Genomic DNA, 57,499 nt, shown 5'->3' on the forward strand with positions numbered 1-57,499 from the left:
GGTCGCGGGCCCGGGGCCGCAGCTGGCTGTCCGCGCGCTCGTCGCCGCGAGCTTCTTCGGCGGCTTGCACCTGCTCGTCCACGCGTTGTCGCGCCGGTCGCTCGGCGCCGGGGACGTCAAGCTCGCGGGCGCGCTGGGTGGCGTGCTGGGCGCGGCGAGCTGGGGTGCGCTCGGGGTTGCGGCGGTGCTGGCGGCCGTGGTCACCGCCGCCCTCGCACTCACCCGCCGCTGGGGCCGGGGCGTGCCGCACGGTCCGGGCCTGCTCGCGGCCGCGTGCCTGGTGGCGCTGTTCCCGGGAAGAGGTGTGGGCGCTTGATTCCCGCAGGAGGTGACGTGACAGGATCGTGAGGTGTTGCGCTGGATAACCGCAGGTGAATCGCACGGCCCCGCGCTGGCCGCCGTGCTGGAAGGAATGGTGGCCGGGGTCGAGGTCACCACCACCGAGGTGGGCGAGCAACTCGCCCGCCGACGGCTGGGCTTCGGCCGGAGCCCGCGGATGGGTTTCGAGACCGACCACATCGAGTTCCTCGGCGGTGTCCGGCACGGCGTCACCCAGGGCGGCCCCATCGCGGTCCACATCGAGAACGCGGAATGGCCCAAGTGGGACAAGGTGATGGCCGCGGATCCGGTCGACCCGGCCGAGCTCGAGGGCCTCGCGCGGAACGAGCCGCTGACCCGGCCCCGTCCCGGCCACGCGGACCTGCCCGGCATGCAGAAGTACGGCTTCGACGAGGCACGGCCGGTGCTCGAACGCGCCAGCGCGCGGGAGACCGCGTCGCGCACCGCCCTCGGCACCGTGGCGCGGGCCTTCCTGCGGCAGCTGCTCGGCGTGGAGATCATCAGCCACGTGATCTCGATCGGCGGTGCGGTGGCGCCGGAAGGCCCCCTGCCGGGGCCAGGGGATCTCGCCGCCATCGACGAGAGCCCGGTGCGCGCCTTCGGCCAGGAGGCCACCGATGCGATGGTCGCCGAGGTCGACGCGGTGCGAAAGGCGGGTGACACGGTCGGCGGGGTGATCGAGGTGATCGCCTACGGCCTGCCGCCGGGCCTGGGCTCGCACGTGCACTGGGACCGGCGGCTCGACGCGCGGCTCGCGGGTGCGCTGATGGGCGTGCAGGCGATGAAGGGCGTCGAGGTCGGGGACGGGTTCACCACCGCCCGCCGCTGGGGCAGCCAGGCGCACGACGAGATCGACCGCGGCTCCGGCCCGGTCGGGGTGACCCGCCGGTCGAACCGGGCCGGAGGACTGGAGGGAGGCATCACCAACGGCGAACCGGTCCGGGTCCGGGTCGCGATGAAGCCGATCTCCACGGTGCCCAAGGCGTTGTCCACTGTGGACGTCCAGACGGGTGAGCCCGCGGTGGCGATCCACCAGCGGTCCGACGTGTGCGCGGTACCGCGGGCCGGGGTCGTGCTGGAGTCCGTGGTCGCGCTCGTGGTCGCCGATGCCGCGCTGGAGAAGTTCGGCGGTGACTCGCTCGCCGAGACCAAGCGCAACGCCGAGGGCTACCTCAAGGCGCTGGAGGAGCGGTGGTGAAGCCGTGTGTCGTGGTCGCCGGGCCGCCCGGGTCCGGTAAGAGCACGGTCGGGCCGCTGCTCGCCCGGCACCTCGGGGTCGGGTTCCGGGACAGCGACGACGACATCGTCGCGCGGGAGGGCCGGTCCATCGCCGACATCTTCACCGGCGACGGCGAGCCGGCATTCCGCGAGATCGAGGCGGAGGTGATCGCGCAGGCGCTCGCCGAGCACGAAGGGGTGCTGTCCGTCGGGGGTGGCGCGGTACTGGCCCCTGCCACGCAGGAGCGGCTGCGCGGGCATCCGGTGGTGTTCCTCAACGTCGGGTTCGCGACCGGGGTGCAGCGCGTCGGGCTGTCCACCGCGCGTCCGCTGCTGGCCGGGGTCAACCCGCGCGCCACGTACCGGAACCTGCTCGAAGCCCGCCTGCCGGTCTACCGCTCGGTGGCGACCATCGAGGTCGCCACCGACGACCGCACGCCCGAGGAGATCGTGGCCGCCATCGCGGCCGAGCTGACCCAGGAACTGGAGAAGACGCAGTGACCGAGCCCGTGCGGATCCGGGTCGAGACGGGCCACCCCTACGACGTCGTGATCGGGCGCGGGCTGCTCGGCGACCTGACCGACGCGCTGAAGGACGCCTCGAAGATCGCCCTCATCCACCCGCCGACGCTCACCACCACCGCGGAGGCCATCCGCGACGAGCTCAACCAGGCCGGTCTCGACGCGCACCGCGTGGAGATCCCCGACGCGGAGGACGGCAAGGCCCTCACCGTGGCGAGCTTCTGCTGGGAGGTGCTCGGGCGCATCGGGCTCGACCGCCGCGGCGTGGTCGTCGGCCTCGGTGGCGGCGCGGTCACCGACCTCGCCGGGTTCGTCGCGGGCACCTGGATGCGCGGCGTGCGGCTGGTCAACGTGCCCACCACGCTGCTCGGCATGGTCGACGCGGCGGTCGGGGGCAAGACCGGCATCAACACCGAGGCCGGCAAGAACCTCGTCGGCGTCTTCCACGAGCCCAGCGCCGTGCTGGCCGACCTGGCGACGCTGGAGAGCCTGCCGCCCAACGAGCTCGTCGCCGGGATGGCCGAGGTGGTCAAGGCCGGGTTCATCGCCGACCCGGAGATCCTCGACCTCATCGAGGCCGACCCGGCCGCGGCGGTCGACTCCACCGGTGACGTCCTCGGTGAGCTGGTCCGCCGTTCGATCCAGGTGAAGGCCACCGTCGTCGCGGCCGACCTGCGCGAGTCCGACCTGCGGGAGATCCTCAACTACGGGCACACCCTCGGGCACGCGATCGAGCGGCGCGAACGGTACCGGTGGCGCCACGGTGCGGCGGTGAGCGTCGGGCTGGTGTTCGCCGCAGAGCTCGCCCGCCTCGCCGGGCGCCTCGACGACGCGACCGCCGACCGGCACGCGGCGGTCCTGAAGCTGCTGGGCCTGCCCACGAGCTACGACCCGGACGCGCTGCCTCAGTTGCTGGAGACGATGCGCGGCGACAAGAAGACGCGGTCCGGCGTCCTGCGGTTCGTCGTGCTGGACGGTCTCGCCAAGCCCGGGCGTCTCGAAGGGCCAGACCCGGCCCTGCTCGCGGCGGCCTACTCCGCGGTGGCCGGCGAAAAGCCCGCCGAGGGCGGGAGCGTCCTGCTGTGACGGCGGGGCACACGCGGCGGAACGAGGGGAGTGCGCGGTGAAGGTGTTCGTCCTCAATGGACCCAACCTCGGGCGGCTGGGCAAGCGGGAGCCCGCGGTGTACGGCTCGACCACGCACGCGGACCTCGCGGAGCTGTGTGTCAGGACGGGGAACGAGCTGGGCCTGGACGTCGAGGTCCGCCAGACCGACCACGAAGGCGAAATGGTCGGCTGGCTGCACGAGGCCGCGGACGGCGGATTCCCGGTGGTGCTCAATGCCGGGGCCTGGACGCACTACTCGATCGCCGTTCGGGACGCCGCCGCGCAGCTGACCGCTCCGCTGATCGAGCTGCACATCTCGAACGTGCACAGGCGCGAGGAGTTCCGCCACCACAGCGTGCTGTCCGACATCGCGACGGCCGTCATGGCGGGTCTCGGCGTGCCGGGATACGCCCTCGCGCTCCGCTGGCTGGCCGACAACGCCCACTGACCGCGGCCCGCCTGCCGGCGGGTCCACTGTGGATAGTGGGAACCCGGGAATGCCTGCGGGCTCCCGAACGCCGGTGGGGCACACCTCGTCCAGACAGCGAACGGCCGGGCGCCACCACCCGCCGTTCCCCGGAGCGCCTGGGCGGTCTCCTGGCCATCGTCGTGCGGCACGGCCGGCGACCCTTGTCCGCCCAGCGGCATCCGCCCGGGCGAGAACCCCGTCCAGCCGGAAAACCTGCGTCCAACTCGTCACGCACGGGGCCGGGCGTCACCCACGAGGGTTAAGGACCTCCTACACTGACGCAGCCATCGACGGAAGGTCACCACTCCATGCGCGGGTTCCGACAGCGGCAGGCCGCTGCCCTCCTCACCGTTGTGCTCGGCGCGGCCCTCGCCGCCTGCACACCGGGCAACGCGCAGACCCAGGCGGAGGGCGACGGCGGCCTCGGCGGCACCCAGCGCGGCGCGGACGCGAAACCCGCCCAGGTCGCGCTCGCGACCGGCGCGGCCAGACAGAGCGCCGGGGTCGTCGCGGCCGGCGGCCCCGGCGCGCCGTACAACTACGGCCCCAGCGTCATGCTCGACGGCACCACCACGCGCATGTGGTGGTGCAGCCAGTACCCGACCGCAGCCCCGCCCGGGGACGACATCCTCTACGGCGAGTCCGCTTCCCTCGACGGCCCCTTCACCGGCCCCGGCGGCGCTGTCCCGCCCGCCGTGCTCTCCGGCAACCCCGGCCAGTTCGACGGCGTCCACACGTGTGACCCGTCGGTGGTCCGCGTCGACGGCACCTACTACCTCTACTACACCGGCGCCGCCGGTGATCACGCGCTCGGCAACGCCATCGGGCTCGCCACCAGCACCGACGGCCTCACGTGGACGCGCAGCCCTGGCCCGGTCGTCGGTCCGTCCCACGACGTGCACCGCGACAACACCTACGGCGCCGGCCAGCCCTCGGCCGTCTACCTCGACGGCTGGTTCTACCTCATGTTCACCGACACCACCGGCCAGGCCGCGGGCTGGAACGGCGCCGGGCAGTTCGTCCTGCGCGCCAAGGACCCCGCCTTCAGCAACGGCGTGGAATCCTTGACCGCCAAGGGGTTCACCCCGGTCTCCGGCACGAGCACCCCGCGCGCCGTCTCGCTGGTCGACGCCTTCAGCGCGGACCTCGAGTGGGTCGACGGCCTCGACGCCTTCGCCATCGCCCACGAGACGGAGAACGGCACCACCCTCACCTTCTGGAACCGCGACTTCACCGCCCACCCCTACCGCGAGGTCGTCATCCCCGGCGCCTGGCGGGAAGGCCCCGGCCTGGTCCGCCGCCCCGACGGGCACGCCCCGGCGTCGGCCACCGACCCGTGCGGGCGGATCCCGTTCGACGTCGTCCGCGCGACCAGCCTCGGCGAGGCCAACGCGCCCACCGACCTCAAGCACTTCGGCCTCGACGTCACCGGCGTCAACGCCTGCGCCACCCGGGACCGCGCGATCGGCGTGCTCGACGGGTTCGCGATGCCCTCGCCCGTGCGCACGATGGACCTGGTGGCGGACGGCAAGCTCGTCCGCGTCGACCGCCGGTCCGTCGCCGTGCAGCTCGCGAACCACGTGCTCGACCAGCGCCTCGACGCCCTCGACGGCGTCCCGGTGTCCGCGCACCTGACGGCCGGTGCCCCCGCCGTGCAGGCCACCGGGCTCGGCCTCGGGCTGGTGCTCGACGGCGGGAACCTCTGGCTCGTGCACCCCGCCACGGTCGCCACCCTCAACGGCTCGCCCGTGAAGACCGTCAGCGCGGCCGAATGGCGCGCCTACCCGGAAGCCGGCACGCTCGGCCGCTGACGCCTACTCGCGCCGCGGCGTCGGCGACGGCGTGCGGCGCCGTCGCGGCGAGGGGGAGGGGCGGCGCCGCGGACGCTCGGCAGCGGGCTCACCAGAGTCCCCAGCGGGCTCGACAGAGTCAACAGACTCAACAGGCTCGACAGGGTTCGCGGCTTCCGGCCGGGTGAGCCGCCCGCCGGCGAGCAGGCCGAGCCCCGCCGGAACGAGCACCAGCAGCGCGGTGAACGCGGCGCCACCGGTGAGCGCGGGCTGCAGCTCCGCGGTCCCTGCCTGGTCCACGAAGATGCCGCGGCCGATCACGTACAGCACGCCCGAGCCCAGCCCGGCGACGAGCGACGCGATGAGCCAGGTGCGCCCGGCGTCCTCCCGGCGCAGCCACGCGTCGACCGCGCTCCAGAGGGCCGCCGCGCCGACCAGCAGCGCGATCACGACGATCCGCACGGTGAGCAGGCCCGTGGGGTTGTAGACCGTCGCCTTCGCCAGTGCCGTGTCCGCGATGGCGTGCAGGAACGCCATCGCGAGTCCTCGCGTCAACCAGGGCCGCATCGTGCCACTGTAAGGCAACCCGTGAGTAAGTAAGGTGAGGCCGTGCCCGATCGCCATGCCACCCGCCGGGACGCGCTGCGTGCCCTGCTCCGCGAGGCCGGTGCCGACGGCCTGCTCGTCACCGACCTGCTCAACATCCGCTACCTGACCGGCTTCACCGGCTCCAACGCCGCGCTTCTGCTACACGGCGACGGCGAAGACGGGACGCTGTTCTGCACCGACGGCCGGTACGTCACGCAGGCGGCGGCGGAGGTGCCCGACCTCGAACACGTCATCGACCGCGACAGCGCGGCGGCGCTCGCCAAGCGCGCCCGGGGCCGCACGGGGTTCGAGAGCCAGCACGTGAGCGTCGAGCAGTACGAGGTCTTCACCACCACGGCGCAGGACGCCGACCTCGTGCGCGCACCCGGTCTAGTCGAACGGCTGCGGCTGATCAAGGACGAGGACGAGATCGACGCCGTGCGCCGGGCGTGCGCCGCCGCCGACGCCGCGCTCGCCGAGCTGCTGGAGCGCGGCGGCATCCGGCCCGGTCGCACCGAGCGGGAGATCGCGCGGGACCTGGAGAACCTGATGCTGGACCACGGTTCGGCGGCGCCCTCCTTCGACTCGATCGTGGCGGCCGGCGTCAACTCCGCGATTCCGCACCACCGCCCGGCCGCCGACGTGCTGCGGCAGGGGGACTTCCTCAAGCTCGACTTCGGGGCGACCGTCGACGGCTACCACTCCGACATGACCCGCACGCTCGTGCTCGGCGAGCCGGCGGACTGGCAGCGCGAGCTGTACGAGCTGGTGCGCCGCGCCCAGGTGGCGGGCACCGGGGCGGTACGGCCGGGGGCCCGGACGGCGGACGTCGACCGGGCCGCACGCGAGGTGATCGAGCAGGCCGGGCACGGCGAGGAGTTCTCGCACGGCCTCGGTCACGGGGTGGGACTGGAAATCCACGAGGCGCCCAGTCTGGCGAAGAAGGGCGACGGTACACTGTCCGTCGGTATGACGGTCACCGTCGAGCCAGGCGTCTACCTCGCCGGCCGTGGTGGCGTCCGCATCGAGGACACGCTGGTCGTGCGGGACACGGTTCCCGAACTCCTCACCCTGAGCAGCAAGGACCTCGTGGTCGTCTAGCGGCGGCCACGACTCGACAGACAACAGGAGAACTGGACAACCCGTGGCCACCACCAACGACCTGAAGAACGGCCTGGTGCTCAACCTCGACGGCCAGCTGTGGTCCGTCGTCAGCTTCCAGCACGTGAAGCCGGGCAAGGGCGGCGCCTTCGTGCGCACCACCCTCAAGCACGTGCTGTCCGGCAAGGTGGTGGACAAGACGTTCAACGCCGGCACCAAGGTGGAGACCGCGACCGTCGACCGCCGGAACATGACGTACCTGTACAACGACGGCGCCGACTTCGTGTTCATGGACGGCGAGACGTTCGACCAGATCACCGTGCCGCGCGAGACAGTCGGCGACGCCGCGAACTACCTGCTGGAGAACACCGAGGCGCAGGTCGCGGTGCACGAGGGCGTCCCGCTGTACGTCGAGCTGCCCACCTCGGTCGAGCTGGTCATCCAGCACACCGACCCGGGCCTGCAGGGCGACCGCTCCACCGGCGGCACCAAGCCCGCGACCCTGGAGACCGGCGCGGAGATCCAGGTCCCGCTGTTCGTCACCACGGGCGAGAAGGTCAAGGTGGACACCCGCGACGGGCGGTACCTGGGCAGGGTCTCGTCTTGAGTGCTCCCACTTCGCGGCGCGGCGGCTCTCCGAGCCGCCGCGCTTTGCGCAGGCGAGCCGTCGAGATGCTCTACGAAGCCGCGCAGCGTTCCCTCGATCCGGTGACGCTGCTGGCGGACCGGGTCGGTTCGATCGAGGTGGACCCGGTCGGGGACTACACGATCTCGCTCGTGGAGGGCGTCACGAAGCACCGCGAGCGGATCGACGAGCTGCTCGCGGAACACGCGCAGGGCTGGACGCTCGACCGCATGCCGCCGGTGGACCTGGCCGTGCTGCGCGTCGGGGTCTACGAGCTGCTGTGGTCGGCGGACGTGCCCGACCCGGTGGCCATCGACGAGGCGGTCGGCCTGGCCAAGGAGCTCTCGACCGACGACTCGCCCCGTTTCGTCAACGGCGTGCTCGGCCGGATCGGCAACATCGCCGACCGCCTGCGCGCCGTCCTCTAGGCCGGTCTTTCGAGGAGGGCGGGGCGAACTTCCCCGCCCTCCTCTCAGTCTTCTTTCGCGGGGCGGGCTTCGGGTGGCAGCACGCCCCAGTCGATGAGCTGCTCGGTCAGCTCGCCGGGGGTCATGTCGTAGATGATCGCCAGCGACCGCAGGTCCTCGGTGCGGATGGACAGCACCTTGCCGTTGTAGTCGCCGCGCTGGCTCTGGATCGTCGCGGCGTAGCGGGCCAGCGGTCCGACCTTCTCCGCGGGCAGCTGCTGCAGCCGCTCCAGGTTGATGACGATCTTGGTGGCGGGCTCGGCACCGGAGGGCACCCGGCCCTCGGGCAGCAGCTCGACCACGGGCACGCCGTAGAAGTCGGCGAGCTCGGCGAGCTTCTGGACGGTGACCGCCCGGTCCCCGCGTTCGTAGGACCCGACCACGACCGCCTTCCAGCGGCCGCCGGACTTCTGCTCGACCCCGTGCAGGGACAGCCCCTGCTGCTGGCGGATCCCGCGGAGCTTGGCCCCGAGCGCCTTGGCGTAATCGCCCATCTGGTGGTTCTCCGTTTCCTCGCCCAGCCGGTCGGGAGGACCGCCGTGGGACTGCTGCGCTGAATACTCAGAGTAATGGTTACGCATTGTCGTCACCAGGTCAAGCAAAGGCTTCCCCGGGAAGGAGGCGTACCACCCCGCGAGGACAGCAGGCCGCCTTGTTATTGTCGTATGGATTCCCTGGCCAAGCAGGGGGTCGACGTCCTTTAAGGACCCGTCCGGTGAGGCGGGGAAGGAGTCTGCCGTGGCGTCACGCCCTCGTGGCGCGGCGGAGCCGGGTGGCGAGCGCGAGCTGCTCTCGTCCGGCGATGTCGCGCGCACCATCGCCCGAATGGCCCATCAGGTCATCGAGAAGACCGCGCTGGGTGCCGATTCGGGTGAACTTCCGGTGCTGCTCGGAATTCCCACCCGGGGCACCCCGCTGGCCGGCCGGCTCGCCGGCCGCATCGCCGAGTTCGCCGGGGTCCGCCCGCCCGCCGGCGCCCTCGACATCACCCTCTACCGCGACGACCTGCGCCGCAGGCCCACGCGCCCGCTCGCCGCGACGCAGGTGCCCGACACCGGCATCGACGACCGGATCGTGGTCCTGGTCGACGACGTGCTCTTCTCCGGCCGCACCGTCCGCGCGGCGCTCGACGCCCTGCGCGACCACGGCCGTCCCCGCGCCGTGCAGCTCGCCGTCCTCGTCGACCGCGGGCACCGCGAGTTCCCGATCCGCGCCGACTACGTGGGCAAGAACGTGCCCACGTCGCGTTCGGAAGAGGTGCAGGTGCTGGTGTCCGAGATCGACGGGCGGGACGCGGTGATCCTGCGGGGGAAGGGGGAGAACGCGTGAAGCACCTGCTGGCGACCGAAGGCCTCGACCCGGAACTGGCCACCGCCGTGCTCGACACCGCGGACGAGCTGAAGAAGACACTGCTCGGCCGCGAGGTGCGCAAGCTGCCCACGCTGCGCGGCCGCACGGTCGTCACGATGTTCTACGAGAACTCCACGCGCACCCGGGTCTCGTTCGAGATCGCGGGCAAGTGGATGAGCGCGGATGTGATCAACGTCTCCTCCAGTGGCTCCTCGGTGAGCAAGGGGGAGTCGCTGCGGGACACCGCGCTCACGCTCGCCGCCGCCGGCGCCGACTGCGTGATCGTCCGGCATCCCGCCTCCGGCGCCGCGCACCGGCTGGCCGGGTGGCTCGCCGAAGCGGGCACGGCCGTGGTCAACGCGGGGGACGGGATGCACGAGCACCCGACGCAGGCGCTGCTCGACGCCGCGACGCTGCGCGAGCGGCTGGGCACGCTGTCCGGCAGGCGGGTCGCGATCGTCGGCGACGTGCTGCACAGCCGCGTCGCCCGCTCGAACATCCACCTGCTCACCGCGCTCGGCGCCGAGGTCGTGCTGGTCGCGCCGCCCACGCTGCTGCCCGCCGGGGTGGCCGGCCTGCCGGTGACGGTGTCGCACGAGCTGGACGCCGAGCTGCCGGGCGTGGACGCCGTGATGATGCTGCGCGTGCAGGCCGAGCGGATGACCGGCGGGTTCTTCCCGTCGGCACGCGAGTACTCGATCGCCTACGGGCTCAGCGAGAAGCGGCTGGAACTGCTGCCCGAGCACGCGGTCGTGCTGCACCCCGGCCCGATGCTGCGCGGCATGGAGATCGCGTCGGCGGTCGCCGACGCGCCCTCGGCGGCGATCACCGAACAGGTCCGCAACGGGGTGCACGTCCGCATGGCGGTCCTGTACCACCTGCTGGCGGGGGAGGAAGAGAAGTGACTCTGCTCATCAGGGGTGCCCGGCTCTACGGCGAGGGCGAGCCGGTCGACGTCCTGGTCGACAACGGCGTGATCAGTGAAATCAGCCCGGCGATCGGATCCGGCTCCGAGGACGTCGAGGTGGTCGACGCGGGCGGGCAGGTGCTGCTGCCCGGGTTCGTCGACCTGCACACCCACCTGCGGGAGCCCGGCCGCGAGGACGCCGAGACCGTCGAGTCGGGGTCGGCCGCGGCCGCGCTCGGCGGGTACACCGCCGTCTTCGCGATGGCCAACACCGATCCGGTCGCGGACAACGCGGTCGTGGTCGAGCACGTGTGGCGTCGCGGCCGCGAGACCGGGCTGGTCGACGTGCACCCGGTCGGCGCGGTGACCGCCGGGCTCAAGGGCGAGAAGCTCGCCGAGCTGGGCACGATGGCCAAGTCCGCGGCCGGGGTGCGCGTGTTCTCCGACGACGGGCACTGCGTCGCCGACCCGCTGCTGATGCGCCGGGCGCTGGAGTACTCGACGGCGCTGGACGTGGTGATCGCCCAGCACGCCGAGGAGCCGCGCCTCACCATCGGTGCCCAGGCACACGAAGGCGAGAACGCCTCGCGGCTCGGGTACGCGGGCTGGCCCGCCTCGGCGGAGGAGTCGATCGTCGCCCGTGACTGCCTGCTCGCCCAGCACGCCGGAGCGCGGCTGCACATCTGCCACGTCTCCACGGCGGGCACCGTCGACGTGCTGCGCTGGGCGAAGGATCGCGGAACGCGGGTCTCCGCCGAGGTCACCCCGCACCACCTGCTGCTGACCGACGAGCGACTGGCCACCTACGACCCGGTGAACAAGGTCAACCCGCCACTGCGCACCGCGGGTGACGCCGCGCGCCTGCGGGCCGCGCTCGCCGAGGGCGTCCTCGACTGCGTCGCCACCGACCACGCCCCGCACGCGGTGCAGGACAAGGACTGCGAGTGGGCCGCGGCCCGGCCGGGGATGCTCGGCCTGCAGACGGCGCTGTCGGTGGTCACCGAGACGATGGTCCGCACGGGCCTGCTCGACTGGCGCGGTGTCGCCCGCGTGATGAGCGAGCGCCCGGCGGAGATCGCCGGGCTGGCCGACCAGGGCCGCCCGCTGGAGGTGGGGGAGCCGGCGAACCTGACGCTGGTCGACCCGGACGCGGAGTGGACGGTCCGGGGCGCGGAGCTGGCGAGCATCGCCGCCAACACCCCGTACGAGGGCATGCGGCTGCCGGGCGTGGTGACCCTCACGCTGCTGCGCGGGCAGATCACGGCACGGGAAGGGAAAATTGTCTGATGGAACGTTTCGTCCTGGTGCTGATCGTGCTCGCCGTGTTCGCGCTCGCCCTCTGGGGCATGCGGGTGGGCTGGCGACGACGAGCGCGTTCGCAGAGCGTTCTCGTCCCGCCGTTCCCGCAGGTGCCCGACGAGCCCGGTGAGCTGCTGCTGCCGGAGGCGCCGGGCCTGTACGTGAGCACCACGACGGCGGGCAACTGGCAGGACCGCATCGTCACGCGCGGCATGGGGCTGCGCGGCCGCGCGGTGCTGCGCCGCTACGCCGGCGGGGTCGAGGTGGACCGGGCGGGCGCGCCCGGGTTCTGGATCCCGAACGACGCCGTCGTCGGCGTCCGGCGCGGCAGCGCGATCGCCGGGAAGGTGATGGGCAGCGACAGCCTGCTGATCCTCACCTGGCGGCTCGGCGACGTGGAGCTCGACACCGGGTTCCGCGGCGACGACCACGGGGTCTACGAGCAGTGGACCGAGAGCTTGGGGCACGAGATCAAGGGAGGGGCCCAGTGAACGCGAAGACACCGGCCGCGCTGGTACTGGAGGACGGCCGGGTGTTCCGCGGCTCGGCCTATGGGGCACAGGGGCGCACACTCGGCGAGGCGGTGTTCTGCACCGGCATGACGGGGTATCAGGAGACGCTGACCGACCCGTCGTACCACCGGCAGATCGTGGTGCAGACGGCGCCGCAGATCGGGAACACGGGCTGGAACGACGAGGACGACGAGTCGGCGCGCATCTGGGTGTCCGGTTACGTGGTGCGGGACCCGGCACGGACGCCGTCGAACTGGCGCTCGCGGCGGACGCTGGACGAGGAGCTGTCGCGGCAGGGCGTGGTCGGGATCTCGGGCGTGGACACCCGCTCGCTGACCCGGCATCTGCGGGAGCGGGGCGCGATGCGCGCCGGGGTGTTCTCCGGGGACGCCTTCGCCGACGAGGCCGCGATGGTGGACCAGGTCCTGGCGAGCCCGCCGATGAAGGGCGCCGACCTGGCGGGCGAGGTCACGACGCCGCAGCCATACGTGGTGCAGGCGCAGGGCGAGCGGCGGTTCCGCGTCGCGGCACTCGACCTGGGGATCAAGTCGAACACGCCGCGGCAGATGACGCAGCGCGGGATCGAGGTGCACGTGCTGCCGGCGGCGAGCACGATCGACGACCTGCTGGCGGTGGAGCCGGACGGGGTGTTCCTGTCCAACGGCCCCGGCGACCCGGAGACGCAGACCGAGGCGATCGCGCTGACCCAGGAGGCGCTGCGCCGCGAGATCCCGTTGTTCGGGATCTGCTTCGGCAACCAGATCCTCGGCCGTGCCCTGGGTCTGGGCACGTACAAGATGCGCTACGGCCACCGCGGGATCAACATCCCGGTGATCGACGTCGAGACCCGCCGCGTGGCGATCACGGCGCAGAACCACGGGTTCGCCCTGGAGGGCGAGCCGGGGCAGACCTTCGACTCGCCGTTCGGCACCGCGAAGATCAGCCACTACTGCCCCAACGACGACACCGTGGAAGGCGTGCGCTGCGCTGACGTGCCCGCCTTCTCGGTGCAGTACCACCCCGAGGCCGCGGCAGGCCCGCACGATGCCGCGCCGTTGTTCGACGAGTTCGTGACTCTGATGGAGAAGAAGAGCCAGTAATGCCCAAACGCACTGACATCGAGCACGTCCTCGTCATCGGGTCCGGTCCGATCGTGATCGGGCAGGCCGCGGAGTTCGACTATTCCGGCACGCAGGCGTGCCGGGTGTTGCGGCAGGAGGGTTTGCGGGTCTCGCTGGTGAATTCGAACCCGGCGACGATCATGACGGATCCGGAGTTCGCGGATGCGACCTATATCGAGCCGGTGACGCCGGATTTCGTGGAGAAGGTCATCGCCGCCGAACGCCCCGACGCGCTGCTGGCCACGTTGGGTGGCCAGACGGCGCTCAACACCGCGGTGGCCCTGCATGAGCGGGGGGTGCTGGAGAAGTACGGCGTCGAGTTGATCGGCGCGGATATCGACGCGATTCAGCGGGGGGAGGATCGGCAGAAGTTCAAGGACATCGTGCGCGCCATCGGCGGGGACGTGCCGCGCAGCCGGGTGTGTCATTCGATGGACGAGGTGCGTGACACCGTCGCCGAACTCGGCCTGCCGGTGGTGATCCGCCCGTCGTTCACCATGGGCGGGCTCGGCTCGGGCATGGCGCACACCGACGACGAGCTGGAACGCCTCGCCTCGGTGGGGTTGGCGGAGTCCCCGGTCACGGAGGTGTTGATCGAGGAGTCGGTGCTGGGCTGGAAGGAGTACGAGCTGGAGTTGATGCGGGATCGCCGGGATAACGTGGTGGTGATCTGCTCGATCGAGAACGTGGACGCGATGGGCGTGCACACCGGGGATTCGGTCACCGTCGCCCCCGCGATGACGCTGACCGACCGGGAATACCAGCACATGCGGGATGTGGGGATCGCGGTGCTGCGGGCGGTCGGGGTGGACACCGGCGGCTGCAACATCCAGTTCGCGATCAACCCCGACGACGGGCGGATGGTCGTGATCGAGATGAACCCGCGGGTGTCCCGCTCCAGTGCCCTGGCGTCGAAGGCGACCGGGTTCCCGATCGCGAAGATCGCGGCGAAGCTGGCCATCGGCTACACCCTGGATGAGATCCGCAACGACATCACCGGTGAGACCCCGGCCTCCTTTGAACCGGCCCTGGACTATGTGGTGGTCAAGGTGCCCCGGTTCGCGTTCGAGAAGTTCCCCGGGGCCGACCCGGAACTGACCACGACGATGAAGAGCGTCGGCGAGGCGATGGCGATCGGCCGCAGCTTCCCCGAGGCGCTGGGCAAGGCCCTGCGGTCGATCGACACCCAAGCCGCCGGATTCTGGACCCGTCCCGACCCGGAGGGTGCGACGCTGGAGAACACCCTCGAAGCGCTGCGCACCCCGCACGACGGCCGCCTGTACGCGGTCGAGCGGGCGTTGCGGCTGGGTGCGACGGTGCAGCAGGTGCACGAGGCCAGCGGGCTCGACCCGTGGTTCATCGACCAGATCGCCCTGATCGGCGAGGTCGGCGCCCAGGTTCGCGACGCCGCCGTGCTGGACGCGGACCTGCTGCGGGTAGCGAAGCGCACCGGCCTGTCGGACCAGCAGATCGCCGCGCTGCGGCCGGAGTTGGCCGGGGAGGACGGCGTCCGCACGCTGCGCCACAGGCTCGGGGTGCGGCCGGTGTTCAAGACCGTAGACACCTGTGCCGCGGAGTTCGCCGCGAAGACGCCGTACCACTACTCCGCCTACGAGTCCGACCCCGACGCGGAGTCCGAGGTCACCGCCCAGAGCGACAAGCCCAAGGTGCTCATCCTGGGCTCGGGCCCCAACCGCATCGGGCAGGGCATCGAGTTCGACTACTCCTGCGTCCACGCCGCCATGGCACTGCGCGACGCCGGCTACGAAGCCGTGATGATCAACTGCAACCCCGAAACCGTCTCGACCGACTACGACACCTCCGACCGCCTCTACTTCGAACCGCTGACCTTCGAGGACGTGCTCGAAGTGGTCAACGCCGAGCGCGAATCGGGCACGGTCGCCGGGGTGATCGTGCAGCTCGGCGGCCAGACGCCGCTGAAGCTGGCGAAGCGCCTCGCCGACGCGGGCGTGCCGATCGTGGGCACCCCGCCGGAGGCCATCCACCTGGCCGAGGACCGCGGCGCGTTCGGCGAGGTGCTCGGCGACGCCGGGCTGCCCGCGCCGAAGTACGGCACCGCGACGTCGTTCGAGGGCGCCAAGCGGGTCGCCGACGAGATCGGCTACCCGGTGCTGGTCCGCCCGTCCTACGTGCTCGGCGGGCGCGGCATGGAGATCGTCTACGACGAAGCCTCCCTCGCCGGGTACATCCGCCGCGCCACGGAGGTCAGCCCCGAGCACCCCGTGCTCGTGGACCGCTTCCTCGACGACGCCATCGAAATCGACGTCGACGCCCTGTTCGACGGCGAGGAGCTCTACCTCGGCGGCGTCATGGAACACATCGAGGAAGCCGGGATCCACTCCGGTGACTCCTCCTGCGCCCTGCCGCCGATCACGCTGGGCCGCCAGGACGTCGAGACCGTGCGGGCCTCCACCGAGGCGATCGCCCGCGGCGTGGGCGTGCGTGGCCTGCTCAACGTGCAGTACGCCCTCAAGGACGACGTGCTGTACGTGCTGGAAGCCAACCCGCGCGCGTCCCGGACTGTGCCGTTCGTGTCCAAGGCCACCGGCGTGCAGCTGGCCAAGGCCGCGTCGCTGATCATGACCGGGACCAGCATCAAGGAGCTGCGCGAGCGCGGTTTGCTGCCCGCCGAGGGCGACGGCGGGCACCTGCCCGCAGACGCGCCGGTGGCGGTCAAGGAGGCCGTGCTGCCCTTCCACCGCTTCCGCACGCCGGAGGGCAAGGGTGTGGACTCGCTGCTCGGGCCGGAGATGAAGTCCACCGGCGAGGTCATGGGTGTGGACACCTCGTTCGGCGAGGCGTTCGCGAAGTCCCAGGCCGGGGCGTACGGCTCGCTGCCCACCTCGGGCCGGGTGTTCGTGTCGGTCGCGAACCGGGACAAGCGCTCGCTCGTGTTCCCCGTCAAGCGCCTCGCCGACCTCGGGTTCGAGATCCTCGCGACCTCGGGTACCGCGGAGGTGCTGCGGCGCAACGGCGTGGCCTGCACCGAGGTGCGCAAGCATACGGAAGACGCAGCGGGGTCTCCGGTCTCCGGCCCCAACATCGTGGACGTGATCCTGGACGGCGGCGTGGACATGGTCATCAACACGCCCTACGGCAACAGCGGGCCGCGGATCGACGGCTACGAGATCCGCACGGCCGCGGTGTCGCGCGACATCCCCTGCATCACCACGGTGCAGGGCGCCGCGGCCGCCGTGCACGGCATCGAGGCCCTGATCCGCGGCGACATCGGGGTCCGCTCGCTGCAGGACCTGCAGGCGGCCCTGCGGGCGCACGGATGAGCGGTCCCACCGGCGGCTCCGCTGCTCCGTTCGGGCGAAGGCTGACGGAAAAGATCGCCGTCCGCGGGCCGTTGTGCGCGGGCATCGACCCGCATCCGGGCCTGCTGGACGCGTGGGGACTGGACGCCACGGCCGCCGGGCTGGAGAAGTTCGCGCTCTCGGCGGTCGAGGCGCTGGCCCCCGAGGTGGCCGTGGTCAAGCCCCAGTCGGCGTTCTTCGAGGCCTTCGGGGCCCCGGGGATCGCCGTCCTGGAGCGGGTGGTCACCGAGGCCCGGCTGGCCGGCGCGCTCGTCCTGCTGGACGTCAAGCGGGGCGACATCGGCTCCACGATGGGCGCGTACACCGCTGCGTACCTGAACGGTCACAGCGCGCTCGCGGCGGACGCCGTGACGGTCTCGCCGTACCTCGGGTTCGGCGCCCTCGTGCCCGCGATCGAGGCCGCCCGCGCGGAGGGCAGGGGCGTGTTCGTGCTCGCCCGCACCTCCAACCCGGAGGCGGGCGAGCTGCAGAACGCCTTGCTGCGCAACGGAAAGACCGTGGCCCAGTCCATAGTGGACCAGGTCGCGGCCCTGAACGCGGGCGCCGCGCCGCTCGGGGACGTCGGCGTGGTCGTCGGCGCCACTGTGGCCCCCGGCGAGCTGGACCTGAGCGCGCTCAACGGGCCCGTCCTGGCACCCGGTTTCGGGGCCCAGGGAGCGACCGTGGGTGATCTTCGTGCGCTGTTCGGGGCCGGCCTGCGGGGCGTGCTCCCGGCATCGTCGAGGGACCTCCTGAGGCGTGGCCCGGACCCCGCGGCGCTGCGCGCGGGAGTCCGCGAAGTTCGGCAATCATTGGATGAATGAGGGTTAATATCAGGCCCCTGACCGCGCACTCAGCGGCCACCCCCGCATTGTGGCGGGTGCCCGGGGGTGGGTACCGTCGCGTCACCCACCCGGAATTTTGAGTACTACGGAGGAAAACGTGGCACTTCCCCAGCTGACCGAGGAACAGCGCAAGGCAGCGCTGGAGAAGGCTGCTGCCGCTCGTCGTGCCCGTGCCGAGCTCAAGGAACGCCTCAAGCGGGGCGGCACCACCCTGACCGACGTGCTCAAGCAGGCCGACGAGGACGAGGTCCTCGGCAAGATGAAGGTCTCCGCCCTGCTCGAGGCTCTCCCCGGCGTCGGCAAGGTGCGCGCCCAGCAGACCATGGAGCGCCTGGAGATCGCGCCGAGCCGCCGGCTCCGCGGCCTTGGCGACCGGCAGCGCAAGGCGCTGCTGGCCGAGTTCAGCGGCGAGTGAGCCGGTCAGGCGACGACCACGTGGTAGCGGCCGGTGCTCCCGCCGGCCGGGCGACGGACGGTGAGCCGGTCCGGGGGCAGCGCCCCCGGCGCCGGCTCACCGTCGTCTCGGGTCCTTCCGGAGTCGGCAAGTCCAGCGTGGTCGGTGAGCTGCGACGGCTGAACCCGGACATCTACTTCAGCGTTTCGGTCACCACCCGGCCCCCGCGGCCGGGCGAGGTCGACGGCGAGCACTACCACTTCGTCGACCGGGCCGTGTTCGACAAGATGGTCCGGGCGGGCGAGCTGCTGGAGCACGCCGAGTTCACCGGCAACTGCTACGGCACCCCCCGCGAGCCCGTCGAGCGGGCGCTGGCCGAGGGCAGGCCCGCGGTGCTGGAGATCGAGCTGCAGGGCGCGCGGCAGGTCCGCGAGGCGATGCCCGACGCACGGCTGGTCATGCTGATGCCGCCGTCGTGGGACGAGCTGGTCGGCAGGCTGACCGGCCGGGGCACCGAGGCGCAGGCCGCGGTGGAGGCCCGGCTGGCCGAGGCGGAGCGCGAGCTGGCGGCCGCGGGGGAGTTCGACGCCCGTGTCGTCAACGCCGACGTCCGGGAGGCCGCGCGTGAGTTGTTAGACTTGATGGACACGGACTTCGAATCGATTCGGGAGCAACACGAGTGACCGCAGCGCTGGGTACCCATGGTGAAGAGCTCGAAGGCATCACCAACCCGCCGATCGACGACCTGCTGGCGAAGGTCAGTTCCAAGTACGCGCTGGTGATCTACGCCGCCAAGCGTGCCCGCCAGATCAACGACTACTACGCCCAGCTCGGCGAGGGCCTGCTGGAGTACGTCGGCCCGCTCGTCGAGCCGGGCCCGCGCGAGAAGCCGCTGTCCATCGCCCTGCGCGAGATCCACGGCGGCCTGCTCGAGCACACCGAAGGTGAGTGACAAGCCCCGCGTCGTCCTGGGCGTGGGCGGCGGTATTGCCGCCTACAAGGCCTGTGAGGTGCTGCGCGGGCTGACCGAGTCCGGTCACGACGTCCGCGTGGTGCCCACGGAGGCCGCGCTGAACTTCGTCGGCGCGGCCACCTTCGAAGCGCTGTCCGGGCACCCGGTGCACACGGGTGTGTTCACCGAGGTGCCCGAGGTGCAGCACGTGCGCGTGGGCAAGGAAGCCGACCTGGTTCTGGTCGTGCCCGCCACCGCCGACCTGCTGGCCCGCGCGGCGCACGGCCTGGCCGGGGACCTGCTCACCAACACCCTGCTCACCGCCCGGTGCCCGGTCGCGTTCTTCCCGGCCATGCACACCGAGATGTGGGAGCACCCCGCCACGCGCGACAACGTGGCGCTGCTGCGTGCGCGCGGCACCTTTGTCGCCGAGCCCGCCTCGGGCCGGCTGACCGGCGTGGACACCGGCAAGGGCCGGCTGCCCGACCCGGCCGACATCGTCGACCTCGCCCGGCTGCTGCTGGCCCGGCGGGACGCACTGCCCCGCGACCTCGAAGGGCTGCGGGTGGTCGTGTCCGCGGGCGGCACCCGCGAGCCGCTCGACCCCGTCCGCTACCTCGGCAACCGCTCCTCGGGCAAGCAGGGCTACGCGCTCGCCCGCGTCGCCGCGCAGCGCGGCGCCGAGGTCACCCTGGTCGCCGGGCACACCGTGGTGCTGCCCGAGCCCCCGGGAGTGACGATCACCCGCGTGTCCACTGCGGAGGAGATGCGCGTCGCGGTGCGCGAGAGCGCCGCGAGCGCCGACATCGTGGTCATGGCCGCGGCCGTCGCGGACTTCCGCCCCGCCGGGCGCGCGGAGTACAAGATCAAGAAGTCCGACGACCAGCCCGATCCCACGATCGTGCTGGAGCGCAACGCCGACATCCTCGCCGAGCTGGTCGCCGCCCGCACCCCCGGCCAGGTGGTGGTCGGGTTCGCGGCCGAGACCGGTGACGAGCACGGCTCGGTGCTCGACCACGCCCGCGCGAAGCTCAAGCGCAAGGGCTGCGACCTGCTCGTGGTGAACGCCGTCGGCGACGGCCGCGCGTTCGAGGTCGAGGACAACGCGGGCTGGCTGCTCGCGGCGGATGGCGAGGAACGTCCGATTCCGCTCGGGTCGAAATCACAGCTGGCGGCCACAGTGTGGGACGCGGTGGCACACTTCCATCAGTACTCGAGGTCGCCTGGTTAGGCTGGACCCGGTTTCCGACCGATGGATGGGAAGTGACGAGCACCGTGACCGATTCGACGCGCAGGTTGTTCACGTCGGAGTCCGTGACCGAGGGGCATCCGGACAAGATCTGCGATGCGATCAGTGATTCGGTGCTGGACGCGTTGTTGGAGAAGGATCCGCGTAGCCGGGTTGCGGTGGAGACGCTGATCACCACGGGTCAGGTGCATGTGGCGGGTGAGGTCACCACCGAGGCGTATGCGGATATTCCGACGATCGTGCGGGAGAAGATCCTCGACATCGGTTACGACTCCTCGGCCAAGGGCTTCGACGGGAACTCCTGTGGCGTGAACGTGGCGATCGGTGCCCAGTCGCCGGATATCGCGCAGGGCGTGAACACCGCGTACGAGTCGCGGTTGGAGTCGGCGCTGGACGAGCTCGACCGCCAGGGCGCGGGGGATCAGGGGTTGATGTTCGGTTACGCGTGTTCGGACACCCCGGAGCTGATGCCACTGCCGATCGCGTTGGCGCACCGGCTGTCGCAGCGGTTGACCCGGGTGCGCAAGGACGGCGTGCTGCCGTATTTGCGTCCGGATGGCAAGACGCAGGTGACGATCGAGTACGCCGGGGATCAGCCGGTGCGCCTGGACACCGTGGTGCTGTCGACCCAGCACGCGGAGGGCATTGACCTGGAGGCGATGCTGGGGGTGGATATCCGGGAGCAGGTGGTGTCGCCGGAGTTGGCGGGGCTGGAGCTGGACACGACGGATGTGCGGTTGCTGGTGAACCCCACCGGTCGGTTCGTGATCGGTGGTCCGATGGGGGACGCGGGGTTGACCGGGCGGAAGATCATCGTGGACACCTATGGCGGGATGGCTCGTCATGGTGGTGGTGCGTTCTCGGGCAAGGATCCGTCGAAGGTGGATCGCTCGGCGGCGTATGCGATGCGGTGGGTGGCGAAGAACGTGGTGGCGGCGGGGTTGGCGACGCGGGTGGAGGTGCAGGTGGCGTACGCGATCGGGAAGGCGGCGCCGGTGGGGTTGTTCGTGGAGACGTTCGGGACGGAGACGGTGGATCCGTCGAAGATCCAGTCGGCGATCACGCAGGTGTTCGATCTGCGTCCGGCGGCGATCATCCGGGATCTGGATCTGTTGCGTCCGATCTACGCGCAGACCGCCTCCTACGGGCATTTCGGCCGTCCGGAGCTGTCCCTGCCGTGGGAGAACACCGACCGCGCCGACGCGCTGCGCAGCGTCGCCGGTGCCTGAGGGCACCGAAACCACCCCCCTCTGGGACCTGCCCCAGGCGAAACCACGCCCCGCGGGCAGGCCCAAGGCGGCCCGCAAGGGCCAGCAGCAGCCCGCCGCGACCGACCCGATCGCCCGGATCGTCGTGGACGTGCCGCTCGCGCACCTCGACCGGACCTTCGACTACCAGGTGCCCGACAAGCTCGACGCGGACGCCGTGCCCGGCTGCCGGGTGCGGGTCCGCTTCGCCGGGCAGCTGGTCGACGGGTTCCTCATCGAGCGCGCCGCCACGACCGAGCACACCGGGCGGCTGGTGTTCCTGGAACGCGTGACCTCCAGCGAACCGGTGCTGAGCCCCGGGCTCGCGGCGCTCGCCCGCACCGTGGCGCAGCGCTACGGCGGCACGATGATCGACGTGCTGCGGCTGGCGCTTCCACCGCGGCACGCCAAGGCCGAGGGCGAACCGCCCCGGCCGCGCGCCGAGGTGCCTGCCGCGCCCGCGCAGACGGGGTGGAGTCGCTACCAGCGGGGTGAGGCGTTTCTCGAAGCTCTGCGCGGCAACCGGCAGGCGCACGCCGTGTGGCAGGCGCTGCCGGGCGAGGACTGGCCGGCCCGGCTCGCGGAGGCGGCCGCCGTCGTCGCCGCGAACGGACGCGGCGCGGTGCTCGTGGTGCCCGACCAGCGGGATCTCGCGCGGGTGCACGCGGCCTGCGTGGCGTTGTCCGGGGACGAAGCGGTGGTCGCGCTGTCGGCGGAGCTGGGGCCCGCCGAACGGTACCGGCGGTGGCTCGCGGTGTCGCGCGGTTCGGTGCCGATCGTGGTCGGCACCAGGGCGACGATGTTCGCGCCGGTGACCGATCCCGGGTTGTACGTGGTGTGGGACGACGGGGACGACCTGCACGTGGACCCGCACATGCCGTATCCGCAGGTGCGGGACGTGCTGACCCTGCGGGCGCACGCGGACTCCGCGTCGCTCGTGGTGGCCGGGTTCGCCCGCACGGCGGAGGCGCAGCTGCTGGTCGAGACCGGCTGGGCGCATCCCGTCGTCGCGTCGCGCGAGGAGCTGCGCAAGGCCGCGCCCCGCGTGACGCCGGTGGGGGAGGACTTCGACGTGGCGCGGGACGAAGCGGCCCGCGCGGCCCGATTGCCGTCGGTCGCGTTCGAGGCGGCGCGTCAGGCGCTGTCGGCGGGCGCGCCGGTGCTGGTGCAGGTGCCGCGGCGCGGGTACGTGCCCGCGCTGGCGTGTGCGCAGTGCCGGACTCCGGCGCACTGCCGCCGGTGCGCGGGCCCGCTCGCGCTGGGGGGCGGCCCGGGGAACCCGCCGGCGTGCCGGTGGTGCGGGGCGCCGGAGGGAAACTTCCGGTGCCAGGCGTGTGGTTCGCCGCGGCTGCGGGCGATGGTGGTGGGGTCGAAGCGGACGGCGGAGGAGCTGGGCCGGGCGTTTCCCGGCGTGCCGGTGCGGACCTCGGGGGCGCAGGAGGTGCTCGCCACGGTGCCGGGCAAGCCGGCGCTGGTGGTGTGCACGCCGGGCGCGGAACCGGTCGCGGAAGGCGGATACGGGGCGGCGCTGCTGCTGGACGGCTGGGCGTTGCTGGGGCGCCAGGACCTGCGGGCGGCGGAGGAGACGCTGCGCCGGTGGATGGCGGCCGCGGCGCTGGTGCGCCCGTCGGCGGCGGGCGGCCGGATCGTCGTCGGCGCCGAGGCGGGGCTGACCGCGGTGCAGGCGCTGGTGCGGTGGGACCCGGCGTGGCACGCGGAGCGGGAGCTGGCGGAGCGGCGGGAGCTGGGCTTCCCGCCGGCCGTGCGGATGGCGAGCCTGGAGGGCACCCCGGAAGCGGTGGCGGCGCTGCTCGGCGAGCTGGCGCTGCCGGAGTCGGGGGAGGTCCTGGGCCCGGTGCCGTTGACGGAACCGGACGAGGACGGCCGCAGCGAGCGGGAGCGAGCCCTGGTGCGCGTCCCCCGCTCGGACGGCCGCGCGCTAGCCGCGGCGCTGGCCGCGGCGCAGGCGCAACGCGTGGCGCGCAAGGAACCCGAGCCGGTGCGCATCCAGCTGGACCCGCTGGAGCTGATCTAGCTTCGACCGTCGGGAGCGGGGGAAGCGCGGCCCCATAGACTGGTCCGCGATGTTCACCCACCTGCAAACCCACCGGGCCTGTTGATGCGCCTGGTGTTCGCCGGCACCCCCGAACCCGCGGTGCCCTCCCTGCGCGCCCTCCTCGAGTCGTCGCGTCATGACGTCGTCGCGGTCGTCACGCGGCCCGACGCGCCTGCCGGGCGGGGACGCAAGCTCGTGCGCTCGCCCGTCGGGGCGCTCGCCGACGAGCACGGCATCGAGGTGCTCACCCCCGAGAAGGCCGGGGCGCCCGAGTTTCTCGACCGGCTGCGCGAGCTCGCCCCCGACGCCTGCCCCGTCGTCGCGTACGGCGCGCTGCTGCCCCAGCGCACCCTCGACATCCCCGCCCGCGGCTGGGTGAACCTGCACTTCTCGCTGCTCCCCGCCTGGCGCGGCGCCGCCCCCGTGCAGGCCGCCGTCCGCGCGGGCGACGAGATCACCGGCGCGTCGACCTTCCAGATCGTCAAGGAGCTCGACGCCGGGCCCGTCTACGGCGTGGTCACCGAACCCATCGGCCCCACCGACACCGCCGGCGCGCTCCTCGGCAGGCTCGCCGAGTCCGGCGCCCGCCTGCTGGTGTCCACAATGGACGGCATCGAGGACGGTACGCTGAGCGCGGTCCCGCAATCCGAGGACGGCGTCACCTACGCACCCAAGGTCACGGTCGACGACGCGCGGGTGTCCTTCGCCGACCCCGCCGCCGCGGTGGACCGGCTCGTGCGCGCGGTGACCCCCGACCCCGGGGCGTGGACGGAGTTCCGCGGCGAGCGGCTGAAGCTGGGCCCGGTGACCCTCACCGGCGAGACCGGCCTGGCGCCCGGCGAGCTGCGCGTCGAGCGCAAGCGTGTCCTGGCCGGCACCGCCACGCAGGCGGTCGCCCTCGGCGAGGTGCAGGCGCAGGGCAAGAAACGGATGGCGGCCACCGACTGGGCGCGCGGTACGAGGATCGAGCAAGGAGAGCGCCTGTCATGAGCCCCGAACGTGAACGACGGCCGTCGCGGCCCTCGCGGGGCCGTCCCGCGCCACGCAAGCAGGGCCCGCGCCGCCCGCCGCCCTACGAGGACCCGGCCCGCCGCGTCGCCTTCGAGGTGCTGCGCGCGGTCCGCGAGCGCGACGCCTACGCCAACCTCGTACTGCCCGAGCTGCTCCGCGAACGCCGCCTCGACGGCCGGGACGCGGCGCTCGCCACCGAGCTCGCCTACGGCACCTCGCGCGCGCAGGGGCTGCTGGACGTGGTCCTCGCCGCCAACAGCGAGCGCCCACTGGACAAAGTGGACGGTGTGGTGCTCGACTGCCTGCGGCTGGGCGCCTACCAGCTGCTGCGCACCCGGGTCCCCGAACACGCCGCGGTGGACTCCATGGTGAACCTGGCCCGGCTGGAGGGCGGCTCGCACGTCGCGGGCTTCGTCAACGCCGTGCTGCGCAAGGTGTCCGAAAAGGACGAAGCGGCCTGGCTGGACGAGCTGGCGCCCGACCCCGAGACCGACTCGATCGGCAACCTGGCGCTGCGCACCGCGCACCCGCGCTGGGTCGCCCGTGCGTTCGCCGAGGCGCTGGGGGACAAGGGACCCGAGCTGAAGGCCGCGCTCGAAGCCGACGACAGCCGCCCGGAGGTGCACCTCGTGGCGCGGCCCGGCGAGATCAGCGCCGACGAGCTGGCCGCCATCACCGGTGGCGACGTCGCGCCGTACTCGCCCTATGGGGTGCACCTGCCCGCCGGATCGGGTGACCCCGGCAACGCCGAGCCCATCCGCGAGCGGCTCGCCGCCGTGCAGGACGAGGGCAGCCAGCTGTGCGCGATCGCGCTCACCAAGGCGCCGCTCGACGGCCGCGACGAGCGGTGGCTGGACCTGTGCGCGGGCCCCGGCGGCAAGGCCGCCCTGCTCGGCGCGCTCGCGAAGCTGTCCGGCGGCACGGTCGACGCCGTCGAGCAGGCGCCCCACCGCGCGCGGCTCGTGGAGCAGGCCACCGAAGGGCTGCCGGTGACGGTGCACGTCGGCGACGGGCGGGAGCCGGAGCTCGAACCGGGCTTCGACCGCGTGCTCGTCGACGCGCCGTGCAGCGGGCTCGGTTCGCTGCGCCGCCGCCCGGAGGCGCGCTGGCGCCGCAAGCCGTCCGACGTGGCGGACCTGACGAAGCTGCAGGGGCAGCTTCTCGCGTCCGCGCTCGAACTGGTGCGCCCGGGCGGCGTGGTGGCGTACGTCGTGTGCTCGCCGCACCTGGCCGAGACCGAGGGCGTCGTCGGCGACGCCGCCCGGCGGGCCAAGGCCGAGGTGCTCGACGCGCGTGAGTTCTTCCCTGGCGTCCCGCAGCTGGGTGACGGGCCGTACGTGCAGCTGTGGCCGCACCGGCACGGCACCGACGCCATGTTCTGCGCGCTGCTGCGGCGGCCGTGAGGGTCCTCGGGCTCGTCGCCAGCTCGTGCGGCGGACTGGACACCCGGTTCCGCACCGAGCTGGCGCAGCCGGCGGCCGAGCGCGGCTGGCGGCTCGCGATCACCCTGACCCCCACCGCCGCCCGCTGGCTCGCCTCCACCGGCGAGCTGGCGCGGCTGCAGGAGCTGACCGACCTGGAGGTGCGCAGCGAGTCCCGCCTGCCGGGGCAGCCGCGCCCGCACCCCGACCCCGACGTGTTCCTGTTCGCCCCCGCCAGCGCGAACTCGGTGGCGAAACTGGCGCTGGGCCTGGCCGACAACCAGGCGCTCACCGTGCTCGGCGACGTCCTCGCCGATCCGCGCGTGCACGTCTCCGTCGCCTACCAGGTGAGCCCCGCGCGCCTGCGCCACCCGGCGTGGGGCGCGCACGTCGGGGCCCTGACCTCGGCCGGAGCCGCCGTGTCCCGCCTGGCGGACCCGTGGTCGACGGCACTGACCGCGCTACCGGACTGACCTCTACACTGCGTAACCGTGGAATCCCGTCCTCTCATCGCCCCGAGCATCCTGTCCGCCGACTTCGCCCGGCTGGGCGAGGAAGTCCAGGCCGTGGCCGGCCCCGGGGAGACGCGGGCCGACTGGGTGCACGTGGACGTCATGGACGCCCACTTCGTGCCGAACCTGACGCTGGGCCTGCCGGTCGTGCAGTCCCTGCGCAAGGCCACCGACCTGCCGCTGGACTGCCACCTGATGATCGAGGACCCGGACCGCTGGGCGATCGGCTACGCGGAGGCGGGCGCCTACAACGTCACGGTGCACGTCGAGGCCGCCAAGGACCCGGTCAGGATCGCGAAGGACCTGCGGGCCGCGGGCGCCAAGGCGGGGCTGTCGATCAAACCGGGCACGCCGCTGGAAGACCACCTCGACACGCTCAAGCACTACGACACGCTGCTGGTGATGTCGGTCGAGCCGGGCTTCGGCGGCCAGTCGTTCATCCCCGAGGTGCTGGACAAGGTCCGCACCGCGCGGCGGCTGGTCGACACCGGGCACCTGAAGGTGCTGGTGGAGATCGACGGCGGGATCAACGCCGACACCATCGAGCAGGCCGCCGAGGCCGGCGTCGACTGCTTCGTCGCCGGCTCCGCCGTCTACGGCGCCGAAGACCCGGGCAAGGCCGTCGCCGCCCTGCGCGACCGCGCCGCCCACGCCCGACACTGAAAGACTCAAGAGGAGGCGCCCGATGTTCACCGGCATCGTCGAGGAGCTCGGCGAGATCACCGCGGTGGAGCAGCTGCCCAATGCCGCCCGGCTCACCGTCCGCGGGCCGGTGGTCACGTCGGACGCCAAGCACGGCGACTCGATCGCCGTCAGCGGCGTCTGCCTCACTGTCGTGGAGGTGACCTCCGCGCAGGAGTTCACCGTGGATGTGGTGCACGAGACGCTGCGGCGTTCCCGGCTGGCGAAGATCGCCGTCGGCGACCGGGTCAACCTGGAGCGCGCCACGGCCGTCGGCGACCGGCTCGGCGGGCACATCATGCAGGGCCACGTCGACGGCACCGGCGTGTTCCTCTCCCGCGACGACAACGGCCTGACCCGGTTCGCGCTGCCCGCGCACCTCGCGCGCTACGTCGTGGAGAAGGGCTCGATCGCGGTGGACGGGATCTCGCTCACCGTGGCGAGTGTGACGAACGACGAGTTCACGGTCGCCCTCATCCCCACCACACTGGAGTTGACGACGCTGGGCCGCGCCGAACCGGGCGACCTGGTCAACCTCGAGGTCGACGTGGTGGCGAAGTACGTGGAGAAGCTGGCCACGGCCCACCTGTCCGGCCCCGCGGCGCACAATGGAGTCAGGGCCGAGGAGGACGCGTGACAGCAGGGACGCCGTGTGGCGCCGGGGTGCCGGTGGACGCCGCGGGAATCGAGCGGGCCATCGCGGACATCGCGGCCGGCAGGCCGGTGGTGGTCGTCGACGACGAGGACCGCGAGAACGAGGGCGACCTGATCTTCGCGGCCGAGAAGGCCACGCCGGAGCTGATGGCCTTCATGGTGCGCTACACCTCGGGCTACGTGTGCGCCGCGCTCACCGAGGCCGACTGCGACCGCCTCGACCTGCCGCCGATGTACCACACGAACCAGGACGCGCGGGGCACCGCGTACGCGGTCACGGTGGACGCTGCCTCGGGCATTTCCACCGGCATCTCTGCGGCCGACCGGGCCAACACCGTGCGCGTGCTCGCCGACCCGGATTCCAAGCCCGCCGACCTGCGTCGGCCCGGGCACGTGGTGCCGCTGCGCGCGAAGGAGGGCGGCGTGCTGCGCCGGCCGGGGCACACCGAGGCGGCGGTGGACCTCGCCCGGCTGGCGGGCCTGCAGCCCGCGGGCGTGCTGTGCGAGATCGTCTCCCAGAAGGACGAGGGGGACATGGCGCGCCGCGAGGAGCTGCAGGTGTTCGCCTCCGACCACGACCTGCAGATCATCACGATCCCGGACCTGATCGCCTACCGGCGCCGCCACGAGAAGCAGGTCGAGCGCGTGGCCGAGGCCCGCATCCCGCTCGCCGCGGGCACGTTCCGCGCGGTCGGCTACGACAGCCTGCTCGACGGCATCGAGCACGTCGCGTTCGTCTACGGCGACATCGGCGACGGCGAGGACATTCTCGTGCGGGTGCACTCGGAGTGCCTGACCGGCGACGTGTTCGGCTCGCTGCGCTGCGACTGCGGCCCGCAGCTGGACGCGGCGCTGCAGGCGGTCGCCGACGAGGGCCGTGGCGTGGTGCTCTACATCCGCGGGCACGAGGGCCGCGGCATCGGCCTGCTGCACAAGCTGCAGGCGTACCAGCTGCAGGACCTCGGCGCCGACACGGTGGACGCGAACCTCGCGCTCGGCGTGCCCGCCGACGCCCGCGACTACGGCACGGGCGCGCAGATCCTGTGCGACCTGGGCGTGCGCTCGATGCGGCTGCTGACCAACAACCCGGCCAAGCGGGTCGGGCTGGAGGGCTACGGGCTGAAGGTGACCGGCCGCGTGCCGCTGCCGATCTCGCCGAACCCGGAGAACCTGCGGTACCTGCGCACCAAGCGTGACCGGATGGGGCACGACCTGGCGAATCTCGAAGAGTTCGACCAGGTGGGTGCCGACGTGGCGAAGAACGGGAACGGTTCATGAGTGGCGAGGGGCGGCCCGAGGTCGAGCTCGACCTGAGCGAGTGCGAGAACCTGCGCCTCGCGATCGTCGCGACGCGCTGGCACGCGAAGATCACCGACAGCCTGCTGGAACGGGCGATCGCCACGGCGCGCGAGGCGCACCTCAAGGAGGAGCCGACGGTCGTGCGGGTCGCGGGCGCGGTCGAGCTGCCCGTGGTCGCCCAGGCGCTGGCGCGCCAGCACGACGCGGTGGTCGCGCTGGGCGTGGTGATCCGTGGCGGCACACCGCATTTCGAGTACGTGTGCGACGCGGTGACGGCGGGGCTTACCAGGGTCGCGCTCGACGAGGGCACGCCGGTGGGCAACGGGGTGCTCACGTGCGAGACCGAGCAGCAGGCGCTGGACCGCGCGGGGCTGCCCGGGTCGAAGGAGGACAAGGGCCGCGAGGCGACGCAGGCGGCGCTGGACACCGCGTACCAGCTGCGCTCGCTTCGGCAGCCGTGGACGGATCGGAAGTTCGTGTGAGCACCGTGACCGACGAGGAAACCGTCGTCATCCGACCCCGCAGGGCGACCTGGGTTTCGGTCGTGCTGGCGGCGTTCCTGCTCGTCGCGTTCGTCGTGGTGGCCGTGCTGCTGCGCTCGTCCAACACCGGCGTGATCTTCGAGACGTCCGACCAGATCGCCATGGTCGGCATCGGGGTGGTGCTGGCGTGCGGCGCGCTGCTGTTCGCGACGCCGCGGGTGCGAGCGGACGCCCAGGGCGTCGAGGTGCGCAACGTCATCCTGCTGACCAAGCGCTACACCTGGCTCGAAGTGATCGCGGTGAGCTTCCCCGACGGCGCGTCCTTCGCGCGGCTGGAGCTGCCGGAGGACGAGTACCTCGGGGTGCTCGCGATCCAGTCGGTGGACCGCGACCACGCCGTCGAAGCCGTGCGGACCCTGCGCCGCCTCCACAAGCAGGCCTGGGCCGACCAGCCGTGACGGCCTTCCCCGCCGAGCGGACCGCCATCGTCACCGGTGGCGCGTCCCGGCGGGGGATCGGCCGGGCCACCGCGGACCGGCTCGCCGCGCAGGGCTGGCACGTCGCGGTGTTCGACGTCGACACTTCGGGGGCCGAGGAGGTCGCCCGCTCGCTGACCGAACACCATGGCGTGCGGGCTCTGGGGATCGGGGTGGACCTCGCGGTGCCGCACGAGATCGAGGCGGCGGTTGCGCGGGTCGAGGAGGAGCTGCCGCAGGTCGTCGGCCTGGCCAACGTCGCGGGCGTCGCGTCGCCGGTCCCGTTCTTCGAGCTGGACCTGGCGGAGTGGGACCGCGTGTTCGACCTCGACATCCGCGGGCTTTTCGTGCTGACGCAACGGGTCGCGCGCACGATGGTCGCGCACGGCGTGGGCCGGGTGGTGAGCGTGTCGTCGGTGTCCGCGCAGCGCGGCGGCGGCACCTACAGCAGGGTCTCGTACTCGGCGGCGAAGGCCGCGGTGCTGGGCTTCACGCGGGCGCTGGCGCGGGAGATCGGGGAGCACGGGGTGACCGTCAACGCCGTCGCGCCGGGCCCCATCGACACCGACATCATGGGCGGCACCCTGAGCGAGGAACGCAAGCGCGAGCTGATCCGCGACCTGCCCGCGGGCCGCGTCGGCACCCCCGCCGACGTGGCGGCCACCATCGCGTTCCTGCTGAGCGAAGAAGCGGGCTTCATCACCGGCGCCACGTACAACGTCGACGGCGGCCTCCACATGCACTAGCTGTGCTGCCGGGCGGGCGGCGTGGGCCGGCCGAGAGTCGCTTTCGATTCGTCGACCAGTCCGGTGAGGCGCGAGACCTCGATATCGGTCAGCCGTTCGGCGACCTCGGAGGCTTCGATGTTGGACCGGAGGTGGCCGGGACTGCTCGTGCCGGGGATGACGACCACGGAGGGGGAGCGGCGCAGCAGCCAGGCCAGTGCGATTTGGGCCGGTGTGGCGCCCAGGCGTGCTGCCGGGCCGGTCAGCTCCTGGTGGTCGCTGAGCCGTCCGGCGGCCAGCGGGAAGTAGGGGACGAAGAGGATGCCCTGGGCCTCGCAGTCGGCGAGGACCTGGACGCCGCTGCGGTCGAGCAGGTTGAAGCGGTTCTGCACCGCCGCGATGGGGGTCGTCCGCTGGGCACGTGCCAGCATCTGCGGGGACGCGCCGGAGAGCCCGATGCGGCGGACCAGTCCCTGGTCGCGCAGTTCGACGAGCGCGTCGAGCGACTCCTCCAGCGGCACGTCCTGGTGTGCGCCGGGGGTGTCACCGGCGAGCCGGAGGTAGGTCAGCTCGCTCGCGTCCGTTCTCAGGTCGGTCAGTGCCTCGTGGACCTGCCGGCGGACCGTCTCCGGGCGGCCGTCGACGATCCAGGACCTGTCCGGCCCGCGCTCCGCGCCCACCTTGTTGCCCACGACCACGCCCTCGGGGACCGGTCCCAGAGCCTGCCCGATCAGCTGGTTCACCGTCCGCGGACCGTAGGCGTTCGCGGTGTCGAAGAAGGTCACGCCCAGTTCCACGGCCAGGCGCAGCACCCGCCGCGCCGCCTCCGGGTCGTCCGGGAAGCCCCAGACCCCCGCGCCCGCGAGCTGCATGGCGCCGTATCCCACACGATTCACCGCATCCTCCTGCGTATCACTGTTACAGAGCGAAGCGTATCACTGTATGAACCAGTGATACGCCTTATGGCGTAGCATTGCAACCGTGGACGATGCGAAGAGCCGCACCCGCCGGCGGATCCTGGAAGTGGCGGCCGAACTTCTGGAACGGGATGGTGGCCAGGCGCTCTCGACCCGCGCCGTAGCGGCGGCGGCGGGTATCCGGGCCGCCTCCCTGTACCAGCTCTTCGGCGACAAGGACGGACTCCTTTCGGCGCTGGCCGTCCACGCCTTCGACCTTTACCTGGCGCGGAAGCAGACCTTGTCGTCGAGCGGAGACCCGGTCGAGGACATGCGCCGCGGATGGGACATGCACGTCGACTTCGGCCTGCGGCACCCCGCCTTCTACGTCCTGATGTACGGCACCGACAGGCCGGGCCGCCGCCCGCCCGCCGCGCAGGAGGCTCAGGAACTCCTCATGACGTTCCTCGGCCGCGCCGCCGCCGAGGGCCGGCTCCGGGTGCCGCCTGTCCTGGCCGCCCACCTCGTTCTGGCGGCGGTGACCGGCGTCACGCTCTCCCTGATCGGTGTCCCCGAGAGCGACCGCGACCCGGAGGTCTCACCACGCATGCGGGAAGCACTCATCGACGCCCTGACCACCGACACGAGCCCAGCCCCGGAGCCCACTCTCGCCGCTCGCGCTCTCACGCTCGATGCCACTCTCGGCGAAGCGGATCCGGCGACCGTCCCGCTCCGCCCCGTCGAGACCGCACTCCTGCGCGACTGGCTGCAGCAGCTCGCCCGATAGGGCGCGGGTGCTCGAAGGCGGGACGCTAGATGTGTTGTTCGGGGAGGTTGGTTGCGCGGCTGGCGGGGGTGTGGCCGTTGATGCCCGTGTGGGGTCGGCCTTCGGCACGGCCCAGCACCTGGTGCCCGCCACCATCGGGGATACGACCGAGTTTCTTGACATCGACGTGCACCAGCTCGCCCGGGTGCTGCCGTTCGTAGCGGCGGACCGGCTCGCCGGTCGCACGGTCACACGCAGCCAGGACCGGCACGCCGTGGTGGCGCAGGATCGCGTGCGCGGTCGACGGTGCGATTCCGGCACGCACGGCGAGGCGGACCGGGCCGATCTTGTGCTCCCGGCGTAGCGCCACGACCAGAGCCTCCACGTCAGTGGAGGTGCGGTTCGGGCTGTGGTGCGGCCGGCTGGAGCGATCGGTCATCCCCGCCACGCCGCGGGCGCGGTAACCGCCCGGCCCAGCGAGCCGCGGTCGTGTGCGAGACCTCGAACCGTTCCGCCGCACGGCGCAAAGCCCAGCCCTCCTCCACGACACACCGCGCCAGCCGCAGCCCTGCCCAACGGCGTCAAAGGAGCGTTACGGTGGACCATCGACGACCTCCGGACATCGGTGCGTGTTGTGGCGACCCACACCGAACCCAGAGGTCCTCACCCATATCAAGATCATCCAAGCCGTGTCAGCCCATCACCAACGTCCTCGGACAACACACCTAGAGCGTCAGGTCCACCACCACGGGCGCGTGGTCCGACGGGCCCTTGCCCTTGCGCGCCTCGCGGTCCACGTACGCGTCGTTCACCGCGTCCGCGAAGGAAGCGTTGGCGTACACCAGATCGATGCGCATCCCGTGGTTGTTCGGGAACGCCAGCTGCCGGTAGTCCCAGTACGTGTAGGGCTTGTCGTACTTCAGCGCGCGCGGCACGACGTCCCGCAGGCCCGCCTCGCGCAGGGCCGCCAGCGCCGCGCGTTCCGGCTCCGTCACGTGCGTCGACTCGGTGAACAGGCTGATGTCCCACACGTCGTCGTCGGCGGGCGCGATGTTGAAGTCACCCAGCACGGCGAACGGCCGCTCCGGCGCCGACTCCGCGACCGCCGTGGCCCGCAGCGCCTCCAGCCAGCGCAGCTTGTACGCGTAGTGCGGATGGCCGGGCTCGCGCCCGTTCGGCACGTACACCGACCACACCCGCACGCCGCCGCACGTGGCGCCCACCGCGCGGGGCTCGGCGGCGTCGTCGTACGTCGGCTCGTCCACCAGGCCGCGGCGGACGTCCTCCAGCCCCACGCGCGACAGGACCGCCACGCCGTTCCACCGGCCGAGGCCGTACGCCGCCACCTCGAAGCCGAGGTCGCGCACCTCCGGCGGGAACGCCTCGGTGGCGCACTTGAGCTCCTGCAGGCACACCACGTCCGGCTTCGCGGACTCCAGCCAGGCGAGCAGCCGCGGCAGCCGGGCCGTGACCGAGTTGACGTTCCAGGTGGCGACACGCATGCGCCGAGGATGGCACATCAGCCGAACAGGTGAGCGGGGTGGCGTTCCGGATGCGGCCCGACGGGCCCGAACCTAAAGTCGCGATACTCCGTCCGGCCCTGAAATCGAGGTTTCATGCGGATTCCCGCTCTCGCCGCCGCGCTCGTCGCGTTCGCCGGCCTGTTCGTGCCCGCCACCGCCGCGGCCGACGACGCCTGCGGCGGCCGCCCGCCCGTCGTCCTGCTGCACGGGCTCGGTGGCAACGGGCCGGGGAACTTCCTGTTCCTGCAGCCCCGCCTGAAGGACGCCGGCTACTGCGCCTTCACGTTCACCTACGGGCAGCCGCTGCCCGCCGTGCCTGTCGGCGGTCTCACCGCGATCGAGGACTCGTCCCGCCAGATCGCCGCCTTCATCGACCGCGTGCGCAAGGAAACGGGCTCGGCGGAAGTCGACCTCGTCGGGCATTCCGAAGGCGCTTTCCAGGCGCTGTACGTGCCGAAGGTGCTCGGCTACGCCCACCGGATCCGCCGCGTCGTCGCGCTCGCGCCGCCCACGCACGGGACCGACGTCTCCCGGCTCGTCACCCTCGCCGACCGGATTGGCGTGCGCTCCACGCTCGACCGGCTCCTCACCACCGTGGGCTGCGCGGCCTGCCCGCAGCTGCTGCCCGGCGGCTCGGCCGTCGAGACCCTGACCGCGGGACCGATCGCGCAGCCGGGCGTGCGCTACACGATCATCGCCTCGCGCACCGACCTCGACGTCACCCCGCACGAGACCTCGTTCGTCCGGGAACCGGGCGTGCGCAACCTCTTCGTGCAGGACGTCTGCCCGCACGACCCGGTGGGCCACGTGGGTCTCGCGTTCGACAGCGGGGTCGCCGACATGATCGGCAACGCGCTCGACCCGCGGCACGCGTCGCCGGTGCGATGCACAATCGGTCCGCCGGCCTGAGAGGCGGGGGTGCGCGGAACTGTCGGAGGGGAGCCATAGGCTGGGGACGTGGCTGACCCGTCCACCTACCGACCCGCTCCGGGGAGCATCCCCGACCAACCCGGCGTGTACAAGTTCCGCGACGCGACGAAGCGGGTCATCTACGTCGGCAAGGCCAAGAGCCTGCGCAGCCGGCTGAACTCCTACTTCGCCGACCTGTCCGGGCTGCACCCGCGCACGCGGCAGATGGTCACCACCGCCGCGAGCGTCGAGTGGACGGTGGTCGGCACCGAGGTCGAGGCGCTCCAGCTCGAGTACAACTGGATCAAGGAGTTCGACCCCCGCTTCAACGTCCGCTACCGCGACGACAAGTCGTACCCGGTGCTGGCGGTCACGCTGAACGAGGAGTTCCCGCGCCTGCACGTCTACCGCGGCGCCCGCAAGAAGGGCGTGCGCTACTTCGGCCCGTACGCGCACGCGTGGGCGATCCGCGAGACGCTCGACCTGCTGCTGCGCGTGTTCCCGGCGCGCACGTGCTCCGCGGGTGTCTTCCGGCGCCACACCCAGATCGGCCGCCCCTGCCTGCTCGGCTACATCGACAAGTGCTCGGCGCCGTGTGTGGGCCGCGTGACCGCCGAGCAGCACCGGTCGATCGTCGAGGACTTCTGCGACTTTCTCGCGGGCCGCACGGACGTCATGATCCGCCGCCTGGAGAAGGAGATGGCGGAGGCGTCGGAACAGCTGGAGTTCGAGCGCGCCGCCCGGCTGCGCGACGACCTGGGCGCGCTGCGCCGCGCGATGGAGAAACAGGCCGTGGTGCTCGGCGACGGCACGGACGCCGACGTGGTCGCGTTCGCGCACGACGAGCTCGAAGCGGCGGTGCAGGTCTTCCACGTGCGCGGCGGGCGGGTCCGCGGCCAGCGCGGCTGGGTGATCGACAAGGTCGAAGAGATGGCCGTGCGCGACCTGGTGGACCAGTTCCTCACGCAGTTCTACGGCGAGCAGGTCGAGCTGGCCGAGCAGACCGCCGAGGCCGGTTCGCCCGTGCCGCGCGAGGTGCTCGTGCCGGAGCTGCCCAGCGACGCCGACGCGATCAGCGAATGGCTCTCGGACCTGCGCGGGTCTCGCGTGCAGCTGCGGGTGCCGCAGCGCGGGGACAAGCGCGCGCTCGCGGAAACGGTGCAGCGCAACGCCGAAGAGGCGTTCCAGCAGCACAAGCTGCGCCGGGCGGGCGACCTGACGGCGCGCTCGGCGGCGCTCGCGGAGCTGCAGGAGCAGCTCGGCCTCGACAGCGCGCCGCTGCGCATCGAGTGCATCGACATCAGCCACATCCAGGGCAGTGACGTCGTCGCGTCGCTCGTGGTGTTCGAGGACGGCGTGCCGCGCAAGTCCGAGTACCGCCGGTTCGCGCTGCGCGAGGCGGCCACCGAGGGCGACGTGGCCTCGATCGCCGAGGTCGTGCGGCGGCGTTTTCACCGCTACCTCAAAGAGAACGAGGAAGCGGCCGCCGGGAGCAAGCCCGGCATCGACCCGGAGACGGGGCGGCCGCGCAAGTTCGCGTACCCGCCGAACCTGCTCGTGGTCGACGGCGCGGGCCCGCAGGCCACCGCGGCCGCGGACGTGCTCGCGGAGCTGGGCATCACCGACATCGCCGTGGTGGGGCTGGCCAAGCGCCTGGAGGAGGTGTGGCTGCCCGCCGACCCGGACCCGGTGATCCTGCCGCGCACCGCCGAGTCGCTGTACCTGCTGCAGCGGGTGCGCGACGAGGCCCACCGTTTCGCGATCCGCTACCACCGCGAGAAGCGCTCCAAGCGCGTCCAGGTGTCCGCTTTGGACGGTGTGCCGGGGCTGGGGCAGACCCGCCGCGCCGCGCTGATCAAGCACTTCGGCTCGGTGAAGAAGCTGCGCCAGGCGGGCGTGGACGAGATCGCGCAGGTACCAGGGGTGGGCAGGCGCACGGCCGAGGCCGTGGTCGCGGCACTGCAAGCAGGGGAGAGGGAGTCATGACCGAGAACGAGGGGCACAAACCGGGGATCGAGGTCGCGGTCGTCACCGGGTTGTCCGGCGCCGGGCGCAGCACCGCGGCCAAGTGCCTGGAGGACCTGGGCTGGTTCGTGGTGGACAACCTGCCGCCCGAGCTGATCGCCACCATGGTCGAGCTGGGGGTGCAGGCCAGGGGCGCGGTCACCAGGGTGGCCGTCGTGATGGACGTGCGCTCGCGCGCGTTCACCGACGACCTGGCCTCGGTGATCAAGGACCTCGACGCGAGCGGGTACAAGCCGCGCGTGCTGTTCCTGGAGGCGACGGACGCGGTGCTGGTGCGCCGGTTCGAGCAGGTGCGCCGCAGCCACCCGATGCAGGGCGAGGGGCGGCTGGTCGACGGCATCGCCGCGGAGCGCGTGCTGCTGGCGCCGCTGCGCGAGGAGGCCGACCTCGTGCTGGAGACGTCCGCGCTGTCGGTGCACGACCTGCGCGCGAAGATCGAGGACGCGTTCGGCTCCGAGTCGTCCACACAGACCCGGGTCACCGTGTTGTCCTTCGGCTACAAGTACGGTCTGCCGATGGACGCCGACCTCGTGATGGACGTGCGGTTCCTGCCGAACCCGTTCTGGATCCCGGAGTTGCGCGACCACACCGGTCTCGACGCCGAGGTGCGCAACTACGTGCTCTCGCAGGAGGGCGCGGAGGAGTTCCTCGACCGCTACCACCAGCTGCTGCGGCTGATCGGGGCCGGCTACAAGCGCGAGGGCAAGCGCTACCTCACGCTCGCCATCGGCTGCACGGGCGGGAAGCACCGGAGCGTGGCCATCTCCGAGGAACTGGCCCGATCTTTGTCCAATGAGGACGGAATGGCGGTGAAGGTGATCCACCGGGACCTGGGACGCGAGTGACCCCGCGGGCGGTTGCACTCGGCGGTGGCCACGGGCTGCAGGCGACGCTGACCGCGCTGCGGCGCGTCACCACGGACATCACCGCCGTCGTCACGGTCGCCGACGACGGCGGCTCTTCGGGGCGGCTGCGCCGCGAGCTCGGGCTGCTGCCGCCCGGCGACCTGCGGCAGGCGCTGGCGGCGCTCGCGGACGCCGAGCACGGCGAGACGCTGTGGGCGGAGCTGTTCCAGCACCGCTTCGGCGGCAACGGCGCGCTCACCGGGCACGCGGTCGGCAACCTCGTGCTGGCCGGGCTGTTCGAGGTGCTCGGCGATCCGGTGGCCGCGCTCGACGAGGCGCGGCGGCTGCTCGGCGTGTCCGGCCGGGTGCTGCCGATGTCGTGTGAGCCGCTCGACATCGAGGCCGAGGTCACCGGGCTGAGCAACGACGGCGAACCGCGCACGATCAGGGGACAGGTGGCGGTCGCGAGCACGCCGGGCAGGGTGCGGCGCATCGAGCTGCGCACGCGGCGGCCGGACGGGGTGCCCGCCGCGTGCCCCGAAGCGGTGGACGCGGTGCTGGGCGCGGACGTGGTGTTCCTCGGTCCGGGGTCGTGGTTCACCAGCGTGCTGCCGCACCTGCTGGTGCCCGGGCTGCACGACGCGCTGGTCCGCACGGAGGCGCGGAAGGTGGTGATCCTCAACCTCATTCCGCAGCCCGGCGAGACGGCGGGCTTCTCACCCGAACGGCACCTGCACGTACTCTTCCAGCACGCGCCCGAGCTGAGGGTGGACGTCGTGATCGCGGACCGGGAGTCCGTGCCGGCGCCGGCGCGGCTGCGGGACGCGGCCGCGCAGCTGGGGGCGCGGGCGCTGCTCGCGGACGTGGCTGACCCGAACGTGCAGGGTTTGCACGATCCGGATGCGCTCGCGGCGTGTGTGCGGGAGGCTCTCGGTCGCCGTGTGGCGGACGGCCGGGACGGTGAAGGAAGCAGGGAGGGGCCATGGCGATGACCGCCGCGGTGAAGGACGAGCTGAGCCGGTTGCAGATCACGAAGACCGGGCCGCGTCGCGCGGAGGTCGCGTCGATGCTGCGGTTCGCGGGCGGGCTGCACATCGTGGGGGGCAAGGTCGTGGTGGAGGCCGAGCTGGACACGGGTTCGGTGGCGCGCAGGCTTCGCCGGGAGATCCACGAGCTGTACGGGCACCACTCGGACGTGCACGTGCTGTCGGCGGGCGGGTTGCGCAAGACCACGCGGTACCTGGTGCGCGTGGTGAAGGACGGCGAGGGGCTGGCCCGCCAGACGGGCCTGATCGACAACCGCGGCCGTCCCGTGCGCGGGCTGCCCGCCGCGGTGGTGTCCGGTGGCGTCGCGGACGCGGAAGCCGCGTGGCGCGGGGCGTTCCTGGCGCACGGCTCGCTCACCGAGCCGGGCCGCTCGTCCTCGCTGGAGGTCACCTGCCCGGGTCCGGAGGCCGCGCTGGCCCTCGTCGGCGCCGCGCGGCGGCTGGGCATCCAGGCCAAGTCGCGGGAGGTCCGCGGCGCCGACCGGGTGGTGGTGCGCGACGGTGACGCGATCGGCGCGCTGCTGACCCGCCTCGGCGCGCACACCAGCGTGCTGCAGTGGGAGGAGCGCCGGATGCGCCGGGAGGTGCGTGCGACGGCGAACCGGCTGGCGAACTTCGACGACGCGAACCTGCGCCGCTCGGCGCGGGCCGCGGTCGCGGCCGCCGCGCGGGTCGAGCGGGCACTGGACATCCTCGGTGACACCGCGCCCGACCACCTGCTCGCCGCGGGCAGGCTGCGGCTGTCCAACCGGCAGGCGTCGCTGGAGGAGCTGGGCCAGCTGTCGGACCCGCCGATGACGAAGGACGCGGTGGCCGGCCGCATCCGGCGGCTGCTGGCGATGGCGGACAAGCGGGCGAAGGACCTCGACATTCCCGACACCGAGTCGGCGGTCACGGCCGAGATGCTGGAGGAGCAGACCTGACCGGGCTTTGTGGCTCCGGTGTTACCGGCGCCGCGGCGGTGACAGGGAGCCGTAACGTGGCGGTTGCATCGCGGCATGGCGGGTGAAACCCGCCCTGTGGACTCTGAACGGGCGGATCTTGCCACGTCCGGTTCGGGGAAGGGGACTCTCGTGCGGTTGAACAGCGTGAACGAGAAGGCGGAGCTGAAGGTCTCCGCCGACGTGGGCAGCTGGCTCCCGCGGCGCAGCAGCCGCGCCGCGGACTGGCGGCGCGAGGACCTGCTGGCCGCCAAGCGCGGCACCACCGTCAGCGTCGTGATCCCGGCGCGCGACGAGGAGGAGACCGTCGGCGACATCGTCCGGACCATCCGCCGGGACCTGGTCGAGGCCGTCCCGCTGGTCGACGAGGTGCTGGTGGTGGACTCGCGGTCCCAGGACGCCACCGCGCGCGTGGCAGCGGAGGCCGGGGCGGCGGTCGTCGCGCAGGACTCGGTCCTGCCGGCGCTGCCGGGTCTCGCGGGCAAGGGCGAAGCGCTGTGGAAGGGGCTCGCCTCGACCAGCGGTGACCTCGTGGTCTTCGTCGACGGCGACCTGTACGACTTCACCAGCGACTACGTCACCGGGCTGCTCGGCCCGCTGCTGACCGACGAGTCGGTGGCCTACGTCAAGGGCTTCTACCACCGGCCGCTGGTCGGCTCGGGCGGCACCGACGCCGACGGCGGCGGGCGGGTGACCGAGCTGGTCGCGCGGCCGCTGCTCAACATGTTCTGGCCGGAGCTGGCAGGGTTCGTGCAGCCGCTGGCCGGGGAGTACGCGGGCCGGCGCGAGGTGCTGGAGAGCATCCCGTTCGTCGTGAACTACGGCGTCGAGGTGGGGCACCTGATCGACATCCTGGAGTCGCGCGGGCTGGACGCGCTGGCGCAGGTGGACCTCGGCAAGCGGACCCACCGGCACCAGTCGACGCAGGCGCTCGGACGCATGTCGGGGCAGATCATGCAGACGCTGTTCGATCGCCTGGCGCACTACGGGCGCCTGGTGTCGGCCCAGCCCCCGGCGACGCTGCTGGCGCAGTTCCGCCGCGGCGAGTCGGGGCACGGCGTCGAGCGGGAGATGGTGCTGACCGACGTGTCGTGCCGGCAGCGCCCGCCGCTGGCCGAGGTGCTGGCCGACCTGCGGGAGATCGCCTAGGCGGCGTCGTGGAAGACGAGGCCGAGGGTGTGCCGGCGGCCGGTGCGGACGGTGCTCACGCCGTGCCGCACCGGGGCCGCTGACCATCCTCGGGCCGAGCGCACGGGCCGGTCGCGGGTGGTGAAGATCAGCGCGTGGCCCTGCGGCAGCACGGTCGACGTGCCGCGGGACTGGGCGCGTGGCCGCTGTTCGACGAGCAGGAACTCGCCGCCGGTGTGGTCTGCGCCCGGTTCGTCGAGCCCGAACACCACCTGCAGCGGGAACACCAGGTCCCCGTACAGGTCGCGGTGCAGCGCGTTCCAGTCGCCGGGGCCGTAGCGGAGCAGGATCGGCGTCGGCCGGGTCTGGCCCGCCTCGTGGCACTGCGCCAGCCACTCGCCGAGGTCGTCCGGCCAGGGCGCCGGGCGGCGCAGCCGCGCCGCCCAGTCCCGCGCGATCGGCAGCAGGAGCGGGTAGAACGCGGCGCGCAGCGCGGCGACCGGCTCGGGCAGCGGGTAGGAGAAGTAGCGGTACTGCCCCGAGCCGAACCGGTAGCGCGCGAGGTCGATGGTCGCGCGGAACCGGTCCGGTTCGTCGTACAGCGCCGAGAGCTCGCGGCACCCGGCGGGGGAGAGCAACTGCGGGGTCAGGGCGCACCCGTGCTCGTCGAGTTCGGCGGCGAGTGCGCTCCAGCCGAGTTCGTCCGGCTTCACGACGGCCAGTCTGCGCGGGCCGGACGTGACCCGCTGGCGGAAATCAGCCGGCCAGGTCCCCGTGCGCGACCACCTTGGTGATCTTCGCGCGCACGAGGAGCTCACCGGGTACGGCGTTGCGCCTGCCGAACTCCTCCGCCCGGTCCTCGCCCATGTAGCGGGCGCCGATGGCGGTGGACCAGGGCAGCATCTCGCCGAGGTCCTCGCTGAGGCTCGCGATCGCGGTGAACTGCACGTACGAGTACGGCGGCTCCTGGTCGTCGACGGTGATCGACAGACGCGGGTCCCGGCGCAGCGCCCGGCCCTTCACCGTGTCCGCGCCCGTGTTGAAGATCAGCTCGTCGCCGGCGGCGGTCTCGTTGAGGACGAACCAGACCGGGGTGACGTGGGGTGAGCCGTCCGCGCGGACGACCGCCGCCTTGCCGGTCCGCGTGCCCTCGCTCGCGAACTTCCACCACTCGTCCCTGCTCATCTCGTGCATGCCCCGAACCTAACCGATTCCGGATCACCTAGTCTCAAGCGCTGTGCGTGAAGCGGACCTGATCAGCGGCGGGCTGGTGGACGAGGGCCTGGCCCGGCGGCTCAAGGCGCTCGCCTGCACCGCGCCGCTGCACGACCTGGACGCGCGCAAGGCGAAGCTCGACTGGGCCGACGCCACCGTCTACCAGATGGCCGAGATCGCGCTGCACACCATTGACCAGGTCACCATCGCGATGGACTTCGACACCGGCGCCGGCCACGAGGACGTCGTGCGCCGCCTGCAGCCGTTCATCGCCGCGCAGGCGCCCGGGCGCGGCGCCGACGAACACGTCCGGGTGGCGCGCTGGGTGCTCGACAACCTGATCAACGTCGGCACCGCCGACCGCGGGTTCCGCCGCGTGTACGGCAGCGTCGACGAGAGCGGGGTGTACCGCCGCCGGGCGTTCGACTTCAAGCTGCTGGTCGAGCTGGCCGCGCCGGACGGCGAGGTGTACCTGCGGGCCAGCGACGAGGCGATCAACGTGCTCGTCGGCGCGCTGGACACCGACGTCGAGTCCGCGCAGATCGCCGCCGAGGTGAAGCTGGAGAACCTGATCAGCCGCGGGCGGCTGGCCGACGCGAAGCTCGCCGCCGAGCAGGCCCGTTACCGCACGGTCCAGTACGGCGAGACCCTGCGTGTGAAGCTGGACGCGACGCGGCGGGACGTCCGCGCGGTCGACTGGGCCGAGGAGATGCCCGAGCTGCTCGACGCCGCGCTGTCGCACATCGAGGCCCGTTTCCGCGCGGAGAACGCGATCCTGCGCAACATCACCCGGGCGCGGGACGAGGCCGAGGACCCCGACCACAAGCGCCGCGCCGCGGAGCTGGTCGACATCGTGAGCGACTGCATCAGCAGGCACACGCAGCTGCAGTCGCGGCTGCAGGCGGCGGGGGCGATCTTCCGCGCCGAGCAGGACCGCCAGCAGTTCTCCGGCCCGCCGCAGCGCGCGACGATCGACCTGTTCGGGCAGCTGCTGGTGCCGACGCTGGAGCTGCCGATCGCCGACGCCGTCGCCCCGGCCGAGCGCTTCTTCTCCGCCGTGGCGGGCACCGACGTGCCGACGGTGCCGTCGCTGCCGTCGCTGGTGTCGCTGCTGCTGCGCCCGGCGCCCGAGCGGGAGGAGCTGGTCGGCGAGGTGCCCGAGCCGGAGCTCGTCCCGTCCGAGTCGAGCGACTACTACAGTGACGAGCAGTGGCGGCGCGCCGACGAGCTGCTGGACCTGCCGGAGGTGCCGCGGCGGCTGTCCGGCCTGCTGGCCGAGGCCCGCGAGCTCGACCCGCAGCTGGCCCGCCTGGTCGCGTTGCGCGCGCTGCACTCGTACAGTCCGGAGGTCGGTGCGGCCGTCCGGCAGGGGGACGACCGCGCGTTGCTGGCGGTCGACGACGGCACGCTGCTGGAGGATCCGGAGTTCGGGGGCGCGGACCTGCTGCTGGCCACCGCGCGGATCGAGCGCCAGGACAACGAGGAGGGGGTGGCATGAGCACGGCTGACGTGGAGTCGGCGGCGCGGCTCGTTTCGTACGGGATGCGGCCGAAGCAGCTGCCCGGGCGTGACGTCGTGTACGCCGACCTCGTGCGCCGCTACCGCGAGGACAGCGCTTTCAAGCAGCTCACCAACTCGGTCGCGGCGGGGCTGGGGCTGATGGTGTTGGACGTGAGCACGCAGGCGGGCGCGGTGCTCGCCGCCACCGACGAGTCCGTGTTCGAGATCAAGATGGACTCCTACGCGCGGCAAAGCAAGATCCGCGAACGCCGCGACACCGAGAAGGTGCTGCACGGGCTGGTGCACCTGGCCACCGCGGCGCTCGGCTATCCGCGCCCGGACGATCTGGCCAACGACACCTACATCGGCCGCGTGAGCGTCGAGCAGGTGGACAGCGTGGTGCGCGAGGCGTGCCGCATCCTCGACGAGCGTGCGGCGAAGGCCGAGCGCAACAACGACCCGCTGTCGGACGCGCCGGAGCTCGAGCAGGCCTGGCGGGCGTACGCGCGCCGCCCGGCCGCCGCGGCGACGAAGGACGGCAGGCTCGCGTCGGACACCACGCGGGGCATGGTGTCGCGAGCGCTGCGGTTCCTCGCCGACCAGGGGTTCCTGGTGCAGGTGAGCGGCGAGCAGGGCGGCACGTACCGCACCACGCCGCGCTACCAGGTGCAGGTGCGCGAACTGGCCGCGGACAGCGCGTTCGAGGAGCTGCTGGAACTGGGTGTCGTCGCGGTGGGGGATTCCGCAGGCACCCTCCGCCCGTCCATTTCGGACACTCTGTAGGGGGAGCATGTACGAGCTTTCGCGAGTGCGCCTGCATTCGGTCGGCCCGGCGGGCGCGCGGTACCAGGACGTGCTGCTCGACTTCAGCGGCGTCGGGCCGCTGGTCAAGGCGCCGGCACAGGACGCGCTGTTCACCGCGGGCATCCACTCCGCCGAGCAGGGCCTGCCGCGGCGGCCGTCGCCGGCGAGCGTGTTGTTCCTGGAGAACGGCGGCGGCAAGTCGGTGCTGATCAAGCTGATCTTCTCCGTCATGCTGCCCGGCCGCCGCCAGGTCGTGGGCACCACGAACACCCGCGTGCTGGAGAAGTTCGTCGCCGCCAAGGACGTCTCGCACGTGGTGCTGGAGTGGCAGCACACCGAGACCGGGCAGCGGATCATCACCGGCAAGGTGTCGGAGTGGCGCGGGCACGTGGTGTCCAACGACCCGGCGAACCTCGTCGACTCGTGGTTCTGCTTCCGGCCCAGCGCCACCACCGGGCTGGAGACGCTGCCGTTCAGCGCGGACGGCAGGCTGCTCACGATGTCCGCGTTCCAGGAACGGCTCGACGAAGCGCACCGCGCCGAGCCGGAGCTGGAGCTGTCCTGGACCCGCCGCCACCACGAGTGGACCGAGCGGCTCGACCAGCTCGGTCTCGACACCGAGCTGTTCCGCTACCAGCGGGCGATGAACGCGGGCGAGGGCGAGGCGGCCGACGCGTTCGCCTTCACCTCCGACGAGGCGTTCGCCGAGTTCCTGCTCAAGGCCGTCATCCCCGAGGACGACCCGCGCGACCTCGCCGACGTGGTGCAGACGTACGCGCACAACCTCGGCCAGCGCGGCGAACTGATCGCCGAGCGGGACTTCGTCGCGGGCGCGCTCGACCTGCTCACGCCGCTGGTCGAGGAGGAGTCGCTGGCCGCGGCCTCCCGCAAGCTCGCCGTCGCGGCGCGCTCGGACGCGCAGGCGTTCGCCGGGTCCGTGATCGCGCGCCGCGAGCTGGAGTCCGAGCGGCTGTCCGGCCTGGCCGCATACGTCGACGAGACGCGGGACGCGGAGAAGCTCGCCGAGGGCGACCACCGCCGGCTGGCGGCCGTCGTGACGGAACTGCGCCGGGTGGTGGCCGAGCTGCGGCTCGCCCGCGCCACCGAGGACAAGCAGCGCCTGGACGGCGAGCTGGCCGAGGCGCGACGGACGGCCGAGGCGTGGCGGGAGACCGGCACCGTCCTCGCGCACGTCAACGCGATGCGCAAGGCCGCCGACATCCGGGCGCTGGTGGGGGAACGGGAACAGACCGCCAAACCCGCGCTGGAGGCCAAGAACGCCGCCGCGAACGCGCTCGCCCGAGGGCTGCTCGCGCTGGCGCGCGAAGCCGGGGAACAGGCGCAGGCGGCGGAAGAACGCACCGCGGCGGCGCGCGACGAGGCCGCCGCCGCCCAGGACCAGCGCGACCGGGCCACGAGCACGGCGGCCCGGTACCGCGCCGAGGAAGCCCAGCTCACCGGCCGGGTCGAGGAGGTCAGGGCGCAGGTGCAGCAGGCCGTGCGCGACGGCCTCCTCACCGACGGCACCCAGGTCGCGGCCGCGGCGCAGGAAGCCCGCAGCCGGGGGGAGAACGCCGCGAGCGAGCTGATCTCCCGCGAGGCCGAGCTGGAGCGGGTGGCCGAGGAGCACGCCGAGGCCCAGCAGGCCCTGCACGCCGCGCAGCAGCGTGCGGCCGCCGCGCAGAGCCGCGCCGACAACGCCGCGAACGAGCTGGCGAAGGCCCACCGCCGCACGGACAGCCTCGCCGCGCACCCGCGGCTGCTGGAGCTGCTCGGCGGGGACACCGTGCAGCTGGAGACCGACACCCCCGCGCTGCTGACGCGGCTGCGTGAGGCCCGGTCCACCGCGGAGCGCGAGCAGACCGCGCTGCGCATGGCGGAGTCGGCCGACGAGCGGGCGCTCACCGCGCTCGGCGACGGGGGGCTGCTGCCCGCGCCGCCCGAGGTGCAGGCGGCACTCGACGTACTGGAGGCCGCGGGGATCACCGCGTGGTCCGGGTGGCGCTACCTGTCCACAATGGACGCCAAGGCGCGTGAACGGGTGCTGGCGGAACTGCCGCACCTCGTCGGCGGGGTGCTGGTCAACGACCCGGCGCAGCTGACGCGGGCCCGCGCCGCGCTCGCCGACGCCAAGCTCCTGCCGAGCGTCGTGGTGCCCGTGGGCACGACGGCGGCCGTCCGGGGCGAGGGCAGCGCGCCCGGCGTCGAGTTCCTGGTACCGCCGAACCCCGCGATGTACGACGAGGACGCCGCCGACACCGAGCGGCAGGCCATCCTCGCGCGGCATGCGCGCCGCCAGAAGCAGCTGGAGGCGCTGAGCACGGCGATCGGCGATGACGCGGCGCTCGAATGGAAGCTCACCGCGTGGCGGGAGGACTATCCGCCGGGTGCGCTCGCGACCCTCGCCGAGGAAGCCGAGCACGCGGCGACCGAGTTCGCCGAGGCCCAGGAGGCCGTGACGGCGGCCGAACGCGAGCTGGCGGAGACGGCCGCCCGGCGCGCGCGGCTGCGTGAGGCGATCCCGGCGCTGCGGGCCGAGGCACGCACGGGGGAGGAGCGGTCCCGCCGGCTCGGCGAACTGGCCGAGCGGGTCGCGCGGATTCCACAGTGGACGGAGGAGGCCGGGCGGGCGCGGGAGGTCGTGGCCCGCGCCGAGGCCGAAGCGGAGCAGGCGGGCACCAAGGCGGCCCGCGCCCGCGAGGAGGCCGCCGAGGAACAACGGACGGCCGACGGGCACCGCCGGACGGTCAGCAGCGCCCGCGCCGAACTCGCCGAGGTGCCCGGCGGCGGCGGAGTGTCCGAAGAGGACCCGGCGCCGAAGGAACCCGTGGACGCGCTGCGCCGCGCCTTCGCCTCCGCGAGCGAGGCGTATGCGAAGGTCGAGGTGGGCAGCGACCTGCGGGCGGAGCTGGACCAGGCGGAGTCCGCCGAGTCGGGCGCCCGCGCGGCGCTCGAAGCGCTGGACCCGGCCGTGCGCGAGCAGGCCGCCCGGTTGCTGGAAACCGCCGACGGTTCCGACGCCGCCACCCGCGCGGCGGCCCTGGCCCGCGCGGGCCGGGCGGTCGCCGCGCTGGAGGCCGAGCACAGCGAGGCGATCGGCGCGGTCGCCACCACCAAGGCCGAGCTGGACCAGCTGCCCCGGCAGAACGTGCCGCTCGAGACCCGCCCCCGCGACATCGAGCACGGCCGCGAACTGATCGACGAGGCCGGCCAGGAGGCGAGCGCCGCCGCCCGTGCGTGGGAGGAGGCGCAGGCCCGCCGGGCGGAGGCCGAGCGCGCCGCCGACCAGGCGAACGCCTCGGCCGCCGGGTTCCGGCTGCTCGCGGAGTCGATGGCCCACCTCGCGCCGGAGGGCGAGCCGGAAACGGTGTTCGACGGGGACGTGGACGCCGCCCAGCACCGGTACCGCCGGTTCACCGCCGCGCTGACCGAGGCCGAGGCCGCGGTGGACCAGGCCGAGAAACGGGTCCGCGCCGCCGCCGACGCGCTCGCCCAGTACGCGACCGACAAGCGGTTCGAGAGCCTGTCCAGCCCGGTGCGGCAGCAGATCATCTCGGTGCGCCGCGACAGCCTGCCCGCCAGCGCGGCCGAGTGGGCGAAGGCGCTGCGCCCGCGCCTGCGCACGCTCACCGACGACCTCGCGCAGATCGACCGCCACCGCTCCGGCATCGTGGCGCGGCTGCAGGGCATGGTCGAGGGTGCGCTGCGGATGCTGCGCTCGGCCCAGCGGCTCTCGCGGCTGCCCGAGGGGCTCGGCGACTGGTCCGGGCAGGAGTTCCTGCGCATCCGGTTCGCCGACCCGGAGGACGCCGAGCTGGTCGAGGCGCTCGGGCAGGTGGTCGACGAGGCGGCCGCCGGGAAGACGAGCGACGGCCGGGACGTCAAACGCGACGGCATGTCGCTCGTGCTGCGCGGGGTGCGGGCCGCCGTGCCCAAGGGCTTCCGGGTGGACATGCTCAAGCCGGACTCGGTGCTGCGCACGGAACGGCAGCGGGTGTCGGAGATCCGCGACGTGTTCTCCGGCGGCCAGCAGCTGACGGCGGCGATCATCCTGTACTGCACGCTCGCCGCGCTGCGCGCCAACAACCGGGGCAAGCTGCGCAACCGCCATTCCGGGGTGCTGTTCCTGGACAACCCGATCGGCCGCGCGTCGGCGGGCTACCTGCTGGAGCTGCAGCGCGTCGTCGCCGAGGCGCTCGGCGTGCAGCTGATCTACACCACGGGCCTGTTCGACGCGGGCGCGCTGTCGGAGTTCCCGCTGATCATCCGCCTGCGCAACGACGCCGACCTGCGGGCGGGACGCAAGTACCTGTCGGTCGACGCGACGATCCGCAACCACCTCGACGAGCTCGCCGAACCGGACGGCACGTCCCACCTGTCGGCGACACGCCTGTTCAGCAGGACCGGCGACTAGCACCGCGGTCGCGCTCCGTGCGGAAGGCGCGCCGGGATCTGCTCGACCCGGTGCCCCTCACATGTGCCCCAAGGAGTGACTCCGGCGGTAACGGGCGAACTTTGCCGTACTCCCACCGCAGTGGGTTACTTTCGTCCCTCCACAGGGGACGGACGCCGCGACGGTGCGTGATCATCGGCGGAATCGCCGGCGGAACTACACCCGCACGGTACTCATCCGGAAAGGGGGCCTGTGCAATTCGTGAATGCGGCTCGGATCCGCCGCGTTAACTCCTTCGGATGGACGCCGCGTGAATTTCGGCTCGATTGGGTAAGGAATTGCAGGCAGACAGCCCCACTCTTTCGAGGAGCCCACAATGCAGAACCGATTCGCGCGATTCATCTCGGTCCTCGTCGCCGGCGGCGTCCTGACGCTGACCGGTGCCGGTATGGCCAGCGCGGCGACGCCGGCAGGCAGCGGCACGTCGAGCACCGAGAGCGCCGCCGCGCAGGTCCAGACCTCGCGCGACAACCTGGTCAACGACGCCAAGGCCGGCAACGCGCCCGCGGCGCGCAGTGAGCTGACCCAGCTCGAGCCGCTGCTGTCGGACCTGGCGACCAGCGACCGCTACTCCATCCAGGCCGACACCCGGCAGACCGCGGCCACCGCGCACGACGAGGCGGTCCAGGCCGCGGACAAGATCGCGCAGCTGCCCGCGGACCAGACCGCCCGCCAGGACGTGCCGCCCGTCGCGACGCTGCTCGACGCGCTCCTGCAGCGCGTGCTGCTGAGCCTGTCGGCGCTGCTCGCCGGCCTGCTCGGCTGACCGCCCCCGGGCGGCCAGCACCGGATGGTGTACCGGCCGCGGATCCGTGCCCGAGCGGATCCGCGGCCGGACCGGTCCGCCCACGCCGTACGACATCCGAAATCACGTGCAAAGGAGCCCGATGTTCCGCGCCGGTCTCGCGGTCTTCGCCGGAATGGTCCTCACCGCCGCGCTCGCGGTGGCACCCGCGACCGCGGATCAGGTGCGCGCGGCGAGATTCGAACCGGTGTGCGGCGGGAAATACGCCCGGGTCGCCTGCCAGGTGCAGAAACTCGTCGGCGGCTCCTACCAGGCGCCGATGGGCTGGGGTGCGACGGATCTCCAGGCGTCGCACGGCATTCCGGCGACCTCCCCGCACACGGGCACCATCGCGATCATCGACGTCGGCGCGTATCCGACGCTCGAGAACGACCTCGCGGTCTACCGGCAGCAGTACGGGCTGCCGCCGTGCGCGAGCAGCACCGGCTGTTTCCGGCAGATCGACTACAAGGGCGGCCCGGCGTTGCCGCCGTCGCCGGGGGCCGACGGCCCGTCGATCGACGAGCAGATCGCCGTGGAGACCTCGCTCGACGTGGACATGGCCTCGGCGGCGTGCCCCGGCTGCCGCATCCTCGAGGTGCAGATCCCCGTGTCGGAGGTGCCGACCAGCGACGGCTCCGGCGCGGTCAACTACGACGGGTACGCCGCGGCGTTCGGCACAGCGGTCCAGACCGCGGTCGCGAACGGCGCGAACTCCATCAGCATCAGCTACGGCCTGCCCGGGAGCGACTCGATGGTCCGCGGCCCGGTCGCCGCGCAGCTCGCCCAGCGGGGCGTCGCGATCGTCGCGTCCAGCGGGGACAATGGTTTCCAGGCCACGCAGTTCCTGTGGCCGCAGGCGCTGCCCACGGTCACGGCCGTCGGCGGCACCGAACTGGTCAAGCAGGGCAACACCTACAGCGAGGGCGCGTGGGACGGGGCCGGGTCCAGCTGCGTGCCCGGTGCCGCGGCGGCTCCGGGCCAACCGGGCGACGTCACGGCGTTGTGCGGCGGTGCCCGTACCGCGGTGGACGTCTCCGCCGTCGCCGACAACCTCGCGATCTACACGACCTACAGCCCGTCGAGCAAGCATTCGCTCGGCTGGACCATCGTGGCCGGCACGAGCGCGTCCGCGCCGTTCATCGCCGGGGTGTACGCCGCGAGCGGCGACCTGCGGGCCGTCGACGGGCCGAACCTGCTGTACCGCGCCGGGGCGGGCGCGTTCAACGACGTCATCTCCGGCACCAACGGCGGCGTCAGCAACGGCCGGTGCCTGCCACCGGGCCTCGGCTCGTCGACCACCTTCGACGGCCGCCTGTGCGGCGCGGGCCCGGGCTGGGACGGACCCACCGGGCTCGGCAGCCCCAAGGGCCTGCTGCCGCTGTAGGCACGCGCTCGCGAAGCGGGTCAGCCGCGCCGCAGCTTGGCGAGCATCAGCGTCGGGTCGTTCCCGGCCAGGTTGGCGCCGTTGGTCACGTAGACCCGGTCGCCCCGCACCGCGACCGCCGTGGTGCCCTGCAGGCCGTCGCCGGCGTCCAGCAGGGTCTCGTGCGTGCCGTCCGCGCTGACTCGCACGAGCTCGCCGGCCTCGTTGACCGCGGCGAAGATTTCGGTGCCCCGGCCGGTGAAGTCGAAGTCGTCGATGCCCGCAAGACCGGTGGCCCGGACCTCGGCGTGACCGGAGCCGCCGTCCGGGAGCAGCGGGATGCGGACGAGGGTGCCGCGGTCGGAGTTGCTCGCCCACACCGCGCCGTCGTGGATCTTCAGGCCGTTGGCGCCCAGGAAGCCGTCGGGCGCCAGCGCCGGGTCCGCGGACCACACGGTGGCCGGGCCGCCGCCCAGCGGGGCCTGCCAGATGCGCCCGCCGGCGGAGTCGGTGACCAGGAAGCGGTGCCGCGCGCCGTCGACGACCAGCGCGTTCAGCATGGTGTCGGCGGGCATCGGCACGACGAGCCGGGGCTGCCCGGAGCGCCCGAGCTGCCAGATCCCGGTCTGCCCGGCCTGTCCGGTGGAGTAGAGGAAGTACAGGTCGCCGCTGCCGGTCCGGGCGACGCCGGTGACCACGGGAATTCCGACGACCGGGGTGCTGCCGCCGCCCGGAGGCAGCGGCATGGTGGCGAGGACCTGGACGCGTCCGTCCGGTGCGACCCGCACCACCTGGCGGGCGGGGATCATGCCGATGACCGCGCCACCGTCGGGTTCCGGCGCGATGCTTTCGGCGGCCTGGCCCGCGGCCCGGTCGAAGTGGGCGAGGACTCGCACGTCGGCCAGGCGGGTCCCGGCGGGGTGCGCGAGGGCCGCGGGAGCGGTGCCCACGGTGAGCAGGGCGGCGAGGCCGAGCGTGACGGCACGCCGTGGCAGGTGCGGGGACATCGTTGCCTTTCCGTGGTGAGGGCAGGACGAGACGCGGTGGCCCGCGCGGGCCACCGGAAAGGGAGGTCGCGGACGCCTAGCCCGGCAGGTGCCGGGCACCGGTCCCGGACGGGGTGAACCGTTCCTGGCCGAGCACGGCCAGCAGCTCCAGCTGCGAGACGGCGGCGCTGCCCGGCGCGGGGGAGTACACGATCAGGCGCTGGTCCTGCCTGGCCGTCGCCAGGATGTCGAAGTCCAGCTCGATGATCCCGACCGCGGGGTGCAGGATGCGCTTGCGGTCGCTGCGCCGGACCGCGACGTCGTGCCGGGCCCACAGCCCGGCGAACTCCGCGCTCCGCGCGCGCAACGCCGCGACCAGCTCGCGTGCCAGTGGATCGGCCGGGCGGGCCGCGAGGGCCGCCCGCAGGTCCTCCACCTGCGCCCGGCTCTCGTGTTCGTGATCTTCGGCGGGATAGCGCCGGCGGAGGGCCGGATCGGTGAACCACCGGTAGGTGCAGCTGCGGGCGAGGCCGCGGAACCCGGTCTGCGGCCCCAGCAGCGCGTCCGCCATCGGGTTCCGGGCGAGGACGACGTTGAGGTCGGAGGCGACCAGTGCGGGCAGGCCAGGCAACCCGTCGAGGAGCCGGAGGAGACCGCGGCCGACGTGCTCGTCGCCACCGGTGCGGGGCGGCGCCTGGTGACCGGCGAGGCGGAAGAGGTGGTCGCGTTCGTCGGCCGTCAGCCGCAGCGCGCGGGCCAGCGCGGTGAGCACCGCGACCGACGGATGCGGGCCGCGTCCCTGTTCGAGCCGGGCGTAGTAGTCCGGCGACATGCCGGCGAGCCGGGCGACCTCGAAGCGGCGAAGCCCCGGCGTCCGGCGCCGGCCGCCCGCCGCGACACCGACATCCGCGGGCTGGAGCAGCGCACGCCGGCGCCGGAGGAAGTCCGCGAGATCGTTCCGTTCCACCTCCTCAGCATGATCCGCCCGGCGCGGCACAACCAGGACTCGCCGGTACCACCCTCGGCGGGCGGCCGTCAGTCCCGGCGCCCGGTGAGCGCGATGCCCACGCCGAGACCGATCATCACCGCGCCGCCGGTGCCGCCGATCAGCGCGAGCCGCCGCGGGGAGCGCGCGAACCACGAGCGCGCCGCACCGGCGACGAGCGCCCAGGCGCTGTCGGACAGCACGGCGATCGCGGGCAGGCAGACGCCCAGCAGCAGCACCTGCAGCGGGACCCGCCCGGCCGACGGCGTGACGAACTGCGGCAGCACCGCGGCCAGGAACACGATCGACTTCGGGTTCGCGAGACCCACGACGAACCCGTCGCGCAGTACCCGCAGCGTCCGGCCCGGCGTGGTGGGCACCGCGGCGGAGAGGGCGTCCGCCAGCCCGCGGCGGTGCCGGATCGCCTGCACGCCCAGGTACACCAGGTAGCCCGCCCCGGCCAGCTTGATCACCGTGAACACGGCCGCGGAGGTCCGCACGAGCACGCCGAGCCCGAACGCCACCGCGACCACCTGCGTGTACACGCCCGCGGCGTTGCCGGCCACGGTGAGCAGCGCGTCGCGGCGCCCGACGGTGAGCGCGCGGCTGATGGTGAACAGCACGCTCGGCCCTGGCACGACGATCATGACGAACACCAGCGCGGCGAACGCCGCGAAAGCACCGGGGGACACCATGACCCGACGGTAGCCGCCGCCGCGCGTCCTGCCGAGCGGTTTTTGTCGGTGAGTGCTGGTACGAAGAGCCGGTGAGCACGCGGATGACCACCGGGCAGCGCCGCGCCCGGCTGATGACCCGGCACCTGCTGGCCGCCCCGGCCACGGACGTGACCGAGGTGGCGGAAAGCCTGGTGGCGCTGCACGCCACCGACCCGGCGACGGTGCACCTGTCGGTGGCGGCGCGGCTGCGCAAGCCGGTGACGGCCGAGCACGCGCTGTACGAGGAACGCACGCTGGTGCGGATGCTGGGCATGCGGCGCACGGTGTTCGTCGTTCCCGCCGCCCTGGCGCCGGTCGTGCAGGCGGCGTGCGCCGACGACATCGCCCGCAAGCAGCGGAAGCTGCTGCTGCAGCACCTGGCCACGGCGGAGCTGGACACCGACCTGGACCGCTGGCTCGCCGAGGTCGAGGAGGGCGCTTTCGCGGCACTGTGCAAGCGGGGTGCCGCCCACGCGCAGCAGCTCGCGGACGACGAACCCAGGCTGCGCACGCAAATCCTGATGTCGCAAGGAAAACCGTACGAAGCGCGGACCTACGTCACCAACCGGGTGCTGTTCCTGCTCGCCGCGCAGGGGCGCATCGTGCGCGGCCGCCCGCGGGGCTCGTGGCTGTCCACCCAGTACTCCTGGGTGCCCGCCGACTCGTGGCTGCCGGGCGGGATTCCGGCACTGCCCGCGGAGGAGGCCCGCGTCGAACTGGCCCGGCGGTGGCTGCGCGCGTTCGGCCCGGCCACGGTCGAGGACCTCAAGTGGTGGACCGGCTGGACGGCGACCCAGGTGAAGAAGGCGCTCACGGTGCTCGCTCCCGCCGAGGTGGACATCGACGGCAGGCCCGCCATCGTGCTGCCCGGCGACGTGGAACCGGTGACGGCGCCCGAGCCTGCCGCCGCGCTGCTGCCCGCGCTCGACCCGACGCCGATGGGCTGGCTGGGGCGCGACTGGTACCTCGGCGCGCACCAGGCGGAGTTGTTCGACCGCACCGGAAACATCGGCCCCACCGTGTGGTGGGACGGGCGCATCGTCGGTGGCTGGGCGCAGCGCCCGGACGGCGAGATCGCCTACCGCTTGCTGGAGGACGCCGGCGCCGACGCGGAGGCGGCGATCGCGCGGAAGGCGGACCAGTTGCGCGAGTGGCTCGGTGCCGTCCGGATCGCCCCGAAATTCCGCACTCCGGTGGAGCAGGCGCTGCTTACTTGATCGATTCCCCTGGTGGTGGACATCTCGTCGGTCCCTGTGAGTCGGCGCAGGCCAGCACGCTAGGGTGAGCTTCGAGCCCGAAGATGTGTAGCCCGGTCACGGGGCCGGGTCGGACCCGAGGAGAGACGAGCAGTGACTGTTCGCGTAGGTGTCAACGGCTTCGGCCGGATCGGCCGCAACTTCTTCCGCGCGGTGCAGGCGGCGGGCCACGACATCGAGGTGGTGGCGTTCAACGACCTCGGTGACGTCAAGACCATGGCGCAGCTGCTCAAGTACGACAGCGTGCTGGGCCGCTACCCCGAGGAGATCTCGGTCAGCGACGAGGGCATCATCGTCGGCGGCAAGACCGTCAAGGCGCTCGCCGAGCGCGACCCGGCCAACCTGCCCTGGGGCGACCTGGGCGTGGACGTCGTGGTCGAGTCCACCGGCTTCTTCACCAACGCCGACGCCGCGAAGGCGCACATCGCCGGCGGCGCCAAGAAGGTCATCATCTCCGCGCCGGCCAAGGGCGAGGACCTGACCGTCGTGCTGGGCGTCAACGACCAGCTCTACGACGGCTCGCAGACGATCATCTCGAACGCGTCCTGCACCACCAACTGCCTCGGCCCGCTCGCCAAGGTCCTGCAGGATGCCTTCGGCATCGAAAAGGGCCTGATGACCACCATCCACGCCTACACGCAGGACCAGAACCTGCAGGACGGCCCGCACAAGGACCCGCGCCGCGCCCGCGCCGCCGCGCTGAACGTGGTGCCCACCTCCACCGGTGCGGCCAAGGCGATCGGCCTCGTGCTGCCGGAGCTGAACGGCAAGCTGGACGGCTACTCGATGCGCGTGCCCGTGCCCACCGGCTCGATCACCGACCTCACGGTCGACCTGACGAAGAAGGCTTCCGTCGAGGAGATCAACGCGGCGTACCAGGCCGCCGCCGACGGTCCGCTCAAGGGCATCCTGCGCTACAGCGTCGACCCGATCGTCTCCTCCGACATCGTCAACGACCCGGCCTCGTGCATCTTCGACGCGCCGCTGACGAAGGTCATCGACAACCAGGTCAAGGTGTTCGGCTGGTACGACAACGAGTGGGGCTACTCCAACCGCCTGGCGGACCTGGTGAAGCTCGTCGGCTCGAAGCTGTCCTGAGGCCATGGCCGTCAAGACACTCGAAGACCTCCTGGCCGAAGGTGTCGCCGGACGGCGCGTGCTGGTCCGCTCGGACCTGAACGTGCCGCTCGACGGCGACACCATCACCGACGACGGCCGGGTGCGTGCCGCGCTGCCGACGATCCGCCGCCTGGCCGAGGCCGGCGCGCGGGTGGTCGTCGCGGCCCACCTCGGCCGCCCGAAGGGCGCCCCGGAGCCGAAGTACTCGCTCAAGCCGGTCGCGCACCGGCTCGGCGAGCTGCTCGGCGCCGAGGTCGCGCTGGCCGCCGACGTGGTCGGTGACAGCGCCAAGGCCGTCGCGGGCTCGCTGGCCGACGGCCAGGTCGCGCTGCTGGAGAACGTGCGGTTCGACCCGCGCGAAACCAGCAAGGACTCCGCCGAGCGGGACGAGCTGGCGCACGAGTTCGCCGCTCTCGTCGGCGAGGACGGCGCGTTCGTCTCCGACGGGTTCGGCGTCGTGCACCGCAAGCAGGCGTCGGTCTACGACGTCGCCCGCACCCTGCCCGCCTACGCGGGTGGCCTGGTGCTCGCCGAGCTGGAAGTGCTCGGCAAGCTCATCGGCGAGCCGGAGCGGCCGTACACCGTGGTGCTGGGCGGGTCGAAGGTCTCCGACAAGCTCGCGGTGATCGAGGCCCTGCTGCCGAAGGTCGACCAGCTGCTCATCGGCGGCGGGATGGCGTTCACGTTCCTCGCCGCGCAGGGCCACTCCGTGGGTTCGTCGCTGCTGGAGCAGGACTTCGTCGAGACCGCGCGCAAGCTGCTGGAGACCGACGGCGACAAGATCGTCGTCCCGGTCGACGTCGTGGTGGCGGACAGGTTCGCCGCCGACGCCGCCACGGACACGGTCGCGGCCGACGCGATCCCGGACGGCTGGATGGGCCTGGACATCGGCCCGCGCACGGTCGAGTCCTTCGCGGCCGCGGTCGCCAAGGCGAAGACGGTGTTCTGGAACGGCCCCGCCGGCGTGTTCGAGATGGCGCCGTTCGCGGCGGGCACCCGTGGCGTCGCGCAGGCGATCGCGGACTCGGACTCGTTCAGCGTGGTCGGCGGCGGTGACTCGGCCGCGGCGGTCCGGCTGCTCGGCCTGCCGGAGGACGGTTTCTCGCACATCTCCACCGGCGGCGGTGCTTCGCTGGAGTACCTGGAGGGCAAGGAACTGCCCGGCGTCGCCGTGCTGGACGAGGAGGGCTGATGGCGCGCAAGACGCTGGTCGCCGGCAACTGGAAGATGAACCTCAACCACCTCGAGGCCATCGCGCTGGCGCAGAAGATCGCGTTCTCCCTGCCGGAGAAGTACTACGCGAAAGTCGATGTCGCCCTACTCCCTCCCTTTACGGACATCCGCAGCATCCAGACCCTCGTCGACGGCGACAAGCTCCTGTTCACCTACGGTGCGCAGGACCTGTCGCCGCACGACTCGGGCGCGTACACCGGGGACATCTCCGGCCCGATGCTCGCGAAGCTGGGCTGCCAGTACGTCACGGTGGGTCACTCCGAGC

Annotated in this window: 55 protein-coding genes and 2 pseudogenes (1 of these 57 cut by a window edge); 47 read left to right on the forward strand and 10 right to left on the reverse strand. The window is 72.6% G+C overall.

All coding sequences use genetic code 11. The features are described from left to right. From FHX82_RS30805 to FHX82_RS30830, 6 genes and pseudogenes are all read left to right on the forward strand, one after another. Positions 1-316: pseudogene (locus FHX82_RS30805) on the forward strand (prepilin peptidase); the annotation flags it as partial. A gap of 33 nt (positions 317-349) precedes the next feature. Then, complete coding sequence (gene aroC / locus FHX82_RS30810) at positions 350-1,537, forward strand: chorismate synthase (RefSeq protein WP_145933914.1); 1,188 nt, start codon at positions 350-352, stop codon at positions 1,535-1,537. Between the two features lie 11 nt (positions 1,538-1,548). After that, positions 1,549-2,058 (forward strand): shikimate kinase, encoded by a 510-nt coding sequence (locus tag FHX82_RS30815; RefSeq protein WP_145933933.1) that lies wholly within the window; start codon positions 1,549-1,551, stop codon positions 2,056-2,058. Further along, positions 2,055-3,164 (forward strand): 3-dehydroquinate synthase, encoded by a 1,110-nt coding sequence (gene aroB / locus FHX82_RS30820; RefSeq protein ID WP_145933913.1) that lies wholly within the window; start codon positions 2,055-2,057, stop codon positions 3,162-3,164. The genes FHX82_RS30815 and aroB overlap by 4 nt, the downstream gene beginning before the upstream one ends. A gap of 37 nt (positions 3,165-3,201) precedes the next feature. Further along, the gene (aroQ, locus tag FHX82_RS30825) at positions 3,202-3,633 is read left to right on the forward strand and encodes a type II 3-dehydroquinate dehydratase (protein ID WP_145933912.1); all 432 of its coding nucleotides are present in this window, start codon (positions 3,202-3,204) and stop codon (positions 3,631-3,633) included. A gap of 329 nt (positions 3,634-3,962) precedes the next feature. Then, positions 3,963-5,465 (forward strand): glycoside hydrolase family protein, encoded by a 1,503-nt coding sequence (locus tag FHX82_RS30830; RefSeq protein ID WP_145933911.1) that lies wholly within the window; start codon positions 3,963-3,965, stop codon positions 5,463-5,465. A gap of 3 nt (positions 5,466-5,468) precedes the next feature. Here FHX82_RS30830 and FHX82_RS30835 read toward each other — a convergent pair whose 3' ends face one another. Beyond that, entirely contained in the window at positions 5,469-6,011 is a 543-nt protein-coding gene (locus tag FHX82_RS30835; protein WP_183176935.1) for a B-4DMT family transporter, read from the reverse strand. 42 nt (positions 6,012-6,053) lie between these two features. On the opposite strand from FHX82_RS30835, the gene FHX82_RS30840 reads away from it, so the two are divergent. Genes FHX82_RS30840 through nusB form a run of 3 tightly spaced genes read left to right on the forward strand, consistent with a single transcriptional unit; the run spans position 6,054 to position 8,186 of the window. Next, positions 6,054-7,133, forward strand: coding sequence for a M24 family metallopeptidase (locus FHX82_RS30840; RefSeq protein ID WP_145933910.1), 1,080 nt, complete (start codon positions 6,054-6,056; stop codon positions 7,131-7,133). Positions 7,134-7,176: 43 nt separating this feature from the next. Beyond that, a complete protein-coding gene (gene efp, locus FHX82_RS30845; protein WP_145933909.1) occupies positions 7,177-7,740 on the forward strand; it encodes an elongation factor P in 564 nt (187 codons plus the stop codon). After that, on the forward strand, positions 7,737-8,186 hold the full coding sequence (nusB, locus tag FHX82_RS30850) for a transcription antitermination factor NusB (protein ID WP_145933908.1): 450 nt from the start codon (positions 7,737-7,739) through the stop codon (positions 8,184-8,186). The genes efp and nusB overlap by 4 nt, the downstream gene beginning before the upstream one ends. Before the next feature lie 44 nt (positions 8,187-8,230). Here the strand turns inward: nusB and bldD are convergent, their stop codons facing one another. Continuing rightward, complete coding sequence (gene bldD, locus FHX82_RS30855; RefSeq protein ID WP_020422358.1) at positions 8,231-8,719, reverse strand: transcriptional regulator BldD; 489 nt, start codon at positions 8,717-8,719, stop codon at positions 8,231-8,233. Between the two features lie 244 nt (positions 8,720-8,963). On the opposite strand from bldD, the gene pyrR reads away from it, so the two are divergent. The 22 genes from pyrR to FHX82_RS30965 all read left to right on the forward strand — a co-directional run bounded on the left by pyrR (position 8,964) and on the right by FHX82_RS30965 (position 30,759). Then, positions 8,964-9,554, forward strand: coding sequence for a bifunctional pyr operon transcriptional regulator/uracil phosphoribosyltransferase PyrR (gene pyrR, locus FHX82_RS30860; RefSeq protein ID WP_145933907.1), 591 nt, complete (start codon positions 8,964-8,966; stop codon positions 9,552-9,554). Continuing rightward, positions 9,551-10,480 carry an aspartate carbamoyltransferase catalytic subunit gene (locus tag FHX82_RS30865; protein WP_145933906.1) on the forward strand — a complete coding sequence of 310 codons (930 nt, stop codon included), beginning with the start codon at positions 9,551-9,553 and terminating at the stop codon, positions 10,478-10,480. Before pyrR ends, FHX82_RS30865 begins: the two co-directional genes overlap by 4 nt. Further along, complete coding sequence (locus FHX82_RS30870) at positions 10,477-11,769, forward strand: dihydroorotase (protein ID WP_145933905.1); 1,293 nt, start codon at positions 10,477-10,479, stop codon at positions 11,767-11,769. The genes FHX82_RS30865 and FHX82_RS30870 overlap by 4 nt, the downstream gene beginning before the upstream one ends. Further along, a complete protein-coding gene (locus FHX82_RS30875; protein WP_145933904.1) occupies positions 11,769-12,272 on the forward strand; it encodes a PH-like domain-containing protein in 504 nt (167 codons plus the stop codon). The genes FHX82_RS30870 and FHX82_RS30875 overlap by 1 nt, the downstream gene beginning before the upstream one ends. Next, positions 12,269-13,393: a glutamine-hydrolyzing carbamoyl-phosphate synthase small subunit gene (gene carA / locus FHX82_RS30880; RefSeq protein ID WP_145933903.1), complete on the forward strand. Its 1,125-nt coding sequence runs from the start codon at positions 12,269-12,271 to the stop codon at positions 13,391-13,393. Before FHX82_RS30875 ends, carA begins: the two co-directional genes overlap by 4 nt. Beyond that, complete coding sequence (carB, locus tag FHX82_RS30885) at positions 13,393-16,716, forward strand: carbamoyl-phosphate synthase large subunit (RefSeq protein WP_145933902.1); 3,324 nt, start codon at positions 13,393-13,395, stop codon at positions 16,714-16,716. The genes carA and carB overlap by 1 nt, the downstream gene beginning before the upstream one ends. Continuing rightward, complete coding sequence (gene pyrF, locus FHX82_RS30890) at positions 16,713-17,558, forward strand: orotidine-5'-phosphate decarboxylase (RefSeq protein ID WP_145933901.1); 846 nt, start codon at positions 16,713-16,715, stop codon at positions 17,556-17,558. The genes carB and pyrF overlap by 4 nt, the downstream gene beginning before the upstream one ends. Before the next feature lie 118 nt (positions 17,559-17,676). After that, complete coding sequence (mihF, locus tag FHX82_RS30895) at positions 17,677-17,994, forward strand: integration host factor, actinobacterial type (protein WP_017983071.1); 318 nt, start codon at positions 17,677-17,679, stop codon at positions 17,992-17,994. Then, the gene (gmk, locus tag FHX82_RS30900; protein ID WP_145933900.1) at positions 17,991-18,656 is read left to right on the forward strand and encodes a guanylate kinase; all 666 of its coding nucleotides are present in this window, start codon (positions 17,991-17,993) and stop codon (positions 18,654-18,656) included. The genes mihF and gmk overlap by 4 nt, the downstream gene beginning before the upstream one ends. Then, entirely contained in the window at positions 18,653-18,925 is a 273-nt protein-coding gene (gene rpoZ / locus FHX82_RS30905; protein ID WP_145933899.1) for a DNA-directed RNA polymerase subunit omega, read from the forward strand. Before gmk ends, rpoZ begins: the two co-directional genes overlap by 4 nt. After that, on the forward strand, positions 18,918-20,156 hold the full coding sequence (coaBC, locus tag FHX82_RS30910; protein ID WP_145933898.1) for a bifunctional phosphopantothenoylcysteine decarboxylase/phosphopantothenate--cysteine ligase CoaBC: 1,239 nt from the start codon (positions 18,918-18,920) through the stop codon (positions 20,154-20,156). The genes rpoZ and coaBC overlap by 8 nt, the downstream gene beginning before the upstream one ends. 44 nt (positions 20,157-20,200) lie before the next feature. Beyond that, entirely contained in the window at positions 20,201-21,403 is a 1,203-nt protein-coding gene (gene metK / locus FHX82_RS30915; protein ID WP_183176946.1) for a methionine adenosyltransferase, read from the forward strand. Then, on the forward strand, positions 21,396-23,456 hold the full coding sequence (locus FHX82_RS30920; protein ID WP_145933897.1) for a primosomal protein N': 2,061 nt from the start codon (positions 21,396-21,398) through the stop codon (positions 23,454-23,456). The genes metK and FHX82_RS30920 overlap by 8 nt, the downstream gene beginning before the upstream one ends. An 84-nt stretch (positions 23,457-23,540) precedes the next feature. Next, positions 23,541-24,467 carry a methionyl-tRNA formyltransferase gene (fmt, locus tag FHX82_RS30925; RefSeq protein ID WP_145933896.1) on the forward strand — a complete coding sequence of 309 codons (927 nt, stop codon included), beginning with the start codon at positions 23,541-23,543 and terminating at the stop codon, positions 24,465-24,467. Further along, positions 24,464-25,891, forward strand: a complete 1,428-nt coding sequence (locus tag FHX82_RS30930) for an RsmB/NOP family class I SAM-dependent RNA methyltransferase (RefSeq protein WP_145933895.1) — start codon at positions 24,464-24,466, stop codon at positions 25,889-25,891. The genes fmt and FHX82_RS30930 overlap by 4 nt, the downstream gene beginning before the upstream one ends. Beyond that, entirely contained in the window at positions 25,888-26,382 is a 495-nt protein-coding gene (locus FHX82_RS30935; protein ID WP_145933894.1) for a flavoprotein, read from the forward strand. The genes FHX82_RS30930 and FHX82_RS30935 overlap by 4 nt, the downstream gene beginning before the upstream one ends. 18 nt (positions 26,383-26,400) lie before the next feature. Further along, on the forward strand, positions 26,401-27,084 hold the full coding sequence (gene rpe, locus FHX82_RS30940) for a ribulose-phosphate 3-epimerase (RefSeq protein WP_145933893.1): 684 nt from the start codon (positions 26,401-26,403) through the stop codon (positions 27,082-27,084). A gap of 22 nt (positions 27,085-27,106) precedes the next feature. Then, entirely contained in the window at positions 27,107-27,739 is a 633-nt protein-coding gene (locus FHX82_RS30945) for a riboflavin synthase (protein WP_145933892.1), read from the forward strand. Further along, positions 27,736-29,034, forward strand: a complete 1,299-nt coding sequence (locus FHX82_RS30950; protein WP_145933891.1) for a bifunctional 3,4-dihydroxy-2-butanone-4-phosphate synthase/GTP cyclohydrolase II — start codon at positions 27,736-27,738, stop codon at positions 29,032-29,034. Before FHX82_RS30945 ends, FHX82_RS30950 begins: the two co-directional genes overlap by 4 nt. Then, positions 29,031-29,537, forward strand: a complete 507-nt coding sequence (gene ribH / locus FHX82_RS30955; protein ID WP_145933890.1) for a 6,7-dimethyl-8-ribityllumazine synthase — start codon at positions 29,031-29,033, stop codon at positions 29,535-29,537. Before FHX82_RS30950 ends, ribH begins: the two co-directional genes overlap by 4 nt. Then, positions 29,534-29,995 carry a PH domain-containing protein gene (locus FHX82_RS30960; RefSeq protein WP_373308550.1) on the forward strand — a complete coding sequence of 154 codons (462 nt, stop codon included), beginning with the start codon at positions 29,534-29,536 and terminating at the stop codon, positions 29,993-29,995. Before ribH ends, FHX82_RS30960 begins: the two co-directional genes overlap by 4 nt. Further along, a complete protein-coding gene (locus FHX82_RS30965) occupies positions 29,992-30,759 on the forward strand; it encodes an SDR family NAD(P)-dependent oxidoreductase (RefSeq protein ID WP_145933889.1) in 768 nt (255 codons plus the stop codon). Before FHX82_RS30960 ends, FHX82_RS30965 begins: the two co-directional genes overlap by 4 nt. On the opposite strand, the gene FHX82_RS30970 is transcribed toward FHX82_RS30965, so the two are convergent. After that, positions 30,756-31,634, reverse strand: a complete 879-nt coding sequence (locus FHX82_RS30970) for an aldo/keto reductase (RefSeq protein WP_222425943.1) — start codon at positions 31,632-31,634, stop codon at positions 30,756-30,758. The two genes, FHX82_RS30965 and FHX82_RS30970, sit on opposite strands and share 4 nt — an antisense overlap. Before the next feature lie 85 nt (positions 31,635-31,719). Between FHX82_RS30970 and FHX82_RS30975 the strand changes: the two genes are divergently transcribed. Next, positions 31,720-32,421 carry a TetR/AcrR family transcriptional regulator gene (locus tag FHX82_RS30975; RefSeq protein WP_145933888.1) on the forward strand — a complete coding sequence of 234 codons (702 nt, stop codon included), beginning with the start codon at positions 31,720-31,722 and terminating at the stop codon, positions 32,419-32,421. Between the two features lie 97 nt (positions 32,422-32,518). Here the strand turns inward: FHX82_RS30975 and FHX82_RS30980 are convergent. Together FHX82_RS30980 and FHX82_RS30985 are read right to left on the reverse strand one after the other, a co-directional pair. Further along, a pseudogene (locus tag FHX82_RS30980) lies at positions 32,519-33,006 on the reverse strand (leucine zipper domain-containing protein); the annotation flags it as partial. Between the two features lie 119 nt (positions 33,007-33,125). After that, positions 33,126-33,902 carry an exodeoxyribonuclease III gene (locus tag FHX82_RS30985; protein WP_145933887.1) on the reverse strand — a complete coding sequence of 259 codons (777 nt, stop codon included), beginning with the start codon at positions 33,900-33,902 and terminating at the stop codon, positions 33,126-33,128. 114 nt (positions 33,903-34,016) lie between these two features. On the opposite strand from FHX82_RS30985, the gene FHX82_RS30990 reads away from it, so the two are divergent. The 6 genes from FHX82_RS30990 to FHX82_RS31015 all read left to right on the forward strand — a co-directional run bounded on the left by FHX82_RS30990 (position 34,017) and on the right by FHX82_RS31015 (position 40,838). Further along, positions 34,017-34,832 carry an esterase/lipase family protein gene (locus FHX82_RS30990; RefSeq protein WP_145933886.1) on the forward strand — a complete coding sequence of 272 codons (816 nt, stop codon included), beginning with the start codon at positions 34,017-34,019 and terminating at the stop codon, positions 34,830-34,832. Positions 34,833-34,880: 48 nt separating this feature from the next. Beyond that, a complete protein-coding gene (uvrC, locus tag FHX82_RS30995; RefSeq protein ID WP_145933885.1) occupies positions 34,881-36,818 on the forward strand; it encodes an excinuclease ABC subunit UvrC in 1,938 nt (645 codons plus the stop codon). Continuing rightward, complete coding sequence (gene rapZ / locus FHX82_RS31000; protein ID WP_145933884.1) at positions 36,815-37,702, forward strand: RNase adapter RapZ; 888 nt, start codon at positions 36,815-36,817, stop codon at positions 37,700-37,702. The genes uvrC and rapZ overlap by 4 nt, the downstream gene beginning before the upstream one ends. Continuing rightward, entirely contained in the window at positions 37,699-38,694 is a 996-nt protein-coding gene (locus FHX82_RS31005; RefSeq protein ID WP_145933883.1) for a gluconeogenesis factor YvcK family protein, read from the forward strand. The genes rapZ and FHX82_RS31005 overlap by 4 nt, the downstream gene beginning before the upstream one ends. Then, on the forward strand, positions 38,685-39,671 hold the full coding sequence (whiA, locus tag FHX82_RS31010) for a DNA-binding protein WhiA (RefSeq protein ID WP_145933882.1): 987 nt from the start codon (positions 38,685-38,687) through the stop codon (positions 39,669-39,671). The genes FHX82_RS31005 and whiA overlap by 10 nt, the downstream gene beginning before the upstream one ends. 150 nt (positions 39,672-39,821) lie before the next feature. After that, entirely contained in the window at positions 39,822-40,838 is a 1,017-nt protein-coding gene (locus FHX82_RS31015) for a glucosyl-3-phosphoglycerate synthase (RefSeq protein ID WP_229880301.1), read from the forward strand. Here the strand turns inward: FHX82_RS31015 and FHX82_RS31020 are convergent. Further along, a complete protein-coding gene (locus FHX82_RS31020) occupies positions 40,835-41,530 on the reverse strand; it encodes a 2OG-Fe(II) oxygenase (RefSeq protein WP_145933880.1) in 696 nt (231 codons plus the stop codon). The two genes, FHX82_RS31015 and FHX82_RS31020, sit on opposite strands and share 4 nt — an antisense overlap. A 43-nt stretch (positions 41,531-41,573) precedes the next feature. After that, complete coding sequence (locus tag FHX82_RS31025; RefSeq protein WP_145933879.1) at positions 41,574-42,011, reverse strand: PPOX class F420-dependent oxidoreductase; 438 nt, start codon at positions 42,009-42,011, stop codon at positions 41,574-41,576. Positions 42,012-42,054: 43 nt separating this feature from the next. On the opposite strand from FHX82_RS31025, the gene FHX82_RS31030 reads away from it, so the two are divergent. The 5 genes from FHX82_RS31030 (at position 42,055) to FHX82_RS31050 (ending at position 50,960) form a co-directional block, all read left to right on the forward strand. Further along, positions 42,055-43,530 carry a hypothetical protein gene (locus FHX82_RS31030; RefSeq protein WP_145933878.1) on the forward strand — a complete coding sequence of 492 codons (1,476 nt, stop codon included), beginning with the start codon at positions 42,055-42,057 and terminating at the stop codon, positions 43,528-43,530. Further along, positions 43,527-44,315, forward strand: coding sequence for a hypothetical protein (locus FHX82_RS31035; protein ID WP_145933877.1), 789 nt, complete (start codon positions 43,527-43,529; stop codon positions 44,313-44,315). Before FHX82_RS31030 ends, FHX82_RS31035 begins: the two co-directional genes overlap by 4 nt. 7 nt (positions 44,316-44,322) lie before the next feature. Further along, a complete protein-coding gene (locus tag FHX82_RS31040; protein WP_145933876.1) occupies positions 44,323-48,750 on the forward strand; it encodes a hypothetical protein in 4,428 nt (1,475 codons plus the stop codon). Between the two features lie 355 nt (positions 48,751-49,105). Next, positions 49,106-49,555, forward strand: a complete 450-nt coding sequence (locus tag FHX82_RS31045; protein ID WP_145933875.1) for a hypothetical protein — start codon at positions 49,106-49,108, stop codon at positions 49,553-49,555. A gap of 121 nt (positions 49,556-49,676) precedes the next feature. Continuing rightward, positions 49,677-50,960, forward strand: a complete 1,284-nt coding sequence (locus tag FHX82_RS31050) for a S8 family serine peptidase (protein ID WP_145933874.1) — start codon at positions 49,677-49,679, stop codon at positions 50,958-50,960. Positions 50,961-50,980: 20 nt separating this feature from the next. Here FHX82_RS31050 and FHX82_RS31055 read toward each other — a convergent pair whose 3' ends face one another. From FHX82_RS31055 to FHX82_RS31065, 3 genes are all read right to left on the reverse strand, one after another. Then, entirely contained in the window at positions 50,981-51,946 is a 966-nt protein-coding gene (locus tag FHX82_RS31055) for a hypothetical protein (RefSeq protein WP_145933873.1), read from the reverse strand. Between the two features lie 76 nt (positions 51,947-52,022). Then, positions 52,023-52,892, reverse strand: a complete 870-nt coding sequence (locus FHX82_RS31060) for a helix-turn-helix transcriptional regulator (protein WP_145933872.1) — start codon at positions 52,890-52,892, stop codon at positions 52,023-52,025. Positions 52,893-52,960: 68 nt separating this feature from the next. Continuing rightward, positions 52,961-53,605 carry a LysE family translocator gene (locus FHX82_RS31065; RefSeq protein WP_145933871.1) on the reverse strand — a complete coding sequence of 215 codons (645 nt, stop codon included), beginning with the start codon at positions 53,603-53,605 and terminating at the stop codon, positions 52,961-52,963. A 71-nt stretch (positions 53,606-53,676) separates the two neighbouring features. Here FHX82_RS31065 and FHX82_RS31070 point away from each other — a divergent pair, with 71 nt between their 5' ends. The 4 genes from FHX82_RS31070 to tpiA all read left to right on the forward strand — a co-directional run. Continuing rightward, positions 53,677-54,843: a winged helix DNA-binding domain-containing protein gene (locus FHX82_RS31070; protein ID WP_145933870.1), complete on the forward strand. Its 1,167-nt coding sequence runs from the start codon at positions 53,677-53,679 to the stop codon at positions 54,841-54,843. Positions 54,844-54,975: 132 nt separating this feature from the next. After that, complete coding sequence (gene gap, locus FHX82_RS31075) at positions 54,976-55,980, forward strand: type I glyceraldehyde-3-phosphate dehydrogenase (protein ID WP_145933869.1); 1,005 nt, start codon at positions 54,976-54,978, stop codon at positions 55,978-55,980. 4 nt (positions 55,981-55,984) lie between these two features. Next, positions 55,985-57,193 carry a phosphoglycerate kinase gene (locus tag FHX82_RS31080; RefSeq protein ID WP_145933868.1) on the forward strand — a complete coding sequence of 403 codons (1,209 nt, stop codon included), beginning with the start codon at positions 55,985-55,987 and terminating at the stop codon, positions 57,191-57,193. Continuing rightward, positions 57,193-57,499, forward strand: the beginning of a protein-coding gene (gene tpiA / locus FHX82_RS31085; protein ID WP_145933867.1) for a triose-phosphate isomerase. 482 nt of this gene lie beyond the right edge of the window; the window shows 307 of its 789 coding nt (coding positions 1-307); its start codon is at positions 57,193-57,195; its stop codon lies beyond the right edge, outside the window. Before FHX82_RS31080 ends, tpiA begins: the two co-directional genes overlap by 1 nt.

The organism is Amycolatopsis bartoniae, assembly GCF_014191255.1.
Classification (GTDB): Bacteria; Actinomycetota; Actinomycetes; order Mycobacteriales; family Pseudonocardiaceae; genus Amycolatopsis_E; species Amycolatopsis_E bartoniae.

Coding starts and splice junctions, on each gene's coding strand:
- FHX82_RS30945 (WP_145933892.1), top strand. CDS start 27,107: ATGTTCACCGGCATCGTCGAGGAGCTCGGCGAGATCACCGCGGTGGAG.
- fmt (WP_145933896.1), top strand. CDS start 23,541: ATGCGCCTGGTGTTCGCCGGCACCCCCGAACCCGCGGTGCCCTCCCTG.
- pyrF (WP_145933901.1), top strand. CDS start 16,713: ATGAGCGGTCCCACCGGCGGCTCCGCTGCTCCGTTCGGGCGAAGGCTG.
- FHX82_RS30830 (WP_145933911.1), top strand. CDS start 3,963: ATGCGCGGGTTCCGACAGCGGCAGGCCGCTGCCCTCCTCACCGTTGTG.
- FHX82_RS31065 (WP_145933871.1), bottom strand. CDS start 53,605: ATGGTGTCCCCCGGTGCTTTCGCGGCGTTCGCCGCGCTGGTGTTCGTC.
- FHX82_RS31035 (WP_145933877.1), top strand. CDS start 43,527: ATGAGCACGGCTGACGTGGAGTCGGCGGCGCGGCTCGTTTCGTACGGG.
- FHX82_RS30985 (WP_145933887.1), bottom strand. CDS start 33,902: ATGCGTGTCGCCACCTGGAACGTCAACTCGGTCACGGCCCGGCTGCCG.
- FHX82_RS31050 (WP_145933874.1), top strand. CDS start 49,677: ATGTTCCGCGCCGGTCTCGCGGTCTTCGCCGGAATGGTCCTCACCGCC.
- FHX82_RS31040 (WP_145933876.1), top strand. CDS start 44,323: ATGTACGAGCTTTCGCGAGTGCGCCTGCATTCGGTCGGCCCGGCGGGC.
- ribH (WP_145933890.1), top strand. CDS start 29,031: ATGAGTGGCGAGGGGCGGCCCGAGGTCGAGCTCGACCTGAGCGAGTGC.
- bldD (WP_020422358.1), bottom strand. CDS start 8,719: ATGGGCGATTACGCCAAGGCGCTCGGGGCCAAGCTCCGCGGGATCCGC.
- carB (WP_145933902.1), top strand. CDS start 13,393: ATGCCCAAACGCACTGACATCGAGCACGTCCTCGTCATCGGGTCCGGT.
- FHX82_RS30930 (WP_145933895.1), top strand. CDS start 24,464: ATGAGCCCCGAACGTGAACGACGGCCGTCGCGGCCCTCGCGGGGCCGT.
- FHX82_RS31080 (WP_145933868.1), top strand. CDS start 55,985: ATGGCCGTCAAGACACTCGAAGACCTCCTGGCCGAAGGTGTCGCCGGA.
- FHX82_RS31025 (WP_145933879.1), bottom strand. CDS start 42,011: ATGCACGAGATGAGCAGGGACGAGTGGTGGAAGTTCGCGAGCGAGGGC.
- FHX82_RS31045 (WP_145933875.1), top strand. CDS start 49,106: ATGCAGAACCGATTCGCGCGATTCATCTCGGTCCTCGTCGCCGGCGGC.
- FHX82_RS30835 (WP_183176935.1), bottom strand. CDS start 6,011: ATGCGGCCCTGGTTGACGCGAGGACTCGCGATGGCGTTCCTGCACGCC.
- rapZ (WP_145933884.1), top strand. CDS start 36,815: ATGACCGAGAACGAGGGGCACAAACCGGGGATCGAGGTCGCGGTCGTC.
- FHX82_RS30990 (WP_145933886.1), top strand. CDS start 34,017: ATGCGGATTCCCGCTCTCGCCGCCGCGCTCGTCGCGTTCGCCGGCCTG.
- FHX82_RS30875 (WP_145933904.1), top strand. CDS start 11,769: ATGGAACGTTTCGTCCTGGTGCTGATCGTGCTCGCCGTGTTCGCGCTC.
- whiA (WP_145933882.1), top strand. CDS start 38,685: ATGGCGATGACCGCCGCGGTGAAGGACGAGCTGAGCCGGTTGCAGATC.
- FHX82_RS31055 (WP_145933873.1), bottom strand. CDS start 51,946: ATGTCCCCGCACCTGCCACGGCGTGCCGTCACGCTCGGCCTCGCCGCC.